Here is a 46,447-nt window from a genome sequence, read left to right on the forward strand (position 1 = left end):
CCACTCCGATGGCGCTCATGGGACGTGTAGTCATCAGGAGGAGCGCCATCGGAGTGGCGCGCTCCCAGCGCATGAGGCCCTAGTTGGCGGCGGCGCGCGGGCGCCGTTGCGGTGTGTCTGCAATAGAGGGAAGAAGGATTGCTGGACGAAGCGGAAGGACGGCACGAATTCGGTCCGTGTCTGCCACAACGAGACGGGCGAGGAGACTGTGCCGACTTTCATCGATCCGGCCGATGTCGTGACTGTCGCCGACGGCTTTGCGCCACCCGCGAGCGCCAGCGCGGCGAGAGCGACGGCAGGTACGCCGCCTTGACCGACTTGAGGCAGGTCAAGGTCGGGCTATCGGGCCGCCATAAAAGTTGCAGTCGGGCGCGCACATCACTCGACGCGCACGTGAGGGTTCATGTTCAGAAGTGCATTTGTTCGTTCGGTGATGGCCTTTGCCGCTGTCGTTTCGTCCGGCGTCGCAGCCGGCAGTGCTCGTTCGGAGCCAGTACCGGAACTGACCAAGGTCGACGAAATCGCCATCCGCGGCACCATCCTGGCCATCGATCCGGCGAAGCGCACGGTCGTGGTCCAGAGTCCAGAGCGCGATACGCTTACCTTCAAGGCGATCGATCGCGTTACCAATTTCGCCGGCCTGAAACCGGGCCAGCTGGTCGACGTGCGCTACTATCGCGTCACCGACTACCTCGTCGCCAAGACCACTCCCGAAGTGACGGAGATGGCGCGCGAGATGGTGCGCGATCCTGCGCGTGCGCCCGGCCTCCCGGGCACCCAGATGCGGGCCAGGCTGTGGTTGCTGGAAGGCATGGTGGTGCGCGTCGACATGGCAGCCAGAAAGGTCGAGATCGTCGATCCCAACGGCGGCGGCATCGTCCGCTCGCCGTGGATCAAGACTCCCGAGGGACAGTTCGAGCTGGCGAAGTTCCAGCCCGGCGACATGATCTCCATGGTTTTCAGCGAACGCTCGGCCTTCGCGATCACGCCGGTTCGCTAGTGTAGTGTCTCGCACGCCACCAGTCGAAGATGCGGTGACACCACGCGTCGCCCTCATCCCGGGTATCGATTCGCCAGGACCGTCTCCACCAGTGCCGTCAGCCGCTGGTAGTCGACTTCCTCGTTGTAGGCGTGCGCCGAGAGGCGCAGCCAAAGGGCGCCGCCGATCGCATTTACCGGCGCGTCCGTACCGGCTGCCAGCAGCGCGCGGCGCAGGGCGCGCGCCTGCTCCTGGCTGGCCGCGCCCTCCACAGGCAACCGGACCAGTCCCATCGCGCCCCTCATCTCGCGGGCCGCGCCGACCTCGGTGCCGAGCCGCGCTGCCATCGCATCGGCGCCAGCGGCCGCGAGCGCCGCGTTGCGCGCCATGAGCGCCGCGCCGCCCAGCCGTGCGAAGAAGTCGAGGGCGGCCGGCAGCGCCAGAAAGGAGCTGGGATCGTCGGTGCCCGTCCAGTCGAACTCCGCAACGAAACCTTGCCCGAAGCCATGCGAGATGGTGACGGGGTGCAAGCCGGGCTGCCGGTCGCGGCGGGCGTGCAGGAAGGCGCTGCCCTTGGGCGCCATCAGCCACTTGTGGCAGTTGCCGACGTAGTAGTCGGCACCAAGAGCCGACAAGTCCAGCGGCACCTGGCCCGGCCCGTGCGCACCGTCGACCAGCACCGGTACGCCGTGCGCGTGGCAGCGCGCCACCATGTCGGCAATCGGCAGCACCAGGGCAGAGCCTGAGAAAATGTGGTCGAGCACGGCGAGTCGCGTGCGCGGGCCCAGCGCCTGGTCGAGCGGCGCGAGGACTTCAGCGCGATCGGGGCGCGGGAAGGGCAGATCCACCACCACGAGCCGTGCGCCACGCTCGGCAGCGACATGGCGCATGGTGTTGCGCACCGCGTTGTAGACGTGGCCCAGGCACAGGATCTCGTCGTCCGGCACCAACGGCAGCGAGCGCAGCACGGCGTTGCATCCCATCGTGGCGTTGCTAACGAAAGCGAGGTCCTCGCCGTCGGCGCCGACGAACGCCGCAAGGCGCCCCGCGGCGGCGCGCAAGGCCTGAGGCAGCTCCTGCGCGAAGAAGCGTGTCGGTTGCGCCTCCATGCGATGGCGCCACGCCTCCTGCGCCGCCAGCACCGAGCGCGGCGTGGCACCGTAGGAGCCGTGATTGACGGTGAGGAAATCATCGCTGAGGGCAAACTCGCGCCGCACCGCGGCGCCAAGCGGAGGCAGGGCAGGGGTCATGGTCGGGCGACTCGATAGCATGGGACTTCCATTGCTGGCAGGCGGAAACCGGGCGACGTCGTGGCGTTGTCGTGCGCACGATCGACGCTCAGCGCCCCAGAACCTGACCGTCGATGTGCAGCGCCTGGATGCTGACGTGGCCGTCGGCACGGACCGCAAGATCGACCGTCAGGGCACCCGGCCGCTCGCGTATCAGCCGCTCGAGCTCGCCGGCGCGCGCTTCCGGCACGAACAGCTTGATGCTGCCGTTGGCGGTGTCGATGGTGGCTGGCACGAAGGTGTCCTTGCCCCACAGCCTTCCGGGGATGATCAATCGGCAGCTGCCCAAAGTCGGCTGGTCTCCGGTCGAGTCGGGAACGAAGCGCACGCGAGCCCGCTGCTGCGCATCGACCGCGATCACACAGAGCGCGCCCGCAACCATCCGGCCGTCGGTCCCGGGCGGGCTCTCCCAGCTCCACTCGAAAGCCGCAGTCAGGTAGTGGCCGCGCAACAGGTCGCGGGGATCGACGCCACGCACCGCCACGGTCAGGACCGTGGCATGGCTGCGCAACCATTCCTGTTGGCCGATCATCGCCGCCAGCGCCACGAGGGGCAGCGCCAGCGCCGCGATCACGAGCAGCGCCGCAGCCTTGTGCCTCACGGGATCGCCCCGCGCCCCAGGCGCCTGGTCAACCGCCAGCCAATCCAGGTCAACACGAGGCAGAGCACGCCGCCGCCGATCAGGCCGAGGCCGGTCGCGGTCAGGCCACCGATCGCTTCGAGATAAAGGATCAGCAGCCGCATGGCGATGACGGTAAACGCAAGGCCGAACAGGACGCGCTGGCCAGCGTGCGCCGCCAGCCAGCCGATCGCTGCCCAGTAGACGATGAAGAGCAAGCCGAAGATGGCCTCGAACCCGGCCTTCTGCTCCGCGCTCCACGCGCGCGCGAGCAGGAGGGCGGCGGCCCAGATCCCGAAGCTCACGCCCAGCAGCGCGATCATGGGGCGCCGCTGCGTCGCGCTGCCGCCGATCCAAAGGGCCGTTGCGGCCAGTAGCGTGGCGGCCGTGCCCAGCCAGATCTCGACCGGCGCGACCTGGCTGACGAGGCGCGAATCGATTGCGACCACCGTCGTGCTTACGGCACCGACGAGCCCCGCCACGGCCAGCTTCAGCATCAGCTCGCCCTGGTCTTCGGCGGGTGGCCAGCGTCGGCGCAGGACCGCGACGATGACCAACAGGCAGGCGGGCAGGTAGAGCAGCAGAAGGAACAGATCGCCTCTGGCAGCGCTCGAGGCCAGGCTTCCGATCAAGCGTTCGAGCGGTTCATAGGCGGAGAACCAGGTGAGAACCGCTGCGGCAAACCACAGGGCCCCGACCAGGCGCGAGAAGGTAACCAGGGCGAGGAACGGCGTGGCAAGGGCCAGCCACGTCACCAACGCCTGCCATGGATCGCTCTGCAGCTGGTAGACTTGTCCGACCAGGGCGATGCTGCCGATCACGAGGCCGAAGAGCAGCAGGGCGCCGAGCTCACGCGGCCATTCCCGGTCGCGCTGCCAGGCGACAAACACGAAGCCCGCGCACAGGCCGGTCAGCAGCAGATCGGCTGCGAGCTTCGCCCCGGCCGGAATCTCTTCCCAGTTGGCGGCGACCACTGCCACGAGGCCGAGCCCGATGGCCAGGGCACCCATGCCCGACAGCGCCCAGAGCCAGAGTGGCCGGCGATGGGCAGCTTCCCAGGCGCCGATTCGCTCCACCGCGCCGTCGTCGATCAGGCCTGCGCTCCGCCATCGCCTCAGGAAGTGTTCCGCGATCACTGTATCATTTTCATGCAATGGTTGACTGGCCACAACCTGCTTGCGTGCGATCTGGATGCAGGCCCATGGTTGCCCTGGCACGGCAAAGGCGTCCCGAGAAGGGCGCCGAAGCAATGGAATGATGATGCGCTGCGGATCCCGTCAGAGCGAAGCTGCAGGATGCAACGATCGGCCGGGGGTGCTACCAAGCCGATGACATGACCGCCGCCGGTTTGCGCGAGAAGCTCCAGCATCTCTACTTCGGGGCCGACGGAGAGGCCCGCCGGTTTCGCTACGGGCTGGTCGCGTTCGACATCGCCACCATATCGGTGTTCCTCCTCTCTTCGTTCGCCAGTGAGGAGGGGTGGATGATCGCCCTCGACCTCGTCCTGGCGGTGCTGCTGTCGATCGAGTTCGCCGCGCGAAGCTACGCCGAAGCGAACCGACGCGAGGCGCTGCTGAGCTTCGCCAGCTTGGCAGACCTGGTGGTGATCCTGTCGCTGCTGCTCGCAGCCTTCGCCGAGAACCTCGCGTTCCTGCGCATCGTCCGCGCGCTGCGGCTGCTGCGCTCCTACCACCTGCTGCGCGACCTGCGTTCGGAATCGGACTGGTTCCGCCTGCACGAGGATGTCATCCAGCGCACGGTAAATCTCGGCGTTTTCATTTTCATCGTCACATCGCTGGTGTTCGTCACCCAGCATGCGGCTAACCCGAAGATCGCAAACTATGTCGATGCGCTCTACTTCACGATCACCACGCTCACAACCACTGGCTTCGGCGACGTGACGCTCCAGGGTCCTGGTGGCAAGCTGCTCGCCATCGGCATCATGTTCGTCGGCGTCGGCCTCTTCCTGCGGCTGCTCCAGGCCATTTTCCGGCCCAACAAGGTGCGTTTCGAATGCCCGGACTGCGGCCTTCTCGTGCACGACATCGATGCCGTCCATTGCAAGCACTGCGGGCGCCTCCTGCACATACCGAACGAAGGTGCCTCCTGACTCGGCCGGAGCAGGGCGGCAGGTCGACAAAGTCGAAGGTAGGTGCAGTGGAAGGACCTCTCCCATAGGAGCCGTGATTCACGGTGAGGAAATCGTCCGCGAGAGCGAATTCGTGCCGCACGGCGGCGCAAACCGCACGGCAGCGCCGAGCGGAGGCAGGGCAGGGGGCATGGTCGCGCGACTCGATACGATGCACCTTGCGGGACTGGCAGGGGAGATCGGGCGACGCCGGGCGTTGTCGTGCGTCAGCTTACTCCGCGTTCCCTGCCCTCCCAGTAGGGATCGCGAAGACTGCGCTTCAGAATCTTCCCGGCCCCCGATTTGGGCAGCGGCTCACTGCGGATCGTCACGGACCGCGGGACTTTGTATCCGCCGATGTGCTCCCGGCAGACGGCAACGATCTCCTCGACGGTGATCGAGGTGCCCGGCTTGGCGACCACCTCGGCATGGACCATCTCTCCGAAAGTTTCATGGGGAATCCCGAATACCGCGACCTCGAGGACGGCGGAATGCTGAAACACGGCATTCTCGACCTCGGTCGTGTAGACGTTCTCACCGCCCGAGATGATCATGTCCTTGGCTCGGTCCACGACGAACAGGTACCCGTCCTCGTCGGCCCACGCCACGTCGCCGCTCCTGTACCAGCCGCCGCCGATCAGGGCGTTGGCCGTCTCCTCGGGCCGTTTCCAATAGCCCTGCATGATGTTGGGGCCCCGCACATGAATCTCGCCGATTTCACGGGGGGCGCACACCGATCCGTCGGGACGGCGGACCTCGACCTGGACCCCGACGACCGGTTGTCCGCAGCTGGCGAGGCGGCTCCTTGCCGGCTCGATCCCGCGGGCGCCGTCGCGATTGTCGGTGCGCTGCGTAGACGTCACGAGAGGCGACGCTTCCGTCATCCCGTAGAGCTGGACGAAGTCACACGGCAGCAGCTCGCAGGCCCGCAGCAGCAGCTCCACCGGCATCGGCGACGCTCCGTACATGAGCAAACGCCAGGACGTGAGGTCCCGGGTGACCGTGGCCGGATGATTGAGCAGCATGTTGATCATCGTCGGAACGATCAGGGCCACGGTGACTCGCTCGGCTTCGACGACCCTGCCGAACAGCTCGGGCTCGTACCCGCGGATGCACACATGGGTACCGCCCATGAACGTCAACGCGAACGTCGTCGCCGCGTCGGCGGCGTGGAACATCGGGGCTGCATGGATGAACCGGTCCGTCGACCGCAGGGGATTGGCGATGAGCATGTGCTTTGCATTGGCCAGCAGGTTGCCATGGCTCTGCATCACGCCCTTGGGCAGGCCCGTCGTGCCGCCTGTATAGGAGATGGCCGCGAGCGTGTCGGGGCCGATCGGGGCAAGCTCGGGGTGCTCCTCGTCGAGAGGCTTTGCTGCGCACAAATCGTCCCAGTGGACCCAGCCCTGGGGAGCCGGCTCGGCTCCGAAGTAGACCAGGTACTCGATACAGGAGCATCGTTGCTTCAGCTGGCGGGCCACCTCCAGGTACGCACCATCGGCGACGATAGCCCGGGCTGCACAGTCGTTGATGATGAATTCCAGTTCGGGCACGGCGAGCCGGTAGTTGAGATCGTTGAGCACCATCCCCGCCGGGGGGATGCCAACCCAGCACTCCAGGTGCCTGAAGGTGTTCTGACCGATCGAGGCGACCACATCGCCCGTGCCGAGACCGAGGCTGCGCAGACCAGCCGTGAGCCCGCGCACCCGCCGAGCCCATTGCGCGTAGGTGAGGCGCGTTTCGCCGTCGACAATCGCCTCGCCGTCCGGACGCGTCGCCACGGCGCGCCTCAACGGCCACGATAGAGTTCCTTGAGTCGTCATTGCCCCCCGATATGCGGATGCCGAGCATCCGGCCCGGGGCTCACTCTAGGCTGGCGTCGTCGGCGCGGGCAAGAAGGCCGCGCCCGGCACAATCGATTCGGTAGTGAGCCTCAATATCGATAGGTGGCTTTGCCCGGCCAGTTGCGCGACCGGGGCGGCCATGCCATGCGTAGCGGCAACACGCCGGTGCGCACCCGGACGAAAGCGCTGCAAGGGAGGCGGGAGTGAGAGAAGAACGCCGTCTGTACGGCTGCGGAGCGTTGCTCTCGTCTGCATGGGTGGTCCTCTGGTCATCCGTTGCGGTCGCTCAGGGCGGCTTCGCCGTGACGCCGACCTGGGACGGCATCAAGGCCTGCTCCGGTCAGCCGATCACGAGTCCCTCGCCGGCGTTTGCGGTGGCGGGCGTGCCAGCTGGTACGGTCGACCTCGAGTTCCGAATGGTCGATCTCGACGCGCCGAGGTTCAACCATGGCGGCGGCAAGGTGCGCTACACTGGCCAGACGCGAATCGGCCCGGGTGCATTCCAGTTCGTCGGGCCCTGTCCGCCGCAGACCCATCGCTACGAATGGACGGTCACCGCCCGCGACGCAGGCGGCAAGGTGCTCGGCACGACGCGGGTGATCAAGAACTATCCGTGAGAACGGCTTCGATGCCCGGAGCTTTCGGTGATCATCGAACCTGACAAAATCCAAAGATCCGCCGGGCTGCCGCTCTCTTGCGTTCTGTCGGGAACGTTGGGTCGTTCTGCGCATTCCACGTTCAAAGGAACACGATGTCAGTTGTGTAACCTGAGTGGAGACAGGAATGACCGGCGGCGATGGAATCGTGCAGCCCGTTGGTGCATGGGAACTGGTCTCGCTCGTTTCGGAGCGGCCGGACGGGAGCACTTTCGAGACATTTGGCCCTCATCCGTCGGGAAGGCTCATATACGGCGAGTCCGGCCAGGTGATTGCCATGATCGTGGGCGAGCGGCGCAACGAGGCTGCTGGTAAGCCGACTCCACCGGAGTTTCTAAGGCAGTTCACAGCGTATTTCGGGACCTATCGAGTGGATGGCGAGAAAGGTGAGATCGTCCACAACGTGGCCACATCCCTTAACGGACCGCAGGCGTCGGGCGAATTGCGAAGGCAGTACAGGATGGAAAACGGCAGGTTGTTCCTGTCCTTCAGCCGGATGCGAGAGGGTGTGGAGGTAGTCACTCGGGTGGAGTGGAAGCGCATTTCCACGCGGTAGCCTCCCCCCAATGACGGTCGGGGCGCCGATCTCGTCAAGGTCGCGGCTCTCAGGGCAGGGACGGTGTCGCCATCGGGCTGTTGCCTCATGATCAGCGAGGTACGTGAGATCGAAGCTTGGCAGGCTTGAGAAAATTCCCGACGTTTCAGCAGCGGAGGTAAGCCGATGGCAACCCCATTGTTCGACGAGATCTATGCAGTCGGAGACAGCCTGTCCGACAGCGGCGGGATTTTCGAGCTGAGCCGTCTGGCCCTCGCCCTCGCAGCAGCCGCCGGCGCCGACACGACCGGGCTGCAGCCCATCCCGGTCAGCCCGCCTTACGCAGGGAAGTTCTCCAACGGACCGGTGCTCCCCGAGATCACCGCGGACCTGCTCGGCGCCACGCTCTTCAATTTCGCCTTCGGTGGTGCCCAGGCGCTGGGCATGCAGACGCTCCTCGATGCCGCCGGTCCGGCGCTTCGAGACCTGGTGCAGGCGGCGATCGCCCCGCTGCCGGCCGATCAGCGGGCGGCGATCGAAGCGGTGCTCGATCACAACATCAACCTGCCGGGCCAGGTCGCCGATCTCCTCGCGGTGATCTCGGCCCGCCCGCCTTCGGCGCAGTCGGCGCTCGTGAGCATGATCGGGCTCAACGACTTGCGCGCCCTTGCCGCCACCTTCGACCCCGGCAATCCATTGGCGTTGATCGGCATGGTGCAGCTGGCCGGACAGATCGTTCAGGCCAATCTCGCCGTCGCCCAGACCGCTTTCGACCATGGGATCGGCACGGTCATCCTCGAGACGCTGCCCGCGGCCGGATTCTTCCCGATCATCAGCGGGCTTCCGTCCGAGCTCCAGGCGATCGCCGATACCGCGGTCGGACTCGTCAACAGCGGGCTGATGGCCGGTGCGCTTGCGTTGCGCCTGCAGGGCCGGGACGTCCGCGTCGTCGACCTCGCAAGGATGGCGGACGAGGTCAGCGCGGATCCCGGAATTTTCGGATTCCAGAACCTCGAGCAGCCGACGCTGCTCGGCAACGGCATCGAGTTCGCCGTCAACCCGTCGGCCCCGCCGCTCGAGCTGACCGCCTTTTTCGATCCTGTCCATGCGACCACGAACCTGCACGGCGTGCTCGCCGCGTTTTCGGCGGCATCGCTCGCCTTTCACACCGACTTTCGCGGCGCGGGCAACGACTTCATCGGCCTCGGTTCCGGCGACGATTTCGTCCTCGCCGGTGCCGGAAACGACCAGGTGTGGCTGGGCGACGGCAGCAACATCCTTCTGAGCGGGCTGGGCGACGATGTCGCCGATGGCGGGCAGGGCTCCGACTTGATCGCCGGCGGCGCGGGCAGCGATCGACTTTCGGGCGGCGCCGGACCGGACGTGCTCTCGGGCAATGCCGGCCACGATACGCTGAACGGCGGGTCCGGCAACGACGCCCTGATCGACGGGCCCGGCAACGATGCCCTGTTCGGCGACGCCGGCGACGACCAGTTCTTCGATGACGGCGCTGTTCTCGACTCGCTGACCGAAGGCCAGGATCATTTCGCGGACTTCGCGAGCTTCTTCAGGGCGTTCGGCGGCAACGATCTCGATCGAGCGGGAAGCGGTAACGACTTCGTCGATGGCGGCGAGGGCATGGATTCGGCTCACTACTCGGCCGCGTCGAGCCACTACAAGCTCGTCGTCGGTCCAGGCACGGTCACGGTACAGGACAGGGTCGGAGCCGACGGCTTCGACACCCTGGTGAGCGTCGAGCTGGCCCGGTTCACCGACCAGACGCTGGACGCGACCTGGTTCACCAAGGCCGCGTCGGTGCCGGCGAATGACTTGACCGAACTCACCGACATATACATCGCCTACTTCGACAGGGCGCCGGACGCACTGGGCCTGTTCTATTGGGCAAGCAGGATGGCTGACGGCATGGGCTTGCAGCAGATTGCCGGAAGCTTCTTCGCCCAGCCCGAGACGCTCGCTGCCTATCCGGAAGACCAGTCGACCGAGGCGTTCATTACCCGGGTCTACAACAACATGCTCGGACGCGACCCGGATGCGCCGGGTCTGGAGTACTGGGCGCACGATCTCGATACCGGCAGCATCAGCCGCGAGGCGTTCATGCTGGCCGTGATCCACGGTGCGCGGGCATCCACGGGCGATTCCGCCGATGCTCAGTACCTCGCGAACAAGAACGCCGTGGGCATGGACTACGCCGTGACCGAGGGGCTCAGCAATGTCGCCTGGGCAAAGACGGTCATGGCCGATGTCGATGGCACTGCCGCCAGCTTACAGGTGGCGCTCCGGGTCATCGATGACTTCGCCGCGACGGCCGCGTCGCCCGACAGCGCGGTGCTGGTGGTTCTGCTCGTGGGCGTGGCGGTCGAGCAGGCGTAGGTAATGCCCTTGGAATCGACCGAAGCGAATTTCATCCGCCGGGTGCGCTTCAATTTGTGCGTCACTCGGGGCGATAATGCTCTTCCGGACCGCGGGCGTCTCGCCCGCTCATGAATTTTGAGCGGGCGAGACGCCCGCGGTCCGCATGAACGCCATGGAGTGGCGCGCTAAATGGTGCGCTCCCAGCGTACGACTTCCTCTTCCGGCAAAATGTGCGCTGCAAGGTTTGCCGGGCGCTGTCGCGCGGCCGCCGCGGGCGGCCTGAGCCCGCTACCGCAGGGCGAACGACTTCGGCGCGCGCGCCTTGACCTGAGGGTCAACCCGGGCAGGCTGGCCCGAAAGAGGAAACGTGCCAGCCATGACCGCCGCGACGCGCGCGAACGCCCTGCCGATCCTGATCGCCGCCTCGGTGATGATGAGCCTCGCCATGGGCATGCGTCAGTGCCTGGGGCTTTTCCTGCCGCCGATGACGCAGGCGCTCGCCCTGTCGGCGTCGGATTTCACTTTCGCGATCGCGGTTCAGAACATCGTCTGGGGCCTGGTGCAGGCGCCGCTGGGGGCGGTAGCCGATCGCTGGGGGTTGCGGCCGGTCATGGTGCTAGGGGCGATCGCCTATGTCGCCGCGATGGCGATCATGACGGCCACCAACGGTGTCTGGATTCTGGTGTTGGCGCAGGCGCTGATCGGCATCGGCATCGCGTGCACCGGATCGTCACTGGCGATGACCGCGACCGCGCGCGCCGCCTCGCCCGAGCGGCGCAGCATCATCCTGGGCATCGTGGGCGCCTTCTCCTCGGTCGGCACGCTGGTGATCGCGCCCGCCCTGCAGGCGCTGCTGGGGGCGTGGGACTGGCGATGGGGCGGCGTGCTGTTCGTCCTTCTGGCGTTGGCGATGGTGCCGGCGGCGATGATCACCGGCCGGGTCGATCGCGTGCCGCAGCCGACGGCGCCGCGCGCGTCGGTCGCCGGGGTGATCGCGGAGGCGCTGCGCAACCGCCGCTTCGTCGTGCTGTGCGCCACGCATTTCGTCTGCGGGCTGCAGCTGATCTTCATCAACACGCACCTGCCGAACTATCTGGCGCTGTGCGGCCAGGACCCGATGCTCAGCGCCACGGCGCTGGCGATCATCGGCGGCATCAACATCGCCGGCTGCCTGCTGGCCGGCTACCTGGGCCAGCGCCATGCCAAGAACGTCCTGCTGGGCCTGACCTACCTGGCGCGGTCCGTCGTGCTGACGATCTATTTCCTGCTGCCGCCGACGCCTGCCACGACGATCCTCTTTGCCGCCGCAATGGGCATGCTGTGGCTGGGCGTCATCCCGCTGGTCTCGGGCTACGTCGCCGACCTGTTCGGCACTCGCAACATGGCCACGCTGCTCGGCGTGTCGTTCGTCATCCACCAGATGGGCTCGGTGACCGGCGCCTGGGGCGGTGGCATGATCTTCGACGCGTTCGGCAACTACGACCTCGCGTGGCGGATCGGCGTGTCGATCGGCATCGTCGCGGGCATCGTGCAGATCGTGTTCGGCGGCCCCGCCCGGACGCCGTCGGACGCGCGGCCGGCGCCCGCGGCGGGCTGAGCCGGACCGACCGACTGGGCGGGCGTGCTTCGTCGCCCATCGGCCAAGGCGGGAGCTCGTGGGCTCGGCGTCGGCGCCGTCCATTGGACGTTATCACGCGCCATTCACGCTCTGCTGACGCCAAAGCCACGATGACATGCTTCAATCCGCTCGAACTCCTGGTCTCGATCAACGGTAGAGGATGCGATGCAAAAGCAGTGGCCGGCTCCGGCGCTCGTAGCTCTCGCAATGCTTCTCGTTTCGGTCAGCGCCCACCCATGGGATCTCCGCGAAGTGGCGCGGCAGTTCCTCCAGCGCCACGGCGTTCCGTGTCCGCATGTCCTGAAAGTAGACCGTGGTCACCACCTGGGAGAGGTCGCCACATGCCAGGATGGGCGTCAATGGATCTTGCTATGGCTCGAAGACGAGATCGCGTTTGTTCGCCTGCCGGGCCACGAGCTCTACAGGTGGGACAGCCACGTATTCGACGCTCATCCGGAGATCTTTTCCGTTTCCCGGCAAGCGAACCAGGACCAGGTTGCAGTCGCCGATTTCCCGTAGGATCTGTCGGACCTGCCGGGAGCCGCGCGCGGCGCGCCGCTGTCAGCGGGTCGGGTGCCCGGCTACTCGGCCTTGATGCCCGCGAACTTGATCACTTTTGCCCACTTCTCGGTGGCGTCCGAGATGATCTTCCCGAATTCCGCAGGTGTGCCTCCAACCACCGTGCCGCCCAGCTCTTCGATCCGCGTCTTGATCTTGGGATCGGCGAGGCCGGCATTGAGCTCCTTGTTCAGCGCATCGATGATTGCGGCCGGGGTGCCCATGGGGGCGCCGATGCCGGCAAAGCCGGTGGCCTCGTAGCCGGGCAAAAATTCGCCGACCGATGGAACGTCCGGAAACACGTCCAATCGCTTCGCGGGCGTGACTGCCAGGGCGCGCAGCTTGCCGGCCTTGATGTGCGGGATCGCTTCCGACACGGGAGCGAAGATCACCTGCACGTGGCCGGCAACCAGATCGGCGACCGCGGGCGCGCCGCCCTTGTACGGGACGTGGACCAGATTCACCCCGCTCATCATCTTGAAGAGCTCGCACGTGATGTTCTGCGGCGTGCCGGCGCCGGCCGACCCGTAGTTGATCTTGCCCGGGTTGGCCTTGGCATAGGCGATGAGCTCGGGGAGCGTCGCGGCGGGGACCGACGGATGCACCACGACGACGTAGGCCAGCCGCGCGAGGTAGATGACCGGTGCGATGTCCCGCAGGAAATCGAAGGGGAGATTGCTGAAGAGCGCCGGATTGATCGCGACCGGGGTCACGACCGTAAGCAGTGTGTAGCCATCCGCGGGTGACTTGGCGACCATCTCGATTCCGATGTTGCCGCTGGCGCCGGGCTTGTTCTCGACGAGGAATTGCTGGCCCAGGCGCGGCGTCAGCCAGTCACCCATCAGGCGCGCCATGATGTCGGTGGCCCCGCCGGGAGGAAAGCCGACGACGATGCGCACGGGCTGTCGGGACGGCCAGGCTTGTGCCCGTGCAACGCGGGGCAGGGTCGGCAACGCGGCCGCACCCGCGGCCAGATGCACGAATGTGCGACGGGGAAATCTCATGGGCGTCCTCCGCTTGCGCCACGTCGCGGACAGGCAGTCCAACCGTGCGCGCTTTGGGAATAGCCTATACGGGTCCTGCGGAATGGTCCCTGTGCCACTCGTGGCGGTTCTGCATGGCGACCTGGCGCGGATAAGCGGGCTCAAGCACGATCTTCAGCCCGTCATCGCGCGAAGATCGTCCCAGAGCCGGTCGGCGGCACAGACAGGCGAGATGGCCGTGCCGTTGCCTCCATGAGTTTCGCAAGGTGGTGGCGACGACAATGATGCCAGCGTCGTGGCAAGCCGGGCCGTTGTAGAATTCGAATCCAAATTAGAAGTCGTGGATGACAATACCGTTCTCTCGGCTATCTTGGACAAGGCGTCGGACTTCGTGACAATTGGAGCGTCGGATGGACTACGAGGTCATCGTGATCGGGGCCGGCGTGGCCGGCATCTACCAGATCAAGCGGCTCGCCGATCTCGGCATCAACGCCACCGTGCTCGAGGCTGGCGGCGATCTTGGCGGCACCTGGTATTGGAACCGCTATCCCGGCGCCCGCTTCGATTCGGAGAGCTACACCTACGGCTACTCGTTCTCGCGTGAGCTGCTGGACGAATGGCACTGGAAGGAGAAATTCTCCGGCCAGCCCGAGAACCTGCGCTACCTGAACCACGTCGCCGACAAGTTCGGCCTGCGCCGCTTCATGCAATTCAATTGCCGGGTCGACTCCGCGCACTACGACGAGGCGGCCAACCTGTGGCGCCTCAGGATCGCCGACGGGCGCACGCTCACCTGCCGCTTCGTGATCATGACCCTGGGGCTGCTGTCGATCCCGACCCTGCCGCGCCTCGAGGGCATGGACTCGTTCAGGGGCCGCTCGTTCCACACTTTCCACTGGCCGCACGAGCCGGTCGAGCTGGCGGGCAAGAAGGTCGCCGTCATCGGCACCGGCGCCACGGGCATCCAGGTGATCGGCGAGATCGCCGACAAGGTGGGCGAGCTGGTCGTGTTCCAGCGCCGGCCGAACTGGAGCGCGCCGCTCAACAACAGCGCGATATCGCACGCCGAGATGGCCGACATCCGCGCCCGCTACGACGAGATCTTCGCGACCTGCGCGCGCACGCCGGGCGGCTTCGAGCACGAGCCCGATCGGCGCGGCTTCTACGAGGTGTCGCGCGAGGAGCGCCTGGCCCTGTGGGATCGACTGTACGACGAGCCCGGCTTCGGCATCTGGCTCAGGAACTTCCGCGAGATCTTCACCGACGAGGAAGCCAACGCGGAGTTCTCCGAGTACATCGCCGAGCGCATCCGCCGGCGCGTCAAGGACCCGGTGACCGCCGAGAAGCTGATCCCGCGCGACCACGGCTTCGGCGTCCAGCGCGTGCCGATGGAGACGAACTATTTCGAGGCCTATAATCGCGACAACGTCACGCTCGTCGACATCAGCGAGACGCCGATCGAGGCCATCACCGAGACCGGCCTGCGCACCAGCCAGCGCGACTACGAGTTCGACGTCATCGTCTACGCCACGGGCTTCGACGCAATCACGGGCGCGTTCGATCATATCGACATCCGCGGCGTCGGCGGCGAGACCTTGCGCGAGAAATGGGCCGACGGGCCGTCGACCTTCCTCGGCATGCTGATCCACGGCTTCCCCAACCTCCTGATGCCGGCCGGTCCGCAAAGCGGCTCGGCCTCGACCAACTACCCGCGCGGCATCGAGACCGGCGTCAACTGGTGCACCCGCCTGCTCGAGCACATGTGGGCGCACGGCCACGACCGCGCCGAGGCGACCGAGGCGGCCGAGAAGCGCTGGACCGAGCACGTCGTGCGCATGTACGCCATGATGCTGATGCGCAAGGCCAAGTCCTGGTTCACCGGGTACAACTCGAACGTCCCCGGCCACGAGCAGGGCCGCATCCGCTACTTCGTCTACAACGGCGGCGCCCCGAAATACGTCGCCACCATCAACGACGTCGCCGCCAAGGGCTACGAAGGCATCGAGTTCGGCGGCGCCGGACAGGCAACGCCGCGCGACCTCGTCGGTGGGGTATCGCGCGCGGCGGAATAGTATCGTCTTTCCTCCCCAGCTTCGCTGGGGAGGTGTCGCCGTCATCCGGCGACGGCGGGGTCATGGGCTCGGAGCGCGCCACTCCTGTGGCGCTCATGCCTTCTTGGGCCGCAGGCGTCCCGCCCGTTCATGATGCTTGACCACCAATGTGAGCGGGCGGGACGCCCGCGGTCCCCATGAGCATGACCCCTCCGTCCGGGAAGACGCGGACACCCCCCGGCGAAGCCGGGGAGGAGAGCATGAGCGGTGCTCTCAAAACGGACAGGCCCTGCTCTCGGCTTGAGCAGGCTGTTCGTTTCCGGCCAAGGGCCCTCGGCCTGCAAGACGGCAAGGCGGGGTTCCGGCCCTTAAGTAACTTGGCACGCTGATTGCACCATAGCCGGCAAGCCAACGAAGGCTGCACCCACCGGATCGACGCGACCAACGGAGGTCGTGGACAGGGGGGACGCGTTCGGTTTCCTCGACGGGGAAGCTTTGCGCGTCATCGTGTGCCGCTTGGTAGCTTGGCCTGCGAGTCCCCGCTTCCGGTTCACATTGGTCGGAAGACAGGACGGTAGATGACGCAGGCAGCAGGATTGCCCCGACGGAAGCTGGTCGTTCTCGGTAACGGGATGGCGGCCGGCCGCGTGCTGGAAGAGCTGTTCGCGCGGGCGCCGGAGCGCTACGACGTGACGGTCTTCGGCGCCGAGCCGCGCGTCAACTACGACCGCATCATGCTCTCGCCCGTGCTGGCGGGCGACAAGAGCTTCGAGGACATCGTCGTCCACGACGAGGCCTGGTACCGGCGCCATGCGGTGGATCTGCGCAAAGGCGAAACCGTGGTCGGCATCGACCGCGCGGCGCGCACCATCCGGACGCAGGCGGGAGTGGTCGAGGCCTATGACGAGCTCGTCATCGCCGTCGGCTCGCGGCCGATCCTGATCTCGGTTCCCGGCCACGACCTGCCGGGGGTCGTGACGTTCCGCGATCTCGACGACGTCAACGCCATGCTTGAAGCGAGCGCGCGCGGCGGCAACGCCGTCGTGATCGGCGGTGGCCTGCTCGGGCTCGAGGCAGCTGCCGGCCTCGCGCTGCGCGGCATGAAGACGACGGTCATCCACCTGATGCCGACCCTGATGGAACGGCAGCTCGATCCCAACGCCGCCTATCTCCTGCAGAAGGCGATCGAGAAGCGCGGCATCGAGATCCTGACCAGCGCCAACACCAGCGCCATCCTGGGCGACGGCAAGGTCGAGGCGGTACGCCTCGACGACGGCCGAACGCTGCCCGCCGACCTGGTGGTGATGGCCGTGGGCATCCGCCCGCACGTCGCCCTCGCCAGGGATGCCGGCCTCGAGGTCAAGCGCGGCGTGGTGGTCGACGATTTCCTGCGCACCAGCGATCCCAACATCCATGCCGTGGGCGAATGCGTCGAGCATCGCGGCAACTGCTACGGCCTGGTGGCGCCGCTCTACGAGATGGCGAAGACGCTGGCGGCGAGCCTCGCCGGCGAGCCGGCCGCCACCGGCTACACCGGCTCGGCGCTGTCGACCAAGCTCAAGGTCACCGGCGTCGACCTGTTCTCGGCCGGCGACTTCTCCGAGGGCGACGAGCGCGACGAGATCGTCCTGCGCGATCCCGCGCGCGGCATCTATAAGCGCGTCGTGCTGCGCGACAACCGCATCGTCGGCGCGGTGCTGTACGGCGATACCGCCGACGGCTCCTGGTACTTCGATCTGCTGAAGAAGGGCACCGATGTCGGGAGCCTGCGCGAGACGCTGATCTTCGGCCAGGCCTATCAGGGCGGCGGCGTGCTCGATCCCAGGGCCGCCGTGGCGGCCCTGTCGGACGACACCGAGATCTGCGGCTGCAACGGCGTCTGCAAGGGCGTCATCACCCAGGCGATCGTCGCCAGGGGGCTGACCACGCTCGACGATGTCCGGGCGCAGACCAAGGCGTCGGCGTCGTGCGGGCAGTGCACGTCCAAGGTCGAGGCGCTGCTCGCCGCCACCCTGGGCGACGGCTATGCCGGCAGCGGCCGCAAGCCGATGTGCAAGTGCGTCGACCTCACCCACGAGGAGGTGCGCGGCTTCATCCTGTCAAAGGCCCTGAAGTCGGTGCCGGCGGCGATGCAGGAGCTGGGCTGGAAGACGTCGTGTGGCTGCCCGACCTGCCGGCCGGCGCTGAACTACTATCTGCTGTGCGCCTGGCCGGGCGAGTATCGCGACGACGCGCAGTCGCGCTACATCAACGAGCGCGTGCACGCCAACATCCAGAAGGACGGCACCTTCTCGGTCGTGCCGCGGATGTGGGGCGGGCTGACGACGCCGGCCGAGTTGCGCGCCATCGCCGACGTCGCCGAGCGCTTCAAGATCCCGACGGTCAAGGTGACGGGCGGCCAGCGCATCGACCTCTTGGGCGTGCGCAAGGAAGACCTGCCCGCGGTGTGGGCCGAGCTCAACGCCGCCGGCATGGTCTCGGGGCAGGCCTATGCCAAGGGCCTGCGCACGGTGAAGACCTGCGTCGGCAGTGAATGGTGTCGCTTCGGCACGCAGGATTCGACCGGCCTTGGCGTCAAGCTCGAGCGCTTCCTGTGCGGCTCGTGGACGCCGGCCAAGGTGAAGCTGGCTGTGTCGGGCTGCCCGCGCAACTGCGCCGAGGCGACGGTCAAGGATTTCGGCGTGGTCTGCGTCGAGTCGGGCTACGACCTGCATATCGGCGGCGCCGCCGGCCTCCATGTCCGCGCCACCGATCTGCTCGGCCATGTCGCGACCGAGGCCGAGGCGATCGAGTGCATCGCCGCCGTCCTGCAGCTCTACCGCGAGCAGGCGGCCTACCTCGACCGCGTCTACAAGTGGGTCGAGAAGACCGGCCTGGACAGGATCCGGGCGGCGATCATGGACGATCCAAACAACCGGCGCGCCCTGTTCGACCGCTTCAAGAAATCGCAGCGCGCGGTGCAGCGCGACCCGTGGGCCGAGCGCGCGGCCGGCCGCGAGCTGCACGAGTTCATGCCGCTTGCCGTGCTGACCCCGGTCAGGCGCCGGATGGCCGCGGAATGAGCGCCGCCGCCATGGAAACTCCGAGGGAACAGCTCGACAGCTGGTGGTTCGACGTCGGACCGCTGCAGGCCATCCCGGTGCGCGGCGCGCGCATCGTGCGCACGCCGCGCCGCGACATCGCGGTCTTCCGGACGGCGAACGACGAGGTCTTCGCCCTCGACAACCGCTGCCCGCACAAGGGCGGGCCGCTCAGCGAGGGCATCGTGCACGGCCGCAAGGTGGCGTGCCCGCTGCACAACTGGATCATCGATCTCGAGGACGGGCAGGCGACCGGCGCGGACAAGGGCTGCACGCGCAGCTTCCCTGTCAAGCTCGAGAACGGTCGCGTCTATCTCGACATGGGCGTCGCGGCCGCGCCCTGAGGACATTCGCAGATGGTAATTCCTCCGTCATCCCGAGCGAAGCCGAGTGTAGCGAGGCGTAGTCGAGGGACCTTTCTTGTTGCTGTGTCGACAAGAAAGGTCCCTCGACTGCGCCGCCCTTCGGACGCCTCCGCTCGGGATGACGGCGTTTTTTGCCGAGTGCGAATGCCTTCCCTCATCCCTCCCTCCTGATCAATCGAAAGGAAAAATCGTGGCCTACCTGGTGCCCTCCGAATTCGTGACCAAGATGGTCGATGCGGGCGAATCGAAAGTCTTCATGTCGACGCGCGACACGGTGATCCGCGCCTACATGGCCGGCGCGATCCTGGCGCTGGCGGCGGCCTTCGCCGTGATGGTAAGCGTGCAGACTGGCTATCCGATCATCGGGGCGATCCTGTTCCCGGTCGGCTTCTGCATGCTCTACCTCCTGGGCTTCGACCTTCTGACGGGCGTGTTCGTGCTGACGCCGCTCGCCCTGATCGACAAGCGTCCCGGCGTCACCCTGAACGGCGTTCTGCGCAACTGGGGTCTGGTGTTCGTCGGCAACTTCGCCGGCGCCTTCACCGTCGCCCTGCTGATGGCGATCGTCTACACCTTCGGCTTCTCGACGCCGCCGGACAAGGTCGGCCAGGTCATCGCCAACATCGGCGAGGGCCGCACCGTCGGCTACGCCGCGCACGGAGCGGCCGGCATGCTGACCCTGTTCATCCGCGGCGTGCTGTGCAACTGGATGGTCTCGACCGGCGTCGTCGGTGCGATGATCTCGACCTCCGTCAGCGGCAAGGTGATCGCCATGTGGATGCCGATCATGCTGTTCTTCGGCATGACCTTCGAGCATTCGGTCGTGAACATGTTCCTCTTTCCGTCGGGCCTGCTGATCGGCGGCAAGTTCTCGGTCATGGACTACCTGATCTGGAACGAGATCCCGACGGTGGTCGGCAACCTGGTGGGCGGCCTCTCCTTCACCGGCCTCACCCTCTACGCCACCCACGTCCGGACGGCGCCCAAGCGGGCGGCCTCCGACCGCCTGGCCCAGACCGGCTACCTGGCCCGGTAGCATCATCGGGCAGCCTCATCGGCCGGCATTGTCGGCCCTGGGCGTCGGACATGCCGTACGAACTGCGCATCTCGATCGGGCAGCATTCCGACAAGGGCCGCAAGGAAACCAACCAGGATTTCCATGGCGCGGTGATACCCAACGAGCCGGCGCTCGGGCTCAAGGGTATCGCCGTCGCCCTGGCCGACGGCATCAGCAGCAGCGAGGTCAGCCGCATCGCCGCCGAATCGGCGGTCAAGAGCTTCCTCACCGACTACTACTGCACGTCCGATTCGTGGTCGACCAAGACCTCGGCGACGCGCGTCATTGCGGCGACGAACTCCTGGCTGCACGCCCAGACGCGGCGCGGCCGGCACGGCGAGGACCCGGACAAGGGTTATGTCTGCACGCTCGCCGTCCTGGTGGCGAAATCGCGCACGGCGCACCTCTTCCACATCGGCGACTCGCGCATCTATCGCAAGGTCGGCGGCTCGCTCGAGCAGCTGACCGAGGATCATCGCGTCGTCATCTCCTCCGCCGAGACTTACTTGGGGCGAGCGCTCGGCGTGAATCCCCAGGTCGAGATCGACTACCGGGCGGTCGAGCTCGAGACGGGCGACGTCTTCGTGCTGGCGACTGACGGCGTCTACGAGCATCTCGACGCGCGCGCGATCGCGCGCGTGATCGACGAAGGCGCGGACGACCTCGACGCCGCCGCCGGCCAGATCGTCCGGCGGGCGTTCGACCAGGGCAGCTGGGACAATCTCACCATCCAGATCGTCCGCATCGATGCGTTGCCGGACGGCGAGGCGAACGAGTTGCTGGCCGAATCGACAGGCCTGCCGCTGCCGCCGCTGCTCGAGCCGCGCATGGAGTTCGACGGCTATCGCATCGTGCGGCCGCTGCATGCCAGCAGCCGCAGCCACATTTACCTGGCGACCGACAGCGAGGACGAGAGCCTGGTGGCGCTCAAGATCCCGTCGATCGACCTGCGCGGCGATCCTGCCTACCTGCGGCGCTTCATGATGGAGGAGTGGGTCGCCCGGCGGCTCGACAACGTTCACGTCCTGCGGTCGCACCGGCAATCGCGCAAGCGCGGCTATCTCTATCTCGTGACCGAGCACGTCGACGGCACGACCCTGGCGCAGTGGATGACCGACAATCCGCGGCCCGATCTCGACACCGTGCGCGGCATCGTCGAGCAGATCGCGCGCGGCCTGCAGGCCTTCCATCGCAAGGAGATGCTGCACCAGGACCTGCGCCCCGAGAACGTCATGATCGATCGCACCGGGACCGCGAAGATCATCGACTTCGGCTCCACCATGGTGAGCGGCCTCGCCGAGGCCGCGCCGGCGGCCGAGGCCAACACTGTGCTGGGCACCTTCCAATACACCGCCCCGGAGTATTTCCTGGGGGAGGGCGGGACGACGCGCTCGGACATCTTTTCGCTGGGCGTCATCGCCTACCAGATGATCGCGGGCCAGTTGCCCTACGGCGCGCAGATGGCGCAGGCGCGGACGCGGGCACAGCAGCGCAAGGTGGCCTATCGCTCGATCGTGGACGGCGGAATCATGGACAACAGGCACCCGGTTCCGGTCTGGGTCGACGGCGCGCTGCGCAAGGCCGTGCATCCCGATCCCGCCCAGCGTTACGGCGAGCTCTCGGAGTTCCTCTACGATCTCCGCCATCCCAACGAGGACCTGGTCGATTCCAACCCGAGGCCGCTCATCGAGCGCAACCCGCTGCTGTTCTGGAAGGGGCTGTCCTTCGTCCTGGCGGCCATCGTCGTGCTGCTGCTCGCCCAGCGCTACGGCTGACCTCCGGCGCCTTGCGGCGCGGGTCTCGCTGGACCCAAGTTCGCTCAAGCGCCCGGAGAGCGCGCTCTTCGTTCGCCTGTCCAGTATTGCCGGGGAGGTGTCGCCGTCATACGGCGACGGAGGGGTCATGGCTCTTCCGGACCGCGGGCGCCCCGCCCGCTCATCATCATGAGATCATGAGCGGGCGGGACGCCCGCGGTCCAAGATTCATGACCCCTCCGCCTCGTATGACGGGGCACCTCCCCAGCGCTGGTGTGCTTCGATCGCGCGCTGGAGCTCCGGCCCGCCGCGAGGTCCTGCGCCAGGCAGCGCGGGCGAGGGCCGGCGCGTTGTTCGCCGACCACCAGGCCATTCGCGACTTCGAGGCGTTCCTGGTAGCGACTGTTGCCGCCTCCGGCTGCAACGAGAAGCTGCCCGAGGGCTGGCGGCCGGGTGCGGCGTAAGGCTCAAGCGTTGGGAGAGCGCGCCACTGATGGCGGAGTAAACTCCGCCAAGATGGCGCTCATGCTCTTCTGGACCGCGGGCGTCTCGCCCGCTCATGATTTCAGGAGCAGGCGAGACACCCGCGGTCCGCATGAGCGCCGCCCAAGGCGGAGGTTACCCGACTCAGGTGGCGCACCCCTCACAACATCCCATGAGCGCCATCTTGGCGGAGTTTACTCCGCCATCAGTGGCGTGCTCCCAGTGCTGAGTGCGCGCTTCAGCGCTCCGTCTGCTTCAGCCGGTCCGCCATCTTCTCGGCGATCATCACCGTGGTGAGGTGGGTGTTGGCGCGCACGACGGTGGGCATGATCGAGGCGTCGATGACGCGCAGGCCGGTGCAGCCGATCACGCGGCACTCGGGATCGACGACCGACCGCGGGTCGTCGGCGGCGCCCATGCGGCAGGTCCCGCTGGCGTGCTGGGCATCGGAGCATTCGGCGAGCATCCAGTCGTCGAGCGCCTCGGCGTCGAAGGGCTCCTCGATCGAGCGGCCTGTCGCGCCGTATTCGACGCGGGTCGCGATAGCCTGCATCTCGGCGTGGCGGCCGATCTCGCACAGGCGTCGCACGCCGTCGCGCATGCGCAGGAGGTCGCTGTCGTCGGACAGCATGCGCTCGTCGACGCCAGGGTCGATCGCGGGATCGCGTGTCGTGATGCGGACACTGCCTTCGCTGAATGCCTGGAAGGCCGAGACGGCGATACGGGCGCGCGCCGTGCCGCCTTCCTCTTCCGGCCGCAGGTTGCCGGCGATCATGATCATGTCGTTGAGCCCCGCATTGCCGAGGCTCGAGCTGTAGCGCAGGCAGCAATTGGTGTGGCGATGCGCCAGCGTGCTCACACGCGCGCCCTCCCTGAGGTCGAGCACGAGGCCGAGGATGGGATGGTCGAGCAGGTGCTCGCCGACCGGGCGATCGGCCACGACGGCGATCCCGAGGCCCGCCAGCAGTGCGCGCGGCCCGATGCCGGTGCGCTGCAGGATGGCCGGCGAATGGATGGCGCCGGCCGACAGGATGACCTCGCGACGGGCGCGGACGGTGCGTCGCTCGCCGCCCGCCAGCACGTGGACGCCGCTCACATGCGCGCGGTTGCCCTCGACCTGCAGCGTGTCGACGAGAGCCTGGCCGACGACCGTCAGGTTCGGTCGGCCGCGCGCCGGCTCGAGATAGGCGTCGTTGGTCGAGATGCGCAGCCCCTGCCGGCTGTTGATGGCATAGGGCGACACGCCGCTGCCCTCGGGCGCGTTGTGATCGGCGCACCAGCCGTAGCCCAGCGCCAGCGCCGCCTTCATCAGGGCACGGTCGACGTGGCCCCAGGCCTCGACCGGCGCGCGGTAGACGGGGATCGGGCCGTCGGCGCCGTGCCAGGCGGCATCGCCGTAATCGACGTCGGTCTCGAGCCGGCAGAACCAGGGCAGGACGTCCTGCCATCCCCATCCCGCGCAACCCGCGGCGACCCAATCCGCGAAATCGTCGGGGATGCCGCGGATGGCGATCTGGCCGTTGATGCTCGAGCTGCCGCCGATCGCGCGCCCGCGCCACAGCAGCTTGGGCTCCTGGCGCCCGGTACGCCGGGCGAGCAGCTTCGGCCAGCGGTAGTTGTCGTCGGCAATGGCGCGCAGTGGATTGGGAATGCGCAGGTGATGGGGCGTCTCGGCGGTGCGGAAGTCGAACCCCGCTTCGAGCAGCAGGACACGAAGGGCAGGGTCTTCGCTCAGCCGGGCCGCGAGAACGGCGCCCGCCGAGCCGCCGCCAATGATGATGTAGTCATACTCGTCGTTCATTGCCCTTCCTTCGCCGCAGGTCGTTCATCGAGGGGCGAAGGATAGGGCGGTCGTGCGACAAGTCATCCGTTCGTGAAGCGTCTGGCGAGAGGCATTTCGCCCCGCTCCATCGCGCTGTCACTTGCCACACCCAGTGTCCACGCCCGGCTGAACTCGGCGCCCAGCAGGAAGATCTGGGCCGAATAGAAGATCCACAGGAGCATGACGATGATCGCGCCCGCGCCGCCGAAGGACGAGGCGATCCCGGTCTGACCGATGTAGAGCGCGATCAGGTATTTTCCGCCTTCGAACAGGATCGTTGCAAACAGAGCGCCGGGCAGCGCGTCACGCCAGCGCACGATCCGATCAGGCAGGGTCTTGTACATGATGGCGAAGACGCTCGTGATCAGTGTTGCCGAGACGACGACGTCGATCGCCGTCACGAGGACGGCGCCAGCGGGAAGGATGGCCTTGAGGAACGCGGCAATGGCCGCCAGGGCGGCACTCAGGACCAGCGAGACCATGAGGATGAAGCCCAGCGCGATCACCAGACCGAGACTGGCAATACGCGCCTGAACGAGCCGCGACAGCGTCGATCGACGCGACTTCGCCTTCCAGATCGCGTTCAAGGCCATTTGAACCTCGCCGAAGACACCGGTTGCGGCGAGCAGGACGGTGGCCAGGCCGATCACTGTCGCAAGCGCACCGGAAAACCGGTCGCTGGCGCTCCGCAACATGGCCTGAAGCGCTCCGGCCGTGTCGCGGCCCATCAGGCCGCTCAGCTGGTCGACGATAGCACCCCGGGCGGCGTCGCGGCCGAACACCATGCCGGCCACGGCGATGATGACCAGCAACACAGGGGCCAGTGAGAACAGCGTAAAATAGGCAATCGAGGCGCCACGGCTGAATGCATCGTCGGCGATGTAGCCTTCGAGCGTGCCGCGAATCAGGGCCCAGGCGCGGCGCAACGGCATTGCCAGCTTCCGAACAGGTGCACTGGACGTGCTCCAGGCACGCCTCGATCGTGCATCTTCCAACGACGGAAAATCACGACAGTTCCTGTTTGCCAGCTTTTTTGATGGCACCATCTGTCGGAACGGGCATCGCCGAGCCAAGGTCTGCGATCCGTCCAGGCGGTTTCTGGACTACGATGGCAAGGCGAATGCGCTCGATCCGGCCGCACGGCAGCCGATCGGGCCTGACGTCAACAGAGGGGGAACGGCATGCTGTCCGAACCTGGACATTACGATTATGCGCCATACACCGGGCGCCCGCGCATCGTCTGGCCGGGCGGGGCGCGCATCGCGGTGTGGCTGGCGCCAAACATCGAGCACTACGAGCTCGAGCCGCCCGACAATCCGCGCAAGACGCCGTGGCCGCGGCCGGTGCCCGACATCCTCAACTATTCCCATCGCGACTACGGCAACCGGACCGGCTTCTGGCGCATGGCCGATGTCATGGCCAGGCACGGCGTGCGCGGCAGCGTCTCGCTCAACGTCGCCGTCTGCGACCACTATCCCGAGATCGTCGAGCGCTGCTGCGCGCTCGGCTGGGAGCTGTTCAGTCACGGCACCTACAACACCCGCTACTTCTACGACCTGTCGGAAGATCAGCAGCGCGCCGTGATCGCCGACAGCCGCGAGACCATTCGCAGGGTGAGCGGCCAGTCGCTCGACGGCTGGCTGACGCCGGCCATCACCAACGACGAGACCACGCAGCACGTGCTGGCGGAGGAGGGGATCAAGTACACGCTCGACATGGTGCACGACGACCAGCCGATGCCGGTCAAGGTGCGCAACGGCCGGCTGATCAGCGTGCCCTATTCGCTCGAGGTCAACGACGTGCCGCTGTTCCAGACCCGCAACACGCCGGTCGAGCGCTACACCGCGATGGTCAAGGCGCAGTTCGACCAGCTATACGCCGAAGGGGCGGAGAACGGCACGGTGATGTGCCTGCCGCTGCATCCCTACCTGATCGGCCAGCCGCAGCGCATCGCCGCCCTCGACGCCGCCCTCGCGCACATCGTTGGGCACGATGGCGTCTGGCTGGCGACGGGCCGCGAGATCGCCGCCTGGTACACCGAGCACTATTACGAGACGGTCTCGAGCTGGCTGGCGTCGGGCACGCCGGGAGGCCGGCGATGAGCGGCCCCGGCATCCCGAACTACCTCGACTACAAATGGCGCCGGCGCGGGCTCGACCACGACCGCTTCCCGCACCGCAATCTGCCGCAGGCCAGGCCCGTCGCGTGGCCGGGCAAGGCGCGGGTGGCGCTATGGGTTGCCGTCCATGTCGGCCACTTCCCGATGGACATGCCGCGCACGCCCTTCGTGGCGCCGGGCGGAGTCGACCGGCCCTATCCGAGCTACTGGGATTACACCCAGCGCGATTACGGCAACCGCGTCGGCATCTATCGCCTGATGCGGGCGCTCGATGCCCGCGGCGTGCGGGCGACGGCGCTGCTGAACAGCGCCGTCGCGACGCGCTACCCGGCGCTGGCCAGGGAGATCGCCGCCAGCCAGTGGGAGGTCGCCGCCGCCGGGATCGACATGGGCAAGCTGCATCACGGCGGCCTGGCGCAAGCGCAGGAGAAGGCGCTGGTCGAGCAGGCGGTGGGCGCGCTGCGCGGCGCCTTCGCGACCCCGATCCGTGGCTGGCATTCGCCTGCCCATTCGGAATCGCTCAACACGCTCGATCTCGTGGCCGCGGCCGGCCTCGACTGGGTCGCCGACTGGATCAATGACGACATGCCCTATGCGGTGACGACGTCGGCTGGAACGCTGACGGCCATGCCGCTCGCCTGGGACCTGTCGGACCAGCGGCTGCTGTTCCAGCAGCACATGGATACCGCCGAGTTCGTCGAGCAGGTGCTGCGCGCCTTCGCGACGCTCTATGGCGAGGCCCAGCGTACCGGCAGCGGCCGCATCCTGACGCTCACCCTCACGCCGTGGCTGATGGGCCAGCCGCATCGCATCCGCGCGCTCGGCGGGCTGCTCGATCGCATCCTCGACCATGCCGGCGTCTGGCCGGCGACCGGCGCGGAGATCGTCGATGCATGGCGAGCGGGTGGGTGAGGACTTGTTGTCCTCCCCAGCTTCGCCGGGGAGGTATCGCAGTCTTGCGGCGACCTGCCTCCGCCGAAGCGAAGCCGCTTCGGCTTCGCGCAGGCAGGCGGAGGGGTCATGAATCATGCGGACCGCGGGCGTCTCGCCCGCTTAAGCTCACGAGCGGGCGAGACGCCCGCGGTCCGGAAAGACTCATGACCTCTCCGCCCCGTAAGACGGGGCACCTCCCCAGCTCCGTTGGGGAGGAAAATGAAGACCGCAGTGAACCGGCCCGGGTGAAAATGCATGCCGCGCATGTGAAACGAATCCTTCCCCCCGTGGCGCGCCGAGTCGAAGCTCGCTGTCCGACGCGCCCCGCCTCCCGGTTGCCTGGCGCGACTAGGGAGCATGGGCATGGATGGATCGGCGAACCGCGCCGGTGTGGATCAGCACAGCGACGTCGATGGTCGCGTCGCCTGGCGGGTGGCGTGGATCACGCTCGCGCTCCTGTCGGTGTCCTACGGCTCGCCGCTCCTGATCGTGGTCGGCATGCGGACGATGCAGGAGTCGCTCGGCACCGATCGCTCGGTGATCGCCCTGGCGGGCTCCCTGGTGTGGGTCGGCACCGGCGCCGGTGGCATCCTGATGGGCTGGCTGGCCGATCGCATCGGCCTGCGCACGACGGTGATCTTCGGCGCCTGCATGATCGCCGCCGGGCTGGCGCTCTCGGCCACCGGCTCGGTATGGGCGATCTATGTCGGCCACGGGCTGATGGTGGGCCTGCTCGGCAACGGCGCGGTCTATCCGCCGCTGCTGGTCTATGTCACCCGCTGGTTCCACCGCCGTCGCGGCTCGGCGATCGCCCTCATCTCGTCAGGCCAATACGTCGCCGGCGTGCTGTGGCCATCGCTGATCGAACAGGGGATCGCAGAGGTCGGCTGGCAATGGGTGATGCTGGGCTTTGGCGCCCTGGTGCTGGTCTTCGTCGTGCCGATGACGTTTTTCCTGCGGCAGGCGCCCGGCATGGCAACCACGGCGCACGGGCACCTGGCCGGCGTCGTCCGCCGCCGCGTTGCCGGATTGCCGGCCAATCTCGTGCAGGCCCTGCTCTGCGTGGCGGGCTTCTGCTGCTGCATTCCGATGTCGATCCCGCAGGCCCACCTGGTCGCCTTCTGCGGCGACCTTGGCATCCGGGCGACCCATGGCGCGGCGATGCTCTCGGTCATGCTGGCCGCGGCCTTCCTGTCGCGCCAGGCCTGGGGTGCGCTGGCCGACCGGATCGGCGGCCTGCGCACCGTGCTCGCCGGATCGGCCTGCCAGTTGGTCGCCATCGCGAGCTTCCTGCTCACCCAGGACGAGGCCGGCCTGTTCGCCGTTGCCGCCGTGTTCGGCCTGGGGTTCAGCGGCATCATCCCCGCTTATTCGGTGGCGATCCGCGACCTGTTCCCGGCGGCCGAGGCATCATGGCGGGTCCCGCTGACGCTCTTCACCGCGATGAGCGGCATGGCCTTCGGCAGCTGGTTCGCCGGCGCTCTCTACGATCATTTCGGCTACTATGCGCCGGCCTTCGCCTCCGGCGTCGGATTCAACATCCTCAACCTGATGATCATAGGCTTCCTGGTCCATCGCACGGCGTCGTCGCGCCGCAGCGGCCTGTGGTCCCTGGTGAGGTGACAGCCGGCTATCCCGTCTGGTGGCAGGCCGCTTCGAACAGGCGCCTGGCATGCAGGGTCGCCAGCTCGAGGTCGGTCACGAGCTCGGCAATGATCCAGCCGTCGCGCAACCCGGCGCGGGTGCTGGCATTGACCTTGGCCAAGGCCGCGTGAATGGCTTCGATGTCCCGCTTCTCGCCCGCAAGGCCGTCGGCGGCGGCGTCGGCGTAGAGCCGCTCGGCGCGCTCGAGATTGAGGGCGAGGCGTGTCCTGACGGTCTCGGGGGCGGACTCCGAGCATTGGTCGACGCAGGCAAGCGCAAGCAGGTAGTTCTCGAGCAATAGATCGACGCGCTCTCTCGACTCCGCGACTATGTCGACGTCGTCGTGCACGCGCTTCTGCCGCACCGTCACCTCCTCTCTCGGGCGGCGGCAGTCTCGACAGCGCTCCGGCCATGGTCGGTGACATTTCGCACAGACGCCCTGGCTCATGGTTCGAGTTGGGAAATTGGTTGCAGAAGTGGTGCAGCCTGCCATTCTCGTCCCCGGGGAGCCTTCTTATCCGGGGATGTGGCGTGAATCGCGTGCCGGCGCTTCGTTTAATCGCGCTGTTCGAGGATCTGTCGGACGCCGACCTGGCGCTCGTCGCGGAGGCGTGCACCATCCGGTCCTATCCCCGCCACGCCCAAATCGTGAGCGAGCAGGAGCACACGACCGACATCTTCTTCATGCTGTCCGGCACCGTACGATTCAGCAGCTATACGACGAGCGGCCGCGAGGTGATCTTCAACGAGATCTCGACGGGCGGCATCTTCGGCGAGTTCTCGGCGATCGACCACCTGCCGCGCTCGTCGAATGTCACGGCCATGTCCGACTGCATCCTGGCCCGCATGTCGGCGGAGCAGTTCCACCAGGTGCTGCTGGCCAATGCCGCCGTCGCCACCCGCTTGGTCGAGCTGCTGGTCGCCAAGATCAGGCAGATGAGCGAACGCGTCTTCGAGGTCAGTGCCCTCGCGGTGCGCGAACGGGTGCGCCGCGAGCTGCTGCGCCTGGCAGCGAGCGGCACGAGATTCGGCAACAGCGTGGTGATCCGGCCGGCGCCGACGCATTACGACATCGCCGCCCGCATCGGCTCGCACCGCGAGGCGGTGACCCGCGAGTTCATGCGGCTCGAGGTCGAACGCCTGATCGAGGTCCGCCGGCGCCAGATTCGCATCGTCGACATCGACCGCCTCGCCGAGGCGACCGACGAGCAGGGTCCGAGGAGTCGGCCGTCGCACTGAGCAGCAGCCGTACTGGAATCGCGCCGGGAGCGCGCCACTTCCGTGGCGCTCATGCTCTTCCGGACCGCGGGCGTCTCGCCCGCTCGGGGTTCATGTGCGGGCGAGACGCCCGCGGTCCGGAAGAGCATGAGCGTCGGCTCTTTGATCGGCGACGACACACTGTGATTTTTCCCACATCCCCCGGGCGCGGCGCGGCGTGACGATGGCAGGCAAAATTTGGGGGGGACCGTAATGGCTACGATACGGCGCAAGGTCCGGCGCTCGCCGGCGCGCCGGTCCGGCGGGCCGCTTGGCCGCTATGCCTTTCGCTTCAGTGGCTTCACGCGCGTGGCGAGCGATGCGCGCGACCGCAATGGCGTTCCCTACCACATCGTCGGCGTGGGCCATGTCGTGTTCCAGCAGAATGGCGCGATCATCGGGCGGCAGAGCTCGACCGTGATCGCGATCTCGGGTGCCGGGCCGACGCTCCAGCGCACCGTCTTCGCGCTGACCGGAAGTTATCTCACGCGCGCGGACCAGACCGGCGCGCTGACCGCCTTCTTCCATAGGGTGCGCAATCCGGATACGCCCAGGGAGGCGATCGCCGACCAGCCCGAGATGAGCGACGTGTTCGAGTTCATCTCCTTCGACCGTGGCGCACGCCTCAGCCTGGTCTCCACCGCGCCGACCCTGTTGCCGGCCAACGAGCTGGTCGACGAGCTGGTCTCCGTGGAGGCGTTCCGCCAGTAGGTTGTCTCTTCTGCTGGAAGTGCGTGCCTTACGAAAGAAACTTGCTCCATGCGAGTGGTGTTGCTGGAGCAGTCAATAAAGTCACACGCTCTGAGGAGCGCCCGGAGGGCGCGTCTCGAAGGATGGGCCACACAGGAGATCGTTGGAAAAGCCGTGTCGCAGCACCCTCGCTGCTGGCCACCAAAGGGCGAAGGTTACTTCGCCCGAAGCGAGACGCGGTCCTCCGGGCCGCTCCTCATGGGTCCCTTCCTAATCTGACGCTTATGGGGCACCTCCCCCGATGACGAGGGAGGGCTATGAGTAGTGTCCACTTCTTGGCAGCTCGCTGGCGAGGCGAAGTGGCGCGCTCCCGGCGATGATCCTCGTTACTTTGCAGCCGTGCGTTCGGCAGCGGTCCGGCGCAGGCGGGCAACCTCGTCGACGATGCCGGTCTGGCCGGTCTGCCGCGCCGTCTCCTCGGCCCGCCGCAGGAGCGGCAGGGCGGTCGCGGTGTCGCCCTGAAGCAGCGCGCTGCGGCCGGCCCGCAGCAGCAGGTCGGCGGCCTCGGCAGCCTGGCCGGCGCGCAGGGCGGCGTCGGCCGCCGACGCCAAGGCGCGCGCCATGCCGCGATAGTCGAGCGCCTGCCGGCGGTTGGCGGCGGCACGCTGCAGCAGCGCGAGCGCCTCGGCCGGGCGGTTGCCGAGCAGGGCGGCACGACCTTCCAGCTCCTCGCGGTCGGCCTGCAGGTCGGCCTGCTTCGACGGCGGCAGGGCGGCGATCGCCTGGGCGAGCGCGGCGCCATCGCCGCGCTGCGCCGCCACCAGGCCGCGGATGAACCAGGCACGCGGCGCGGTGTCGCTGTCGCCCGAGGTTCGGCTCAAGGCGTCCTGGGCGGCGCCGTCGGCGGCGGCGAGATCGCCGGCGCGATAGGACGCCGCCGCCAACACCAGGAACAGCTCGGCCGGCACCGGCGCGCGCCGCCGCTCGAGGTCGCGCTGAGCGTCATGCACCGTGCCGATAGCGGCCTTGGCGTCGCCCGCCCGCATCTGCGCCAGCGCGAGATTGTACGAGACGTCGGCGATGGCGCCGGCATCGTCGCGCTCGTAGGCGCGCTGCAGGGCGGTCTTGTACTGGCGCACCGCGAGGCTCGGCATGTCCATCGACAAGGCTTGGCTGCCGGCGCGGTTGGCCTGGTCGAGCCTGGCGTCGGGCGGCGGGCCGGGATCGGCCGGGCTGCCGCCACACGCGGCGAGAGCGAGCGCCGCGAGTGGCGGCAGCAGGCGCTGGATCACGTTCTCGCCTCGGTCACGGCGAGGGAGTGGACTTCTTCTACTCCTCCCCCGTAATCGCAGGGCATTCGCATATGGCAAAAAAATCCGTCATCCCGACCGGAGCCGAGCGCAGCGAGGCGTAGCGGAGGGACCTTTCTTGTTGTGGCAACAGCAAGAAAGGTCCCTCGACTGTGCCGCCCTTCGGGCAGCTCCGCTCGGGATGACGGAATTTTTTGCGCTATGCGAATGCCCTGCCCGTAATCGGGGGAGGAATAGACGAAGATGCATCCACTCCTTGGCTTGGTCATGGGCCCGCCCCGCTCACGGGCGCACCTCGATCGCCGGCGCACGCCGGCTGGCCGGGGCAGGCGGCGCGCTCGAGCCGCCAAGCAGCCAGTGGCGGCGCAACTGGCCGAGCAGGAGCTCGAGCTCGTGCGCGGCGATCTGGGCCTGCAGCAGGGTGCTCGGCAGCGCCTCGCTGGTGACGGCGACGTTCTCGGTGATGCGCGGCGTGGTTTTCGCGAGATTGCGCGTGGTCTGCTGCAGCGAGGTCAGGATCGAATCGGCTTTCACCAGGATCTGGGCAATGCGCGGGTCCTTCGAGGTGCGTTCGAGCTGGGCGGCGAGCTCGCGCAGGCTCACCAGGGCGGCCTCGACCTCGTTGGCCATCTTGTCGTTGGAGATGAGGCGGCCGGCGACGCCTTCGCCGCTGTCGACCTTGCGGGCGACGCTGGCGGCCGACGTCAACGTTTGCTCGAGCGGACCCTCGATCCTGCGCACCACGGTGGCGGCCGAGGTCAGCGTCTGCTCGAGCGGGCCGGCCGGATCGACGGCGCGATGGGCGACGGCGGTGAAGGCCTGCACCGCCTTGTTGACGTCGTCGATCAGCGGCATGACCTTGGCGCGCAGCTCGTCGATCATCTGGCCCAGCGTATCGGTCGGCGCGCGGTCGCTGGTGGCGGCGATCACGGCATAGGACCAGTCGAGCTCGGGGCCGGAGCCGCGCGAGATGTCGATATAGGCCGCGCCTGCCACGCCGAACTGGCGGCGGATCGAGACCACCGAATCGCGGCGGATGAAGGGGCGCATCTGGTCCTCGACGCGCGCGACCGCGTGCATGCGCTGGTGGTTGGGATCGATGACGATGCGGCGGACCTCGCCGGCGCGGGTGCCCAGCACCTGCACCTCGGCGCCGGGCGCGAGGCCCGCGACGCCTTCGTCGGGCAGCAGGATGCGCAGCGTGAAGGACGGCTGGAACCAGTCCTTGAGGAAGCCCGCGTTGATCAGCACGCCGATGAAGACGCCGATGCAGGCCAGCACCACGGCACCGACGAGCTCGTCGAACTGGAAGACACCGAAGATCGACCGCTTCATCGCGCCCTCCGTCCTTGCGCCAGCCCGTGCTCGGCCAGCCGGAGCACCTGCTCGGCCTCGACGAACTGCGTGGCCTGGGCCGCCAGGCTACCGGTAATCCATAGCACTGCAGCGCCGCGGTCGCGCGCCGTCAGGAGGGCCTGCGCCATCGGCACGGCGAGGTCGGGCGTGTGCTCGAGGGCCTGGTCGTGCACCACCACCAGGTCGGGCTCGCCCAGCAGGCCGCGCACGCAGGCCGCCCGCACCAGGGCGCGTCGCGGTGTCGTCTCGCTGCGTCCTGACGGCAGGCCGGGCAGGCCGAACAGCCGGGCAAGCTGGGTGGCATGGTCGATCATCTCGTCGCGCGGTCGCTCGAAATGGTAGGCGCCGGCCAGCAGCACGGCGTCGAGCACCGACATGTGGCTCGGCCAGACGTCGCTCTGCACGACCGCGCCGATGCGGCGCCGTCGATGCATACGCTCGCGCGGATTGCGCGTCGTCCAATTGACGCCGAGGAACTGGACCTCGCCCGCGCCGGGGTCGGCCAGGCCGAGGCAGAGATCGACCAGCTCGGCGGCGTCGGCCTCGTCCTCGACCTCGACCAGGGCGACGGTGCGGCGCGGCAGCTCCAGGTCGAGCCGGATCGGCATGGTGGAGAGCTGGCGCTCGGCCAGGGTGACGCTGCGCAGCGACAGGACCGAACGGGCGGGGCGGAGCGCCATGTCAGCCTACCGGCATCTCAAGGCACGAGGTCGTAGACGCTGTTGACCACGAAGATCGCGATCGCCGAGCGCACGAAGCCGCGCGGTACCAGGCGCTGCAGCTCGTCAGCCTGGTCGCGCCGCGCCAGCCCGGTCGCGCAACAGGCGAGCGCCACGGCGAAGCCGATGGTGATGCATTTCAACGGTGGCAGGATGAAGTCGTTGATCTCCATGGCGCGCAGCACGAGATCGCTGAAATCCCATATCGAGTAGGAGACCAGCCCCAGCGCGTTGGCCATCAGGTAGCCGGTCAGCAGGGTCGACAGCAGCAGGATGGTGCCAAGGCAGAAGGCGCCCAGCGCGAAGGCGAAGGCGCGCGGCACGACCAGCAGCATCAGGGGGTCGAGCCCCTGGATCTCGAGTTGGCGCAGCCAGCCGCGGGCGCGCGCCTCGCCGAGCTCGATCAGGGTCGCCGTGCCGGCGCGGCCGAACAGGATCAGGCCGACCAGGATGGGCACGAACTCGCGCACCAGGAGCACGACGATGACCGAGCCGACCAGGCCGGTGGTGCCGGTCTGGGCCAGCCAGTAGACCGCCTGCGATACCAGCGCGAAGCCGACCAGCAGGCCGGTCGCCACCGTGGTGGCGAGCGAGCGCACCGTCACCTCGTGGAGCACGCGCTTGAACTCGATCCTCACCGGTCCCTGCCAGGTGCCGCGGCGCAGCGCCACCACGACGACCGTGGCGGCCAGCGACAGGTAGAGCAACAGGCGATGGACCAGCAGGATCGTGGCACCGCCCAGCGCTGCCAGGCCGCGTCGCACCAGCGGAAGGTCGCGCCGTTCCGTCCGCGCCATCACAGGCGGTCCACCAGCACGAAGGTGCGCATGTCGCCGGTCTCGGGCAGGAAGTAGGTGCCGCGCGGCCTGAACAGGAATCGGTCGGCGAGCAGCTCGTAGGCGGTTTCGGAGGCCGCGATGGTACGCCGGGCGGTGCTGGTCGAGAGGACCTTGGCGACTCCGATCGCCCCGCCCCACAGATGGCGGCTCGGCGGATCGGTGGCGACCGTCAGGCTCATGACGGTGCCGATATCGATGGCGAAGCTGAAGTCGAGGCTGATGTTCCAGCGTTCCTCGAGCTCGAGCAGCCGGTCGCGCAGATCGAGCATCGCCGTCGCCACGCAGCGCGCCGATGCGGTGACCGCCGTCTTGTCGCCGGAGAAGGCCGCCAGCACGAGCTGGTCGTCGAGCAGTGCGGCGTAGGTGAGCCCGCTGCTCTCGATCGAGCGCCTGAGCTCGTTGACGATCGCCTCCATCGCCGTGCTCTCCTCGCACGACGTCGGGCGCTTGGCCACCGTCGTCCACATCGGCAGCTTCAACACGGCGATGGTCGCCCGCTCGATCGCATTCTCCTCGAGGTCGTCGAGCGAGGCGTCGGCCAGCATCAGCGTCTGCTCGAGCCGCGATTCGCGGGTGGCGAAGCTTTCGACCGAGGTGCTGCCGGCCGAGCCCCCGCCCGCCGCCGCGACCGCGGCGCGGGCCGCGACCGGTACCGGCGGAGCGGCGGCGGCGTAGCGCAGCGCCAGCACCACGGCCAGTGCATCGCAAAACTCCACCATGCTGGCGGTATGCTCGCCGCGCGCCGGATCCTCGACCGTGATCATGCCGGTCAGCCGGCCGTTGGAGACGATCGGCACGATGTAGACACTGGTGGTGCCGAGCGGCTTCAGGTAGGCGACGAACAGGTCCGCCGTGCGCCCCTGGCTCGCGTCCTGGGCGTCGATCGGCTCGCCGTTGCCCAGCGCGGCGAACAGGTCGGGCATCTGGTCGCGATGCAGCTCCATGCCGCTGGTATGGTCGTGCACGGTACGGTCGAAGCAGTCCTCGCACAGCAGCGAGGTGCGGTCGCTGTTGAGCCGCCACACCGCGACCCGCTTGCCGGCGCAGGCCGTCGCCGCGGTTTCGAGCGCTCCTGCCAGACCCACATCCTCCGAACCGTCGGTCGGGCCGCTGGTGCGTGCCAGCTCGACGAAGGTTCGGGTGCGCGCCTCGAGCGCCTGCTGGCGCGCGGCCGCCGCCGTCACCGTTCGGTCGGCGGCGACGCTGCGCCAGGCGAGCAGGCCCGACAGCCCGGCGACGATCAGCACGACCAGCCCCGACATAAGGAGCGTGGCAAAGGCGCTGTCGGCGACGAAGCCCACGAAGTCGGTCTCCGGGACGACGATCACGACCACCCAGTTCTTGTCAGTGATCATGCTCACCGGCTCCGACGAGACGATGACGTGCTGGTCGTCGAATGTCAGCACCTGGCGGCCGAAGCCGGCGACGCGCAGATGGTTGAAGATCCGGGTCATCAGCGGGTCGCCGAGCTCGTCGAGCATCGGTGCCTTGGCGTCGGGCCGGTCGACCGGCAGCCAGTCGTCGCTCGGATAGGCGACGATGCGCCCGCTGCGGTCGAGGATGAACGCGTTGCCGTTCTTTCCGACATCGAGCTGCTTCAGGAAGGCACAGAGGTTGGCGAGCTCGATGTCGACAGCCATCACCGTCTGCAGCTTGCCGTCGGCGTCGAAGTGAGGAACCGAGACAGTGATGCCGGGCTTCTTCAGGGTGAAGAAGGGATAGGTATCGGTCCAGTACGGCTTCTTCGTGCGCTCCGCGCCCAGGTACCAGGGGCGCGTCCGCGGATCGAAGGTGTCGGCCTGATCGCTCTCGACCGAGACGACCTTGCCCTGGGCATCGCGCCGGGTCCATGCGACGGTCCGCTTTTCGCCCTGCCGCTCGACCAGCTTGCTGTCGAAGCTGCCCTTGTCGTTGCGAATCACGAACAGGAAATTGCCCTCGGGATCGGCGTAGCTGAAGGCGGTGGCCGCGGTAACGGTGGCCAGCGCATGCCGGGCGAAGCGCAGGACCTCGCGGGCGCCGCTCGGCACGCTGCGCCCGGCCCCCGCCTCGTCCGCCAGCTCGAGGAACTGCTGGGCAGGGGCAAAATAGGACTCCATCTGGACGGCGACCCGCCGGTCGATCGCCGTGATCAGGTCGTTGCCCAGGATGGCCGCGCCGCGCCGGTTGCGCTCGTAGACCGAGTACGCCATGCCCGTGACCAGCACCACCGCAACCACGACACCGGCCATCGGCAGGCTATGGCGCAAGGCCCTGCGCAAGCGGGACGGGCGCCCTTCGCGCTGGGCTTCCGACAGGGCCGTCAGGTCGGGCGCCACCTGATCGGACGGTGACAAGGAGGCCATGTGGCGGCCAGCTTACTCCATCGGCACGCTATTGGTAGAGCCCGACGTTCCCCCGGATGCATAGCCGGGGCTGTCTCGCGGGCTCGGGGCTTGGAGCGCGCCACTCCGATGGTGCTCATGGGATGTGCAATCAGCAAGAAGAGCGCCATCGGAGTGGCGCGCTCCAAGCCATGACCCCTCCGCCCTCTTGGGGGGCACCTCCCCCGTAAGACGGGGGAGGATTGGAGAGTCACTCGACCGTGACGGACTTGGCGAGGTTGCGCGAGGTTGCGCGGTTGGTCGATGTCGCAGTCCCGTGCCATGGCGACGTGATAGGCCAGGAGCTGCAGCGGGATGTTGAGCAGCAGGGGATCGAGCTCGGGCGTGAGCTTGGGCACCACGAACGATCCATCGACAGGGACAGGAGTGTCGCCCGGATGCGTCACGGCGAAGACCGGCCCGCCGCGGGCCTTGATCTCGTCGATGGTCGCGAGGTTCTTGGCCAGCAGGTCGTCGTGCGGCAGGACGATGACGCTGGGGGTCTCGGGCGTGATCAGCGCCAGCGGCCCGTGCTTCAGCTCGGAGGCCGGATAGGCCTCGGCGTGGAGATAGCTGATCTCCTTCAGCTTCAGCGCGCCCTCCTGGGCGATCGCATAGCCCGCCGCGCGGCCGAGATAGAAGGCGTGCTGGGCCCTGGCGAAGCGTTGCGCCAGCTGGGCGATCTCGGCTTCCCGCGCCAGGATCGCGGCGATGTGGTCGGGCAGGGCTTCCAGGGCGGCCAACAGGCGGGCACCGCCGGCATGCGAGAGATCGCGGAGGCGGCCGAGATTGATGGCGAGCAGGGCCAGCGCCACGACGCTGCAGGTGAAGGTCTTGGTCGAGACCACGGCGATCTCCGGGCCGGCCCGCAGGTAGATGCCGCGGCTGCATTCGCGCGCGATCGTGCTGCCGACGACATTGACGATGCCGAGCACCCGGCCGCCCTTGCGCTTGATCTCCTGCACGGCGGCCAGGGTGTCGAACGTCTCGCCCGACTGGCTGACGGCGATGTAGAGCGTATCCTTCTCGATCACCGGGTTGCGGTAGCGGAACTCGGAGGCCTGCTCGGCCTGGGTCGGGATGCGCGCGAGCTGCTCGATCAGATGAGCGCCGGCTACGCCCGCGATGTAGGCAGCGCCGCATCCCAGGATGCGGATGCGATGGACGTCCAGCAGGTCGCGCGCCGCGAGCTCGATGCCGCCCAGATGCGTGGTCTGGAAGCGAGGGTCGAGGCGGCCGCTCAGGGTTCGCCGCACCGCCTCCGGCTGGTCGGCGATCTCCTTGCGCATGTAGTGCCGGAAGGCGCCCTTGTCGTAGGCTTCGTCCTTCCAGACCAGGGCCGACGGCGTCTTCACCGTGCTGGTGCCGTCGTCGAGCCGGCGAGTCTCGTAGCCGTCGGCGCGCACGGTGGCGACCTCGCCGTCGTCGAGATGAACGATGCTCGCGGCGTGGCGCACGAAGGCCGCCGCATCGGAGGCGAACAGCATCTCCTTGTCGCCGATGCCGAGCATGATCGGGCTGCCGTTGCGCGCCACCACGAGCTGATCGGCGCGCCCGGCATCGATGACGGCGAGACCATAGGTGCCGACGACCAGGCGCAGCGCGGCGCTGACGACCGACTCCAGAGGCGAGCCGTCGTCCATCAGCGCGATCAGGTGGGCGACGACCTCGGTGTCGGTCTCCGAGCTGAAGGCGATGCCGCGCTCGGCGAGCTGGGCCCTGAGGGCTGCGGCATTCTCGATGATGCCGTTGTGCACGACGGCGTAGCGACCGCTGGCGTCGCAATGAGGATGGGCGTTGCGGTCGCTGGGCGCGCCGCTGGTCGCCCAGCGCGTATGGGCGATGCCCAGCATCCCCTTGAAGCGCTGCGGCTTCAGCTCCTCGAGATCGCGGATCTTGCCCTTGCGCTTGGCGAGCCTGAGCGCGCCCTTGTTGCCGATCGCGATGCCGGCCGAATCGTAGCCGCGATATTCCAGGCGATGCAGCCCCTCCATCAGGATGGGCGCCGCCTGACGCTTGCCGATATAGCCGACGATGCCGCACATGGTTGGGGGTCCTAGCCGTAAATGATGCGGCGCAACTGCCGCGTGGTGTAGGCGGGCGCCGGAAAGCGCCGCTGCGCGAGCTCGACCTGGAGGCGGGCGAAGATCGCGGTGTTGGTAAGCCCCTGACGCTGGAGCGCCAGGTGACGCCGCCGGACGAACGCCTCCGGCTCTTCGATCAGGAACGACACGACCTCGTCGACCAGGCGGCGCGCGTCGCTGCGGTCCAGTCGCGATGTCCGGGCGAGGTACTCCACGAGTTCGTCCAAATCGGCCAACTCGGCTCCATTCAGGGAATTTCTAGCAAGCCAGACTGGGAGAAATGGACATTCTTGCCCGATTCCGGGCAGGAGTGCCAAGCTTTCAAGTTACCCGAAGCTGGATTCGGGCTGTTCGGACCACCCAGTTGCAGAAAGTCCTGACCTTCCGGATCTCGCCCAGGGTCGCAGGGTACGTCAGGCAATAGCGCCGGCCGCTGGGTGCGAAGCCAAGCGGCGCGACCAGGCGGCCGAGCCGCAGGTCCTCCTCGACCAGCGGCCGCGGCGCCATGGCGACGCCCAACCCGCCGACCGCCGCCGCCAGCAGAAAAAAGAAGTGCTCGAAGCGCCGTCCGCGCCCTGCCTCGATGCCAGTCACCCGGCGGTGCTTCAGCCAGTCCGTCCAGGCGTCGATGCGCGTCTCGGTGTGCAGGAGCGGCAGGCGGCGCAGATCGGCGGGCCGGCGGAGCGGGTGTCGCGCAGCGAAGTCGGGGCTGCACACTGGCCCGATGTCCTCGTCCATGAAGGGGCGCGCCTCGATGCCGGCGGGCCACGGCGGGTTGCCGATGCGGATCGCGACGTCGATCTCCTCGCGCCCGAAGTCGACGGGCCCCGACGATGCCGAGAGACGCACGTCGATCGCCGGATGACGCGCATTGAAATCGTAGAGACGCGGGATCAGCCAGCGCATCATGAAGGTCGGCAGGCACGCCACGACCAGGGGGCCGCGCTGGTTGGCGCCGGTCAGCCGCGCCGCGCTGCTCTCGACGATGTCGAGCGCCGTGCGCACCGCCGGCAGCAGCGCGCTGCCGGCTTCCGTGAGCTCGAGCCGACGGGTCGAGCGACGGAACAGCTGGACGCCGAGATGCGCTTCCAGAGATTTCATCTGCCGGCTGATCGCCCCATGGGTGAGGTGAAGCTCCTGCGCGGCCGCGCTGAAGCTCAAGTACCGCGCCGCCGCCTCGAACGCCGGCAAGGCCTTCAACGGGGGAAGCCGACGTCTCGCCATGCCTGCTCTTTGTGATGAAAGCTCACAGGTGCAGTGAGCTTAGATCGTTTGTCGCCGCCATCCAATTGCCTTTCTCTGTGCAGCGATGAGCATGGCAAGACCCATCGTCCGGCCGCGCAATCCGTGCTTCTCCTCCGGACCTTGTGCCAAGCGTCCCGGCTGGCGCGCGGAGGCGCTCAACGGTGCGCTGGCGGGGCGCTCCCATCGCTCCGCTGCCGGAAAGGCGCGGCTCGCCGAGGTGATCGAGCGATCGCGCAGCGTGCTCGGCATTCCGGCCGACTACCGCATCGCCATCGTGCCGGCGTCGGACACCGGCGCCGTCGAGATGGCGCTGTGGTCGCTCCTCGGACCTCGCGGCGTCGACGTCCTTGCCTGGGAGAGCTTCGGCGAGCAATGGGCGCAGGATATCGCAAGCCAGCTCAGACTTGCCGATGTGCGCACCTTTGCGGCGCCTTACGGCTGCCTGCCCGATCTCGCTGCGACGTCGGCCGAGCGCGACATCGTGTTCGCCTGGAACGGCACGACGTCGGGCGTGCGCGTGCCAGACGGAGCGTGGATCGCCGCCGACCGGTGCGGCCTCACGATCTGCGATGCCACCTCCGCCGCCTTCGCCATGGCGCTGCCCTGGGACAAGCTCGATGTCACGACCTGGTCGTGGCAGAAGGCGCTGGGCGGCGAGGCGCAGCACGGCATGATTGCGTTGAGCCCGCGCGCCATCGAGCGCCTGCTGAACCACACGCCGGCGTGGCCGATGCCGAAGATCTTCCGTCTGGTGCAGGGCAATGCGCTGGCCGAAGGAATCTTTCGCGGCGAGACGATCAACACCCCCTCGATGCTGGCGGTCGAGGATCATCTCGATGCGCTGCGCTGGGCCGAGGACATCGGCGGCCTGCCGACGCTGATCGCCCGCGCCGAAGCCAATCTCGCCGCGATCGAGCACTGGGTGGCGCGGGCCGGCTGGCCGGCCTTCCTTGCGGCGGACAAGGTCCATCGCTCCTGCACCTCGGTCTGCCTGCGCATCGCCGATCCGGCGGTCACCCGCCTGGACCTGACCGCCCAGGCCGTGATTGCCCGGCGGCTCGCGGCGCTGCTCGATTCCGAGGGGGTGGCGTTCGACATCGAGGCCTACCGCCACGCGCCGCCCGGCCTGCGCCTGTGGGCCGGCACGACGGTCGAGATGGCCGACCTCCGCGCCCTGTTCGGGTGGCTCGACTGGGCCTATGCCGAGGTGGCGCCATGACCACGATGGCCGCCGCGACCTCACGCATCGCATCGACCGTGGATCTCGATGCGCCGGGCCTGCGCCACGGCTACCTCAAGTTGCCGCATTCCACGCACGACTCGGCCTATGGCTGGATTCCCATTCCCGTCACCGTGGCGGTGGGCGGCAGCGGGCCAAGCGTCCTGCTGGTTGCGGGCAATCATGGCGACGAGTACGAAGGCCAGATTGCCCTGATGAAGTTCGTGCGCGCGCTCGATGTGGCAGCGCTGCAGGGCCGACTCATCGCGCTCACGGCGGCGAACTTTCCCGCCGTCATGGCCGGCCGGCGCGTGTCGCCGATCGATGGCGGCAATCTCAATCGCGCCTTCCCCGGCAACGCGAGCGGAACGCCGACCGAGATGATCGCGCACTACATCGAGAGCGTCCTGCTGCCGCGCTGCCAGTACTGCCTCGACCTTCACTCGGGCGGGAGTTCCCTCGAATACGTTCCACACGTCCATGCCCGGCAGCCGGACGATGAGGAGCGTCGTGCCATGACACTGAAGCTGATCGCTGCCTTCGGGGCGCCCTACGGCGGCCTCGTGCGGCCGCTGCAGGGCGAACCGCGCACCCTGTCGGCCGCGGCCGAACGGCTGGGCGTGATCTATCTAAACGCCGAGCTGGGCGGCGGCGGCACGATCTCGCACGAGCTGGTGACGATGGCCGAAGCGGGCGTGCGCCGGGCGCTCGCCGCGACCGGTGTGCTGCCGGCCCATCCGTCGACGCCGCCCGCTCGGACGATGCGGCCATTCTCGGTCGAGGGCACCGCCAATTATGTCTATTGCCTCGAGGACGGGCTGTTCGAGCCCTTCGTGCGCCTGTGCGACGACGTGCAGCCGGGCCAGCCCGCCGGCGCCTTGCATTTCCCGGACACGCCATGGCGCCGCGAGGAGATCGTGAGGTTCGAGAGCGCCGGCATGGTGCTGTGTCGCCGCTTTCCGGGCTGGGCGCGCCGCGGCGACTGCCTCTATCAGCTGGCGAGCCTGGTGACATGAAGAAGGAACTCTGGCTGGCGGTCGCGCTGCTGGCCTGGCTCGGGGCACGCCTCGCGCCGGCGCAGACCGGCCTCGGCCTTCCGGCATTGGCGGTGCTGGGTGTCACCGCTGCGGGGACCATCCTGTGGATCACCGAGGCGGTCCCGCTCGGCGTCACCGCCTTGCTCGTGATCGTGCTGCTGGCGATTGGTCCCGGCATGACCCTTCCGGCGGCGCTGCACGGCTTCACGTCGGAGGTCACCTTCTTCCTGATCGGCGCCGCGGCCATGGGCACCGCCGTCGAGGCGAGCGGCCTGGCGCAGCGCGCGGCGCGCTTTCTCACCAAGGGCGCGCGCGGCAGCCCGACGCGGCTCTATGTGCAGATGATCGTCGCGCTGCCGGCGCTGGCCTTCCTCGTGCCGTCGGCCATCACGCGCAACGCCATCCTGATCCCGGCCTATCGCGAGGCGCTCGACGGCATGGGCGTCGACAAAGGGGGCCGCGTGGGCCGCGCCCTCATGCTGGCGCTCGGCATGCTGAACCCGCTCGCCTCGTCGGCGCTACTGACCGGCGGCATCGCCTCGATCGCGGCGGCGACGCTGCTTGGCGGCTTCTCCTGGCTGCACTGGTTCGGCCTCATGGCGGTGCCATACTACGCCCTGATCCTGTTGGGCGGCCTCTACCTGCGTCTCATGGTCGGCAGGTTCGAATCGCCGGTCGCGTCCGCCGCCGTGCCGCCGGCCGCGCCGTTGTCGACGGCCGAGACCAGGACCCTTGTGGTGCTCGCTTTGACCGCGGCGTTGTGGCTGACCGATTCCTGGCATCACCTCTCGCCCGCGATCCCGGCGCTGATCGCGGCCATCGCACTCGCCTGTCCGCCCTTTGGCGTGCTGACCTGGAAGGCCTTCGAAGCCAGGCTGTCGTGGGGCCTGATCCTCACCGTGGGCGCCTCGCTCTCGCTCGCGCGAGCGATGACCGAGAGCGGCGCGGCGGCGTGGCTCGGCGAGCTGCTGATCGGTCACCTGGCCGCGCTGTCGACCGCGCCGCTCGTCCTGCTGGCGCTGCTGGTCGTGGCGGTCGCCGTGGTGCATCTCGCGATCACCAACCTCGCGGCCTGCATGGCGCTCCTGATCCCGATCGCGATCACCATCGCGGCCGCGGCCGGGCTCAATCCGCTGCTCTGCGGCCTCGTGGTGACGCTCGCCGTCGATGCCGTGATCCTCTATCCGGTGCAGACCGCGGCCAACCTGCTCGCCTACGAAAGCGGCTACTTCGCCACCGCCGACGTGCGCCGCCTCGGGCTCGGGATGCTGGTGCTGACGATCGTGGTGGTGATGCTGGTGCTGCCATGGTGGGCATTGTTGTCGCTGCCCCTGGCGGGAGCACGCTGATCCATTCAGGGTCTTCGATCGGCGCCGTCATCGCCCTCGAGCCCATGCCGGCGGAGCCGGTAACGCTGCGGGACCGTCGGCCAGACGATGCTGGCGAGACGTTTCGGGGCTGTCGTAGAGTGACGCCCGTGTGAAATTTATCGCCATGCCCACGGATCCATTGGCCCAGGCGGCTCGTCTCAACGCCGTGATCCAGGACAGTCCGCTGCTGTCGGCCGTCACCGCCAGATGGGCGCATGTCGGCCTGCCCGATGCCTGGCTGACTGCCGGTGCGATCGCCCAGACTGTCTGGAACGACGGCTTCGGCTTGCCGCCTGAACACGGTATCGCCGACGTCGATATCGTCTATTTCGATGGCGAAGATCTGTCGGCCGAGGCGGAGGCCACGCATGCGGCACGAGTGAGAAGACTCTTCTCGGACTTGGCCGTCTGGATCGACGTCAAGAACGAGGCGCGCGTCCATCTCTGGTATGAAGCCAAATTCGGCCGGCCGCTCACGCCTTATGTCTCGACCGCAGATGCCATCTCCACTTTCCCGACGACCGCCACGGCAGTCGGGGTGCAGCCCCGGGCGGATGGGCTCGCGCTCGTGGCTCCGTTCGGCCTCGCCGATCTGCTGGGCCTGGTCGTGAGACCGAACAAGAAGCAGATCTCGAGTCAGGTCTACGAGGCGAAGATCGGACGCTGGTTGACGCTTTGGCCAGGCCTTCAAGTCGTCCCGTGGGATGAGGTGCCGGTGCCGCATGGAGCCGCCGGCGCGTGCTAGGCCTGCCCGAGGCCGTGGAACCCATCACCCGATACAGCTCATCGACGTCTCGCGGCGTTTGCCAGCGCGAGGCCATCTCGCGGTTCGGGCAAGGCCCGATCGTCTTCTGCTGCCAAATGTGGCAGAGCAGAATGGTATGGAAGGCCGATCGTGACGCGGGGAGGCAATGCAGAAGTTCATCCACATCACCGACACCCACTTCGTGCCGCCCGGCAACCTGCTTTACGGCCTCAATCCGCTCGATCGGCTGGCGCTCTGCGTCGCCGACGTCAACAAGCATCACCCCGATGCTGCCTTTGCAATCCTGACCGGCGATCTCGCGCATAAGGGCGAGCTGCCGGCCTACCAGGCGCTGAAGCACGAGCTCGACAAGCTCGCCATGCCCTACCATCTGCTGATCGGCAATCACGACGACCGTGCCGGCTTTCGCACGACCTTCCCCGATGCCCGTTTCGACGCCAACGGATTCGTCCAGTTCACCATCGACATGGGCGAAGGCGTGCTGGGAGTCTGCCTCGACACCAACGAGCCCGGCAAAGGGTGGGGCACCTTCTGCGAGACGCGCGCCACCTGGCTGCGCGACACGCTGGCCCGCACCGCCGATCAGCCGGTGATCATCTTCATGCACCATCCGCCGTTCCGGGTCAGGCTGAAGCGGATGGACGACATCTCGCTGCTGGAGCCGCGCTTCTTCTGCGAGGCGATCGAGGGCCGCAAGAACATCCGTCACCTGTTCTTCGGCCACCTGCACCGGCCGGTGGCAGGAAGCTGGCGCGGTATCCCGATCTCGACCCTGCGCGCCACCAGCCACCAGGTGGCGCTCGATTTCGTGGTCGAGGGCCGCATCATGGGCAGCCACGAGCCGCCCGCCTATGGCGTGGTGCTGCTCGAGCAGGACCAGATGATCGTGCATATGCACGACTATCTGGATCGGACGAATACGTTTCTGCTGTGACATATCATTTCCTCCCCAGCTTCGCTGGGGAGGTGTCCGCGTAATCGCGGACGGAGGGGTCATGGCCGGGAGCGCGCCACTCCTGTGGCGCTCATGGGGATGGCGGACGCACCGATGCGGATCGACAGTAGAGCATGAGCGCCAGGAGTGGCGCGCTCCCGGCCCATGACCCCTCCGTCGCCGTATGACGGCGACACCTCCCCAGCGAAGCTGGGGAGGAGAGTAATCCTCAGCCGTACCTTTGGCGCAGCAGTCGCGCCGCCTCGGCTTCGGCCTTGTGCTTGTGGTAGACCTCGTCGATGTCGTCCCGGGCGGCGGAGCCGGGGGCGAAGCCGCAGTCGGGATTGAGGGTGATGCGCCGCTTGTCG

38 protein-coding genes are annotated in these 46,447 nt (G+C 67.8%); 22 read left to right on the top strand and 16 right to left on the bottom strand.

The window, feature by feature from the left end; all coding sequences use genetic code 11:
- The first annotated feature begins 403 nt into the window (after positions 1 to 403).
- On the top strand, positions 404 to 1,000 hold the full coding sequence (locus tag AB7O82_RS14530) for a hypothetical protein (protein ID WP_428619650.1): 597 nt from the start codon (positions 404 to 406) through the stop codon (positions 998 to 1,000).
- Between the two features lie 53 nt (positions 1,001 to 1,053).
- Here the strand turns inward: AB7O82_RS14530 and AB7O82_RS14535 are convergent, their stop codons facing one another.
- From AB7O82_RS14535 to AB7O82_RS14545, 3 genes are all read right to left on the bottom strand, one after another.
- Positions 1,054 to 2,229 carry an aminotransferase class V-fold PLP-dependent enzyme gene (locus tag AB7O82_RS14535; protein WP_428619651.1) on the bottom strand — a complete coding sequence of 392 codons (1,176 nt, stop codon included), beginning with the start codon at positions 2,227 to 2,229 and terminating at the stop codon, positions 1,054 to 1,056.
- 88 nt (positions 2,230 to 2,317) lie between these two features.
- Positions 2,318 to 2,869 carry a GDYXXLXY domain-containing protein gene (locus tag AB7O82_RS14540; protein ID WP_428554400.1) on the bottom strand — a complete coding sequence of 184 codons (552 nt, stop codon included), beginning with the start codon at positions 2,867 to 2,869 and terminating at the stop codon, positions 2,318 to 2,320.
- Positions 2,866 to 4,137 carry a DUF2157 domain-containing protein gene (locus tag AB7O82_RS14545; RefSeq protein ID WP_428619652.1) on the bottom strand — a complete coding sequence of 424 codons (1,272 nt, stop codon included), beginning with the start codon at positions 4,135 to 4,137 and terminating at the stop codon, positions 2,866 to 2,868. Before AB7O82_RS14545 ends, AB7O82_RS14540 begins: the two co-directional genes overlap by 4 nt.
- Positions 4,138 to 4,220: 83 nt before the next feature.
- Here AB7O82_RS14545 and AB7O82_RS14550 point away from each other — a divergent pair, with 83 nt between their 5' ends.
- On the top strand, positions 4,221 to 4,997 hold the full coding sequence (locus AB7O82_RS14550; RefSeq protein ID WP_428554394.1) for a potassium channel family protein: 777 nt from the start codon (positions 4,221 to 4,223) through the stop codon (positions 4,995 to 4,997).
- 245 nt (positions 4,998 to 5,242) lie between these two features.
- Here the strand turns inward: AB7O82_RS14550 and AB7O82_RS14555 are convergent, their stop codons facing one another.
- Positions 5,243 to 6,838 (bottom strand): long-chain-fatty-acid--CoA ligase, encoded by a 1,596-nt coding sequence (locus AB7O82_RS14555; protein WP_428554392.1) that lies wholly within the window; start codon positions 6,836 to 6,838, stop codon positions 5,243 to 5,245.
- 224 nt (positions 6,839 to 7,062) lie between these two features.
- On the opposite strand from AB7O82_RS14555, the gene AB7O82_RS14560 reads away from it, so the two are divergent.
- The 5 genes from AB7O82_RS14560 (at position 7,063) to AB7O82_RS14580 (ending at position 12,560) form a co-directional block, all read left to right on the top strand.
- Positions 7,063 to 7,476 (top strand): phospholipid-binding protein, encoded by a 414-nt coding sequence (locus AB7O82_RS14560; protein ID WP_428619654.1) that lies wholly within the window; start codon positions 7,063 to 7,065, stop codon positions 7,474 to 7,476.
- 166 nt (positions 7,477 to 7,642) lie between these two features.
- On the top strand, positions 7,643 to 8,071 hold the full coding sequence (locus AB7O82_RS14565) for a lipocalin-like domain-containing protein (protein WP_428619655.1): 429 nt from the start codon (positions 7,643 to 7,645) through the stop codon (positions 8,069 to 8,071).
- Positions 8,072 to 8,236: 165 nt separating this feature from the next.
- Entirely contained in the window at positions 8,237 to 10,441 is a 2,205-nt protein-coding gene (locus AB7O82_RS14570) for a DUF4214 domain-containing protein (RefSeq protein WP_428619657.1), read from the top strand.
- Between the two features lie 358 nt (positions 10,442 to 10,799).
- Positions 10,800 to 12,020: an MFS transporter gene (locus AB7O82_RS14575; protein ID WP_428554495.1), complete on the top strand. Its 1,221-nt coding sequence runs from the start codon at positions 10,800 to 10,802 to the stop codon at positions 12,018 to 12,020.
- 186 nt (positions 12,021 to 12,206) lie between these two features.
- Complete coding sequence (locus tag AB7O82_RS14580) at positions 12,207 to 12,560, top strand: hypothetical protein (protein WP_428554493.1); 354 nt, start codon at positions 12,207 to 12,209, stop codon at positions 12,558 to 12,560.
- Between the two features lie 62 nt (positions 12,561 to 12,622).
- Here AB7O82_RS14580 and AB7O82_RS14585 read toward each other — a convergent pair whose 3' ends face one another.
- Positions 12,623 to 13,453: a tripartite tricarboxylate transporter substrate binding protein gene (locus AB7O82_RS14585; RefSeq protein ID WP_428554490.1), complete on the bottom strand. Its 831-nt coding sequence runs from the start codon at positions 13,451 to 13,453 to the stop codon at positions 12,623 to 12,625.
- A 539-nt stretch (positions 13,454 to 13,992) separates the two neighbouring features.
- Here AB7O82_RS14585 and AB7O82_RS14590 point away from each other — a divergent pair.
- From AB7O82_RS14590 to AB7O82_RS14610, 5 genes are all read left to right on the top strand, one after another.
- Entirely contained in the window at positions 13,993 to 15,654 is a 1,662-nt protein-coding gene (locus tag AB7O82_RS14590; RefSeq protein ID WP_428554486.1) for a flavin-containing monooxygenase, read from the top strand.
- A gap of 557 nt (positions 15,655 to 16,211) precedes the next feature.
- Entirely contained in the window at positions 16,212 to 18,695 is a 2,484-nt protein-coding gene (gene nirB / locus AB7O82_RS14595) for a nitrite reductase large subunit NirB (RefSeq protein WP_428551157.1), read from the top strand.
- Positions 18,696 to 18,706: 11 nt separating this feature from the next.
- Positions 18,707 to 19,057 (top strand): nitrite reductase small subunit NirD, encoded by a 351-nt coding sequence (gene nirD / locus AB7O82_RS14600; protein ID WP_428551156.1) that lies wholly within the window; start codon positions 18,707 to 18,709, stop codon positions 19,055 to 19,057.
- A gap of 211 nt (positions 19,058 to 19,268) precedes the next feature.
- On the top strand, positions 19,269 to 20,114 hold the full coding sequence (locus tag AB7O82_RS14605) for a formate/nitrite transporter family protein (RefSeq protein ID WP_428551153.1): 846 nt from the start codon (positions 19,269 to 19,271) through the stop codon (positions 20,112 to 20,114).
- A gap of 50 nt (positions 20,115 to 20,164) precedes the next feature.
- Complete coding sequence (locus AB7O82_RS14610) at positions 20,165 to 21,910, top strand: protein kinase domain-containing protein (RefSeq protein ID WP_428551151.1); 1,746 nt, start codon at positions 20,165 to 20,167, stop codon at positions 21,908 to 21,910.
- A gap of 700 nt (positions 21,911 to 22,610) precedes the next feature.
- Here the strand turns inward: AB7O82_RS14610 and AB7O82_RS14615 are convergent.
- Together AB7O82_RS14615 and AB7O82_RS14620 are read right to left on the bottom strand one after the other, a co-directional pair.
- Positions 22,611 to 24,173, bottom strand: coding sequence for a GMC family oxidoreductase (locus AB7O82_RS14615; protein ID WP_428551148.1), 1,563 nt, complete (start codon positions 24,171 to 24,173; stop codon positions 22,611 to 22,613).
- A 62-nt stretch (positions 24,174 to 24,235) separates the two neighbouring features.
- On the bottom strand, positions 24,236 to 25,126 hold the full coding sequence (locus tag AB7O82_RS14620; RefSeq protein ID WP_428551145.1) for a YihY/virulence factor BrkB family protein: 891 nt from the start codon (positions 25,124 to 25,126) through the stop codon (positions 24,236 to 24,238).
- Positions 25,127 to 25,375: 249 nt separating this feature from the next.
- Between AB7O82_RS14620 and AB7O82_RS14625 the strand changes: the two genes are divergently transcribed.
- From AB7O82_RS14625 to AB7O82_RS14635, 3 genes are all read left to right on the top strand, one after another.
- Entirely contained in the window at positions 25,376 to 26,296 is a 921-nt protein-coding gene (locus AB7O82_RS14625) for a polysaccharide deacetylase family protein (protein ID WP_428551143.1), read from the top strand.
- Entirely contained in the window at positions 26,293 to 27,225 is a 933-nt protein-coding gene (locus tag AB7O82_RS14630) for a polysaccharide deacetylase family protein (RefSeq protein WP_428551140.1), read from the top strand. The genes AB7O82_RS14625 and AB7O82_RS14630 overlap by 4 nt, the downstream gene beginning before the upstream one ends.
- 384 nt (positions 27,226 to 27,609) lie before the next feature.
- Positions 27,610 to 28,869: an MFS transporter gene (locus AB7O82_RS14635; protein ID WP_428619659.1), complete on the top strand. Its 1,260-nt coding sequence runs from the start codon at positions 27,610 to 27,612 to the stop codon at positions 28,867 to 28,869.
- Positions 28,870 to 28,876: 7 nt separating this feature from the next.
- On the opposite strand, the gene AB7O82_RS14640 is transcribed toward AB7O82_RS14635, so the two are convergent.
- Positions 28,877 to 29,254, bottom strand: a complete 378-nt coding sequence (locus AB7O82_RS14640) for a hypothetical protein (protein WP_428552306.1) — start codon at positions 29,252 to 29,254, stop codon at positions 28,877 to 28,879.
- Between the two features lie 167 nt (positions 29,255 to 29,421).
- On the opposite strand from AB7O82_RS14640, the gene AB7O82_RS14645 reads away from it, so the two are divergent.
- Positions 29,422 to 30,129, top strand: a complete 708-nt coding sequence (locus tag AB7O82_RS14645) for a Crp/Fnr family transcriptional regulator (protein WP_428552303.1) — start codon at positions 29,422 to 29,424, stop codon at positions 30,127 to 30,129.
- Positions 30,130 to 30,360: 231 nt separating this feature from the next.
- Positions 30,361 to 30,858: a hypothetical protein gene (locus tag AB7O82_RS14650; protein ID WP_428552301.1), complete on the top strand. Its 498-nt coding sequence runs from the start codon at positions 30,361 to 30,363 to the stop codon at positions 30,856 to 30,858.
- Between the two features lie 365 nt (positions 30,859 to 31,223).
- On the opposite strand, the gene AB7O82_RS14655 is transcribed toward AB7O82_RS14650, so the two are convergent.
- From AB7O82_RS14655 to gcvA, 8 genes are all read right to left on the bottom strand, one after another.
- On the bottom strand, positions 31,224 to 32,129 hold the full coding sequence (locus tag AB7O82_RS14655; protein ID WP_428552298.1) for a hypothetical protein: 906 nt from the start codon (positions 32,127 to 32,129) through the stop codon (positions 31,224 to 31,226).
- Positions 32,130 to 32,429: 300 nt separating this feature from the next.
- Positions 32,430 to 33,482 carry an MlaD family protein gene (locus AB7O82_RS14660; protein ID WP_428552295.1) on the bottom strand — a complete coding sequence of 351 codons (1,053 nt, stop codon included), beginning with the start codon at positions 33,480 to 33,482 and terminating at the stop codon, positions 32,430 to 32,432.
- Complete coding sequence (locus AB7O82_RS14665) at positions 33,479 to 34,183, bottom strand: hypothetical protein (protein WP_428552293.1); 705 nt, start codon at positions 34,181 to 34,183, stop codon at positions 33,479 to 33,481. The genes AB7O82_RS14660 and AB7O82_RS14665 overlap by 4 nt, the downstream gene beginning before the upstream one ends.
- A 17-nt stretch (positions 34,184 to 34,200) precedes the next feature.
- Entirely contained in the window at positions 34,201 to 35,019 is an 819-nt protein-coding gene (locus AB7O82_RS14670) for an ABC transporter permease (RefSeq protein WP_428552290.1), read from the bottom strand.
- Positions 35,019 to 37,406, bottom strand: coding sequence for a cache domain-containing protein (locus AB7O82_RS14675; RefSeq protein ID WP_428552288.1), 2,388 nt, complete (start codon positions 37,404 to 37,406; stop codon positions 35,019 to 35,021). The genes AB7O82_RS14670 and AB7O82_RS14675 overlap by 1 nt, the downstream gene beginning before the upstream one ends.
- A complete protein-coding gene (glmS, locus tag AB7O82_RS14680) occupies positions 37,364 to 39,469 on the bottom strand; it encodes a glutamine--fructose-6-phosphate transaminase (isomerizing) (protein WP_428619661.1) in 2,106 nt (701 codons plus the stop codon). The genes AB7O82_RS14675 and glmS overlap by 43 nt, the downstream gene beginning before the upstream one ends.
- An 11-nt stretch (positions 39,470 to 39,480) precedes the next feature.
- On the bottom strand, positions 39,481 to 39,744 hold the full coding sequence (locus AB7O82_RS14685) for a hypothetical protein (RefSeq protein WP_428552998.1): 264 nt from the start codon (positions 39,742 to 39,744) through the stop codon (positions 39,481 to 39,483).
- 85 nt (positions 39,745 to 39,829) lie between these two features.
- On the bottom strand, positions 39,830 to 40,732 hold the full coding sequence (gene gcvA, locus AB7O82_RS14690; protein ID WP_428553001.1) for a transcriptional regulator GcvA: 903 nt from the start codon (positions 40,730 to 40,732) through the stop codon (positions 39,830 to 39,832).
- 85 nt (positions 40,733 to 40,817) lie between these two features.
- On the opposite strand from gcvA, the gene AB7O82_RS14695 reads away from it, so the two are divergent.
- From AB7O82_RS14695 to AB7O82_RS14715, 5 genes are all read left to right on the top strand, one after another.
- Entirely contained in the window at positions 40,818 to 41,972 is a 1,155-nt protein-coding gene (locus AB7O82_RS14695; RefSeq protein WP_428553004.1) for a phosphoserine transaminase, read from the top strand.
- A complete protein-coding gene (locus AB7O82_RS14700) occupies positions 41,969 to 42,988 on the top strand; it encodes a succinylglutamate desuccinylase/aspartoacylase family protein (protein WP_428553007.1) in 1,020 nt (339 codons plus the stop codon). Before AB7O82_RS14695 ends, AB7O82_RS14700 begins: the two co-directional genes overlap by 4 nt.
- Positions 42,985 to 44,358, top strand: a complete 1,374-nt coding sequence (locus AB7O82_RS14705; protein WP_428553010.1) for an SLC13 family permease — start codon at positions 42,985 to 42,987, stop codon at positions 44,356 to 44,358. The genes AB7O82_RS14700 and AB7O82_RS14705 overlap by 4 nt, the downstream gene beginning before the upstream one ends.
- A 130-nt stretch (positions 44,359 to 44,488) precedes the next feature.
- The gene (locus AB7O82_RS14710) at positions 44,489 to 45,124 is read left to right on the top strand and encodes a nucleotidyltransferase family protein (RefSeq protein WP_428553013.1); all 636 of its coding nucleotides are present in this window, start codon (positions 44,489 to 44,491) and stop codon (positions 45,122 to 45,124) included.
- A 166-nt stretch (positions 45,125 to 45,290) separates the two neighbouring features.
- Positions 45,291 to 46,079: a phosphodiesterase gene (locus tag AB7O82_RS14715; protein ID WP_428553015.1), complete on the top strand. Its 789-nt coding sequence runs from the start codon at positions 45,291 to 45,293 to the stop codon at positions 46,077 to 46,079.
- Positions 46,080 to 46,447: the final 368 nt, after the last annotated feature.

It is taken from the genome of Reyranella sp. (assembly GCF_050185545.1).
In the GTDB taxonomy this organism is placed as follows: Bacteria; Pseudomonadota; Alphaproteobacteria; order Reyranellales; family Reyranellaceae; genus Reyranella.

Bases quoted from the DNA above. Each gene is read 5' to 3' on its own strand.
- AB7O82_RS14530 (WP_428619650.1), top strand. From the start codon at position 404: ATGTTCAGAAGTGCATTTGTTCGTTCGGTGATGGCCTTTGCCGCTGTC.
- AB7O82_RS14535 (WP_428619651.1), bottom strand. From the start codon at position 2,229: ATGACCCCTGCCCTGCCTCCGCTTGGCGCCGCGGTGCGGCGCGAGTTT.
- AB7O82_RS14550 (WP_428554394.1), top strand. From the start codon at position 4,221: ATGACCGCCGCCGGTTTGCGCGAGAAGCTCCAGCATCTCTACTTCGGG.
- AB7O82_RS14555 (WP_428554392.1), bottom strand. From the start codon at position 6,838: ATGACGACTCAAGGAACTCTATCGTGGCCGTTGAGGCGCGCCGTGGCG.
- AB7O82_RS14565 (WP_428619655.1), top strand. From the start codon at position 7,643: ATGACCGGCGGCGATGGAATCGTGCAGCCCGTTGGTGCATGGGAACTG.
- AB7O82_RS14570 (WP_428619657.1), top strand. From the start codon at position 8,237: ATGGCAACCCCATTGTTCGACGAGATCTATGCAGTCGGAGACAGCCTG.
- AB7O82_RS14575 (WP_428554495.1), top strand. From the start codon at position 10,800: ATGACCGCCGCGACGCGCGCGAACGCCCTGCCGATCCTGATCGCCGCC.
- AB7O82_RS14580 (WP_428554493.1), top strand. From the start codon at position 12,207: ATGCAAAAGCAGTGGCCGGCTCCGGCGCTCGTAGCTCTCGCAATGCTT.
- AB7O82_RS14585 (WP_428554490.1), bottom strand. From the start codon at position 13,453: ATGGCGCGCCTGATGGGTGACTGGCTGACGCCGCGCCTGGGCCAGCAA.
- AB7O82_RS14590 (WP_428554486.1), top strand. From the start codon at position 13,993: ATGGACTACGAGGTCATCGTGATCGGGGCCGGCGTGGCCGGCATCTAC.
- nirB (WP_428551157.1), top strand. From the start codon at position 16,212: ATGACGCAGGCAGCAGGATTGCCCCGACGGAAGCTGGTCGTTCTCGGT.
- nirD (WP_428551156.1), top strand. From the start codon at position 18,707: ATGGAAACTCCGAGGGAACAGCTCGACAGCTGGTGGTTCGACGTCGGA.
- AB7O82_RS14610 (WP_428551151.1), top strand. From the start codon at position 20,165: ATGCCGTACGAACTGCGCATCTCGATCGGGCAGCATTCCGACAAGGGC.
- AB7O82_RS14615 (WP_428551148.1), bottom strand. From the start codon at position 24,173: ATGAACGACGAGTATGACTACATCATCATTGGCGGCGGCTCGGCGGGC.
- AB7O82_RS14620 (WP_428551145.1), bottom strand. From the start codon at position 25,126: ATGCCGTTGCGCCGCGCCTGGGCCCTGATTCGCGGCACGCTCGAAGGC.
- AB7O82_RS14625 (WP_428551143.1), top strand. From the start codon at position 25,376: ATGCTGTCCGAACCTGGACATTACGATTATGCGCCATACACCGGGCGC.
- AB7O82_RS14630 (WP_428551140.1), top strand. From the start codon at position 26,293: ATGAGCGGCCCCGGCATCCCGAACTACCTCGACTACAAATGGCGCCGG.
- AB7O82_RS14635 (WP_428619659.1), top strand. From the start codon at position 27,610: ATGGATGGATCGGCGAACCGCGCCGGTGTGGATCAGCACAGCGACGTC.
- AB7O82_RS14650 (WP_428552301.1), top strand. From the start codon at position 30,361: ATGGCTACGATACGGCGCAAGGTCCGGCGCTCGCCGGCGCGCCGGTCC.
- AB7O82_RS14660 (WP_428552295.1), bottom strand. From the start codon at position 33,482: ATGAAGCGGTCGATCTTCGGTGTCTTCCAGTTCGACGAGCTCGTCGGT.
- AB7O82_RS14665 (WP_428552293.1), bottom strand. From the start codon at position 34,183: ATGGCGCTCCGCCCCGCCCGTTCGGTCCTGTCGCTGCGCAGCGTCACC.
- AB7O82_RS14670 (WP_428552290.1), bottom strand. From the start codon at position 35,019: ATGGCGCGGACGGAACGGCGCGACCTTCCGCTGGTGCGACGCGGCCTG.
- AB7O82_RS14675 (WP_428552288.1), bottom strand. From the start codon at position 37,406: ATGGCCTCCTTGTCACCGTCCGATCAGGTGGCGCCCGACCTGACGGCC.
- glmS (WP_428619661.1), bottom strand. From the start codon at position 39,469: ATGTGCGGCATCGTCGGCTATATCGGCAAGCGTCAGGCGGCGCCCATC.
- gcvA (WP_428553001.1), bottom strand. From the start codon at position 40,732: ATGGCGAGACGTCGGCTTCCCCCGTTGAAGGCCTTGCCGGCGTTCGAG.
- AB7O82_RS14695 (WP_428553004.1), top strand. From the start codon at position 40,818: ATGAGCATGGCAAGACCCATCGTCCGGCCGCGCAATCCGTGCTTCTCC.
- AB7O82_RS14700 (WP_428553007.1), top strand. From the start codon at position 41,969: ATGACCACGATGGCCGCCGCGACCTCACGCATCGCATCGACCGTGGAT.
- AB7O82_RS14705 (WP_428553010.1), top strand. From the start codon at position 42,985: ATGAAGAAGGAACTCTGGCTGGCGGTCGCGCTGCTGGCCTGGCTCGGG.
- AB7O82_RS14715 (WP_428553015.1), top strand. From the start codon at position 45,291: ATGCAGAAGTTCATCCACATCACCGACACCCACTTCGTGCCGCCCGGC.